This is a genomic window from Sphingomonas sp. SP5 (assembly GCF_058313455.1).
Genome location: NZ_JBZFLF010000002.1, coordinates 168,894 through 223,913, shown reverse-complemented (window position 1 = coordinate 223,913; position 55,020 = coordinate 168,894). Strand labels below are relative to the sequence as shown.

Below are 55,020 nucleotides of genomic sequence, written 5' to 3'. Positions count from 1 at the left end.
GCCGATCTCGAAGATCAGCGCTTCCTCCAGCATCAGTGCCCGATTGCCGGTGAAGGTCGCGGCCGTCTCACCGCTGCGCGCGGTCATTTCGGGGCGCCAGCCGCTCTGGTTGATGCTCATGCCAGGACCTCCTCGAGTGCGGCGGCAAGGGTTTCGACATCCTCCGCGCTGGTCGTCTCGGTCACCGCGACGATCAGGCCGTTGGCGAGGTCCGCCTCGCCCGGATAGAGCCGCCCGAGCGACACGCCGGCGAGGATGCCGCGATCGGCGAGCGTCCGTACGACCGGGCGCGCCTCCTTGGGCAGCTTCAGCGTGAATTCGTTGAAGAAGGTGTGCGTGACCAGCTCGACGCCCGGCACCTTGGCGAGCCGATCGGCCGCGCGGCAGGCGCCGGCATGGTTGATCCCGGCAAGCCGCCGCAACCCCTTCTCGCCCAGCAGGGTCATGTGGATCGAGAAGGCGAGCGCACAGAGCCCCGAATTGGTGCAGATGTTGCTGGTCGCCTTTTCACGGCGGATATGCTGTTCGCGCGTCGACAGCGTCAGCACGAAGCCGCGGCGCCCGTCGGCGTCCACCGTCTCGCCGCACAGTCGCCCCGGCATCTGGCGGACATATTTGTCCTTGCAGCCGAACAGCCCGACATAGGGGCCGCCGAACTGGAGCCCGACGCCCAGCGACTGGCCTTCGCCGACGACGATATCGGCGTCCATCTCGCCCGGCGAGCGGATCGCGCCCAGCGCGACCGGCTCCGTGACGACGGCGATCAGCAGCGCCTTCTTGGCGTGGCAGGCATCGGCGAGCGGCTGGAGGTCGGCGATGCGGCCGAGGATATCGGGATATTGCACCACCACGCACGACGTGTCGGCATCGATCCCGGCGATCAGCGCGTCGATGTCCGTCTCCGCCGTCAACGTCGGCGTCGATGTTTCCAGCGTGTCGCCGGTATATTTGGCCATCGTCCGGGCGACGCTGACGTAATGCGGATGCAGCCCGCCCGACAGGATCGCCTTCGACTTGCGGGTAATCCGCCGCGCCATGCCGATCGCCTCCCAGCAGGCGGTCGAGCCGTCGTACATCGAGGCATTGGCCACGTCCGTCCCGAGCAGGCGCGCGACCTGCGTCTGGAACTCGAACAGCATCTGCAACGTGCCCTGCGCGATTTCGGGCTGATACGGCGTATAGGCGGTCAGGAACTCGCCGCGCTGGATCAGGTGGTCGACGCTGGCCGGCACATGATGCCGGTACGCGCCCGCGCCGAGGAAGAACGGCACCTCGCCCGCCACGGTGTTCCGCCGCGCGAGCGCCGTCATGTGCCGCTCCACCGCCAGTTCGGAGGCGTGATTGGCGAGGCCTTCGACAGGTCCGGACAGGCGGGCGGCCTCCGGCACGTCGACGAACAGGTCGTCGATCGATCCGGCCCCGATGACCGACAGCATCGCCTGACGATCAGGCTGGGTAAGCGGCAGGTAGCGCATTCGAACAACTCCCCCCTCCCGCTTGCGGGAGGGGTCGGGGGTGGGCCTGTCACGACGCATATGGCTGAGGAGGACAGGCCCACCCCCAGCCCCTCCCGCAAGCGGGAGGGGAGTTACATCACAGCTTTGCGACGAACGCCTCGTAGGCGGTCTCGTCCATCAGCGAATCCAGTTCCGAGGCATCGCTGAGCGTGATCTTGAAGAACCAGCCCTCGCCCTCGGGATCGGTGTTCACCAGCCCCGGCTCGTCGGCGAGCGCGGTATTGCCTTCCAGCACGTTGCCCGACACCGGCGCATAGACGTCCGACGCCGCCTTGACCGATTCGACCACTGCGGCCTCGTCGCCCTTGGACAGGCTCTTGCCGTCCTCCGGCACGTCGACGAACACGATGTCGCCGAGCTGCCCTTGCGCGTAATCGGAGATGCCGACCGTGCCGATGTCGCCATCGACGTCGACCCATTCGTGATCCTCGGTGAAGTAACGGCTCATCTCACTTGCCTCCTGCACGAACGTAGCGATGGGGAACGAAGGGCATCGGCGCGACCGTTGCCTCGTGGATCTTGCCGCGCTGGACGAGGCGCAGCGGCGTGCCGGGCGCGGCCAGTTCAGTGGGAACATAGGCCATGGCGATCGGCGCGCCGACGCTGGGGGCGAAGCCGCCGCTGGTGACGCGGCCGATCACCGCGCCGTCGGCATCGACGACGCTCGCGCCCTCGCGCACCGGCTGGCGCCCGGCGACCGACAGGCCGACGCGCTTCACCGCCGCGCCGCCCTCGCGCTCGGCGAGGATGCGGGCCGCACCGGCGAAATCGCCCGCCTCGCGCCGCCGCTTCGACAAAGCGAAGCCAAGGTCGGCCATCACCGGCGTCGTCTCGGGATCGAGGTCGTGGCCGTAGAGCGGCAGCCCCGCCTCGAGTCGCAGCGAATCGCGCGCGCCGAGGCCGATCGGCTTCACCTCGGGCTCGGCGCACAGCGCATCGGCAAAGCCTTCGGCGGCTTCGGCAGGAATCGAAATCTCGACGCCGTCCTCGCCCGTATAGCCCGACCGGCTGATCCACAGTTCATGGCCGTTCCAGGCGAATGCGCCCGCGGTCATGAACACCAGCTGGTCGACACCCGGCACCAGCCGCGCCACCGCCGCGACCGCCTGCGGCCCCTGCACCGCGAGCAGCGCCTGGTCTTCCATCAGGTTCATGGTGATATCGTCGGGCAGCACGTCGAGCAGATAGGCGAGATCGTCGTACTTGGTCGCGCCGTTGACGACGACATAATGGCTCGCTTCGCCGAAGGGATGCGCGCCTTCCGCCGGCAGCGTCGTCACCATCAGGTCGTCGAGGATGCCGCCTTCATCGTTCAGCAGCAGCGAATAGCGGATCCTGGCGGCGCCGAGGCCGGCGATATCGCCCGGCAGCACCGCCTCCAGCGCCTCGGCGACGCCGTCCCCGGTGAAGCCCACCTGCCCCATGTGGCTGACGTCGAACAGCCCGGCATGCTCGCGCGTCCACAGATGCTCGGCCATGATGCCTTCATACTGGACGGGCATCTCGTAGCCGGCGAACGGCACCATCCGGCCACTGCGGGCGCGGTGCCAGGCGTCGAGCGGGAGCAGCTGGATCGCGGGTTCGTCGCCCTCGTCCACGCCGTCGAGCGGGTCGGGCAACATCTCTGGCAGCGAATCGCTCATCAACCGTCTCCAAGCAAGGCACGGGACCGAGCAACGGCGCAGCGCCGCATCCGATCCGTCGAACCCCCTCTGTCACGGTGACCTGAGAGCTTTCACCCGGCTTGCTGGTGGTGCCGGACTTACCCCTTCGGTGGCCCCTCGAAGGGGCGCTTTCCAGAGTGTCGAGTGAGGCGGCGCGCGGTCCGTTTGCCTGAGAGATTCCGGGGTGGTTGCTCCTTCGGCGGCCCCCTTCACCAGGGGCTCTCTCCCGCGCGCGCCCATGCCGGCGAACCGGCATCGACACAGCGGGCTCTGGCCGGGGCGGCGGGGTTAGTCAATCGGGAAGTGACACTCCTCCCAAACCGTCATCCCGGCGGATGCCGGGATCCACGGACTCGATCGATCAGCCGCTTAGGGACCACACCAGCCGCGCGGCTCCATAGATCCCGTCTGTCGTCGGGATGACGGATCCAAAAGCGCCGGAGCTTCGCGCTCAGCGCTGCGCGTTATACTTCAGCTGGTCGTCGGTCAGCTGGAAGCCCACCAGCGCCTCGAAGGTCGCGCTCAGCACGGCACGGCGAATTTCGGGCCGCGACAGCGGGTCGGTGGCGGCATCCTCGTCGCCGGCCTTGCGCTTCTTGGTGAGTTCCTGGCGCACCTCGTCGGGCAGCGTCGCCGCACTGCGCGCGATCTGCGTCGAGGCGCTGCCGCTCGCCTGCGCACGCGCCTGGCCTGCATCGAAGTGGATGGCGATCTGGCCGGTGCGCTTAGCCGACACCGCGCTGCCACCACGCACGATCGCGATGTAATAGGGCAGCACCACGTCGCGCGGCCCGTCTGTACGGGTGCGGCGGGCATCGACGTCGAAGGTGATGGTGGTGGCGATCTGGTCGCCGGCGTCGTTGCAGGTGCCGCGCACGTGCGTCATGTTGGCGACCACGTCGATCGCGCTCGCATCGCGGCTGGTCGCGGGGTCGAACAGCGTGATGTCGCCGGTGCCCGCGGCGACGCCCACCGTCGGGCAGGCGGAGCGCACGGCGGTGATGCCGCCTTCCACGATCTCCCCCTTGCCGGCGCATCCGGAGACGAGGAGCGCAAGGGCGGACAGGCCGAGAAGCGGGGTTTTCACGGGAACGCGTACCTTTGTCGAACGGGCAACCAAGCCTCGCGCGGGCAAGCCGGCGGTGCGGCGCGCACCATAGGAACCGCCTTTCGCACACGCAAGCAATCGCGTAGAGCGCCCAGCCATGGCATCCCTTCCCGATCCGCACGCGGACAAGCTGCCCCTCGACCTGCTGATCGCCGCGCCGCGCGGCTTCTGCGCCGGCGTCGACCGCGCGATCCGCATCGTCGAACTCGCGATCGAAAAGCACGGCGCGCCCGTCTACGTTCGGCACGAGATCGTCCACAACAAGTTCGTCGTCGACACGCTGAAGGCGAAGGGCGCGGTGTTCGTCGAGGAGCTGGACCAGGTGCCCGACGGGGCGCCGGTCGTGTTCTCGGCGCACGGCGTGCCCAAATCGGTGCCCGCCGCGGCGCAGGATCGCGGCCTCGACTATCTCGACGCGACCTGCCCGCTCGTCTCCAAGGTGCATCGCCAGGCCGAACGGCTGGTCGCCGCCGGCCGCCACATCATCTTCATCGGCCATGCCGGCCACCCCGAAGTGGTCGGCACCTTCGGCCAGGTGCCGCCGGGCGCCATGTCGCTGATCGAAACGGTGGCGGATGCCGAGGCCTTCGTGGCCGTCGATCCCGCCAATCTCGCCTTCCTCACCCAGACGACGCTGTCGGTGGACGATACGGCGGCGGTGGTCGCGGCGCTGCAACGGCGCTTCCCGGAAATGCAGGCGCCGCGCGGCGAGGATATCTGCTATGCCACCTCCAATCGCCAGGCGGCGGTGAAGGCGATCGCCGGCGCCTGCGATGCGATGCTGGTGATCGGCGCGCCCAATTCCTCCAATTCGGTGCGCCTCGTCGAGGTGGCCGAACGCGAGGGCGTTCCCGCCCGGCTGATCCAGCGCGCCGCCGACCTCGACTGGACCTTCCTGGAAGGCGTCGGCACGCTCGGCGTCACCGCGGGCGCCTCCGCCCCCGAAATGCTGGTGCGCGAACTGGTCGACCTGCTCTCCACCCGCTTCGACGTCACCGAGCGCGAGGAAGAGACGACGCGCGAGACGATCGCCTTCAAGCTGCCGCGCGGCCTGGACGCCGCGGCCTGACGCAACCGACCCGTCATCCCCGCGGGGCCGGGGATGACGCGGGCGACGATGATCCAGCGGCGGGCGCTGCGGGAGGGGGAAGAGGATGGCCGTCTACACGCAGGTCCCGGCCGAGGCGCTGGCCGCGTTCCTTCGCCGCTACGACGGGGTCGGCGACCTCGTCTCCGCCAAGGGCATCGCCGAGGGGGTGGAGAACAGCAACTACCTCGTCGACACCACCAATTCGCGCTTCATCCTGACGCTGTACGAGAAGCGCGTCGATGCCGGCGACCTGCCCTTCTTCCTCGACCTGCTCGATCATCTCGCCGCGTGCGGCCTGCCGGTACCGCCGGCGATCAAGGATCGCGGCGGCGTGGCGATCCAGACGCTGGAGGGGCGGCCCGCCTGCCTGATCCGCTTCCTCACCGGCGTGTCGCTGACCCAGCCGACGCCCGATCAGGCGCAGACCGCGGGCGCCGCGCTCGGCCGGCTCCACGCCGCCGCCGCCGATTTCGCAGGCACGCGCGCCAATAGCCTGGGGGTGGCGGACTGGCGCCCGCTGCTGGAGCGCTGCGGCGCCGACCTCGACACGATCGCCCCCGGCCTGTTCGCCCGCATCGACTCGGCCCTCGCCGCGGTCGAGGCGGCCTGGCCGCACGACCTGCCGCACAGCGTCATCCATGCCGACCTGTTTCCCGACAATGTGCTGATGCTCGGCGCAGAGGTGACCGGACTCATCGATTTCTACTTCGCCTGCCGCGACATCCGCGCCTATGACGTCGCGGTGATGCATACCTCCTGGGCTTTCGACCCCGCCGGCTCTCCCCTGTCCGGCGTCGGACCGGCATTGGTGTCGGGTTACGACGCGACGTTCGGCCTTTCCGACGCGGAACGCGCCGCCTTGCCCGTGCTGGCGAAGGGCGCCTGCATCCGCTTCCTGCTCACCCGCGCCTGGGACTGGCTGAACACGCCGGCCGATGCGCTGGTCACCCGCAAGGACCCGCTCGCCTATCTGCGCCGGCTCGACTGGTACGACGCGCATGCGGGGGCCTTCGCATGACCGAAACGCTGCAAGTGGTCGAGATCGCCACCGACGGCGCGTGCAAGGGCAATCCCGGCCCCGGCGGCTGGGGCGCGCTGCTGCGCTTCGGCGCGCACGAGAAGGAACTGTCAGGCGGCGAGGCGCTGACTACCAACAACCGGATGGAGCTGACCGCGGCGATCGAGGCGCTGCGCGTCCTCACCCGCCCGTGCCGCATCCGCCTGTCGACCGACAGCAAATATGTGATGGACGGCCTCACGCGCTGGATCCACGGCTGGCGCAAGAACGGCTGGCGCACCGCCGACAAGAAGCCGGTGAAGAACGCCGAACTCTGGCAGGCGCTGTTCGCCGAAACGCAGAAGCACGAGATCGAATGGGTGTGGGTGAAGGGCCACGCCGGCCACCCCGACAACGAACGCGTCGACAAACTGGCGAGCGACGCCGCCGTCGCAGCGGGTCGCCCGGCGAGCTGACCCGGCAAGCTTTTCCTCTGCCCCCGCCCCCCCCCTTCACGCACCGTTCGCCCTGAGCCTGTCGAAGGGCGGCTTTCCACGGGCGATCCGCTTGCGGCACGGTGCCCCTCGACAAGCTCAGGGCAAACGGAAACAGGGTAAGCCGGGTTTCCGCGCGATGCGTTAACCGAACCGCCCCGGAGCGTATCGCTCCGGATCGACCTGCTCCAATCCCGACGGCACGGCGGTGCCCAGCAGCAGGCTCGCCGCCAGCGCCGCCCCCGCCGGCGCGGTCTGGATGCCGAAGCCGCCCTGCCCCGCGCACCAGAAGAAGCCCGGCACGCGGGCGTCGAAGCCATAGACCGGCAGCCGATCCGGCGCGAAACTGCGCAGGCCCGCCCAGCGCCGCTCGACGGCGTTCACCTGCCAGTCGACCACCCCTTCGAACCGGTCGATCGCGACCGCGACGTCCATCTCCTCGGGCGCGGCGTCGCAGGGGTCGACCGGCGTCTCGTCGTGCGGGCTGAGCCACAGCCGCCCGCCCGCCTCGGGCTTGAAGTAGAAACGGCCGGCGATGTCGGCGACGTGCGGCAGCGTGGCGGGCGCCGCGGGATCGGTGCGAATCTGCGCGATCGTCCGGCGATAGGGGCGAATACCGAGCGGCGCCGCGCCGACGCGTTCCGCCACCGCATCCGCCCAGGCACCCGCGGCATCGACCAGCACGCCCGCGCGATATGTCCCCGTCGGCGTCTCGATCGTCCAGACGCCGTCCGCGCGACTCGCCGCCGCCACGGCGGCGCGCGTCGCGATCGTGCCACCGCCCCGACGCACCGCGGCGAGGTAGAAGGCGTGAAGCGCCCCCACGTCGATATAGGCGCAGCTCGGCTCGTACACGCCCAGCGTCCAGTCCGCCCGCAAGCCCGGCACCATCGCCGCCGGGTCGACCCGCGACAGCGGCACCGCCGTCCCCTCGAATGCGGCGAGGAACGCCTCCACCGCCGCCGCATCCTCCGCCCGCCCGATATGCAGCGAGCCCAGCGGATCGAGGAACCCGCCGTCGCGCAACGCCGCCTCCGATGCGCTGGTCAGCGGCTGGATGCCCGGCCCGCCATAGGTTTCGGACCAGAAGGCCGCAGAACGCCCGGTGGCATGATAGCCCGGCTGATCCTCCGATTCGAGCAACAGCACGCGCGCGTGCGGCACCAGCGCGGCGGCCAGGCTGGCCCCGGCGATCCCCGCGCCGGCGATCGCGACGTCGTAGGTCGGGCCGGCGGTCATCCATGCGCCTCCAGAAAGGCGTCGATCAGGCGATAGGCGCGCAGCCGCACCGCATCGTCCTCGCGCAGAATCTCATGCGCCGATTCGACGCCGAATCGCTCCATCTGCACATCCGGCAGCTTCGCCGCGACTCGCAGCGCGGCCTGGGCATCGACCAGCCCATCCGCCTCGGCGACCAGCATCAGGATCGGCGTCGCCAGCGTGGCGAGTCGCGGATCGGCCTGCAACCGCGTGCAGGCGACGAACGCCTCCAGCACCCAGGCCCAGCTCGGCGGCCCGAGCAGCAGCGCCGGATCGCGCGCATACCAGAAGGCTTCGTCGCCGTAGCGCTCCACCGAATGGGTGAGCAGCTGCTGGCGATGGCCGGCGGATCTCGCGTCGTCGCGCACCGTCCATGCCGCCCGCGCCGGATCGCCGATCCGCGTCATCAGCCGCGCGACGCGGGTCCCCGCGCCGACGCCGACCGGCGAGCGGATGCCGATCATCGGTGCGACCAGCACCACCGCCTGCGGGTCGATGCCCCCGTCGAGCAGCGCGCGCAGCGCCAGATGCCCGCCCATCGAATGGGCGAGCAGCATCGCGGCCCCGTCCCCCTCCGCCCGCCAGTCGCGCCAGAAGGCGCCGAGGTCCGCGACCCAGGGATCGAAGCTCGCGGCGTGGCCGACGCGCGGGTCGGCGGACAGGCGCCCCGATCCCCCCTGCCCGCGCCAGTCGAAGGCGGTCACCGACCAGCCGCGATCGTGGAGGTGCGCGATCGTCTCCAGATACTTTTCGATCACGTCCGCGCGTCCGCCCTGCACCAGGATGCGGCCACGGGGAGCCGGATGCGCCCAGTCGAAGCGGCGGTGGCGCCAGCCGTCGGGCGCCGTCCAGCACGACAGCCGCGCATCGGCCGCCATCTCGCGGCGCAGGCGGGTCGCGTCGATCGTCGTCGGGGTCATGCCTGCGATGGTTACGTTTTCCTAAGCCATCGCGTCTACCTGTTACGCCGATGGGGTGGGACAATCTTGTGGGTCTGACGCTGGTCGGCGTCCTCGCCGCGCTGCTGCTGGCAGCGGGGATCGAGGATGTGCGCAGCCGAGAGATCGCCAATGCGAAGAATGCCGCGATCGCGCTGCTGGCGCCATTGTGGTGGTGGGCGATCGGCCTCGGCTGGGGTGAGGTCGGCGTGCAGCTACTCGTCGCCGCCGTCGCCTTCGCCGTCTTCGTCGGTGCCTTCGCGCTCGGCTGGATGGGCGGCGGCGACGTCAAGATGATCGCCGCACTCGCGCTCTGGCTGCCGCCGGGGCGGCTGGTCGAGATGCTGATGGTGATGTCGATCCTGGGCGGCGCGATCACGCTGCTGCTGATGTTCGAACGCCGCTGGCAGCGGCGGATCGGCGAGGTGGAGGTGCCCTATGGCGTCGCCATCGCCGCCGCGGCGCTGCTCGCGCTGCCTGCGCTGCTGCCGCCGACTTTGTCACAAACCTGATCTTAACCACTCTGATTCAATGCTTGTCCCGGTTCAAACACCCGGTGCGCTGAAAGGCCCGATGCAACATGGATAGTCGCAAGATCGTTTTGCTGGTGGGCGCGTTGTTCGTCGCCGGCATCACGGCATTCGCCGCCCGCACCCTCATGTCGGGTGCCGCCGCGCCGCAGGCGGTGGCGATGGGCCAGCCCGCGCCGGTCGTGCCGACCGGCCCCGAAGTGCTGGTCGCCACCCGCGCCCTGCCGGTCGGTACCATCCTCGATGCCACGGCGCTGAAGTTCCAGCCCTGGCCCAAGGAGCTGGTCGACGGCGCCTATTACCTGAAGGCCGGCACCGACCTCACCAAGCTGCAGGGCACCGTGGTGCGCAACGCGATCACCGCCGGCCAGCCGGTCACCAAGGGCGCGCTCGTTTCGCCCGGCGACCGCGGCTTCCTGGCGGCGGCGCTCGGGCCGGGCATGCGCGCGGTCACCGTCTCGGTTTCCAACCAGGCGGCGGTCGCCGGCTTCGTCTTTCCGGGCGACCGCATCGACCTCGTGCTGACGCAGACGGTCAACGGCGGCGGCGACGGCCAGCCGCTCAAGGTGTCGGAAACGATCATGCGCAACGTCCGCGTGCTCGCCACCGACCAGCGCACCGACAACACGGTGGGTGAAGACGGCAAGACGCGGGTCAGCACCTATTCCACGGTCACGCTCGAAGCGACGCCCAAGATGGCCGAACAGGTCGCGGTCGCCCGCACCATCGGCGAACTGTCGCTGTCGCTGCGCGCACTCGCCGACAATTCCAGCGAACTCGAAGAAGCGATCGCCAGCGGCGCGGTGAAGGTGCCGGACGGCGATCCCAAGGCCGAAAAGGCGATGATGGTCCGCATCGCGACGCAGCCGCAGAGCGGCAGCTCGAGCTACGCGACCGGTGCCGACGTCTCGCGCTTCCAGCGCAGCTCCGTCCCAGGCCGGACCGCGCAGGGGCCGATGACATCGATGGGCGGCCCCGGTGGCGCGCCCGCCACGGCCACGACGCCCGCGGCCGTCACCGGGCCCAGCGTGCGGGTCGCGCGCGGCAACAACGTGACCGTGGTTCCGGTCGGGGGGAAGAATTAAGATGCGTAACCTCGTATCGTCCTGCGCGCTGGGCCTCGCGCTCGCCGCCGCCGCCGGGGGCATGGCCGACGCCCGGCCGACGCCGGGTGCGCCGGCAGGCCCGGCCCGCTCGGTCGCCACGTCCAGCGTGGTGCAGGTCAACACCGGCCGCGGCCGCCTCGTCACCCTGTCGCGTCCGATGAGCGACGTGTTCATCGCCGACGAGACGATCGCCGACGTGCAGGTCCGCTCGCCGACGCAGCTCTACATCTTCGGCCGCAAGACCGGCGAGACGACGATCTCGGCGACCACCAGGAGCGGCGCGGTCGTCTACGCCACCACCGTGCGCGTCGGGCAGAACATCGACTCGATCGGCGCGATGCTGCAACTGGCGATGCCGGAGGCGCAGGTGTCGGCGACGCCGATGAACGGCCTCGTCCTCCTCACCGGCACGGTGGCGCAGCCCGCCGACGCGGCGGAGGCGGAACGTCTGGTGCAGGCCTTCGTCGGCGAAGGCACCAAGGTGCTGAGCCGCCTCAAGACCGCGACGCCGCTGCAGGTGAACCTCCAGGTGCGTATCGCCGAGGTCAACCGCAGCTTCTCCAAGAACGTCGGCATGAACCTGACGACGATCGACGGGACGAGCGGCTTCAAGTTCGGCCTGGGCAGCGGCCGCGCGCCGGCGAGCACCTATACCACCGATCCCAACCTGCCGCTCGGCGTGGGCGGTGCGGTGCAGGGCTATACGATCGATCCGGTCACCGGATCGGTCGTGCAAAAGGCCGGCACGACGATCACGCCCGGCAGCCAGCGCACCACGGTCGGCGGCCTTACCAAGCTGCTCGGCCTCAACATCCTGGGCGCGCTCGATCTCGGTGAAACCGTCGGCCAGGTGTCGACGCTCGCCAACCCCAATCTCACCGCCTTGTCGGGCGAGACGGGCACGTTCCTTGCCGGTGGCGAAGTGCCGATCCCGATCGCGGGCGGCCTCGGCACCGTGTCGGTCGAATACAAGCAATATGGCATCAGCCTGTCCTATACGCCCACGGTGCTGGCCGACGGCCGCATCTCGCTGCGCGTACGCCCCGAAGTATCGCAGCTCGATTATTCAAATGCGGTGACGATCAGCGGCACCCGCGTGCCGGGGCTCAGCACGCGCCGGGCCGAAACCACGCTGGAACTGGGCTCGGGCCAGTCGATGATGATCGGCGGCCTGCTCCAGAACAGCCACAACAACAGCTTCGACAAGACGCCGGGCCTTGGCGACGTGCCGATCCTCGGCGCGCTGTTCCGGTCCAATGGCTGGCAGCGCAACGAGACCGAGCTGGTGATCGTCATCACCCCGTATTTGGTGAAGCCGGTCAACAACCTCGCCGATATAAAGCTGCCGACCGACGGCTATCGGGCGCCGACCGATCTCGGCCGCGTATTCATGGGTGAACTCGGCTCCGGCGTCAGCGGCGGGCAGCGGCCCGTGCCGACGATGGCGCCGGGCGCCGTCGCGGCGCCCACGCCGACGATCGGCGCGACCGCGCCGGCTCCGGTGCTGCCGCTATCCGACCGGCGGCGCAGCGAGGCCGACGCCCGTCAGCAGCGCAAGAAGGGTGCGGCTCCCGCCCCCGGCTTCTCCAACTGATCCTGTGCGAGGACTGAACCGATGACCAAGCGTACGATCCTCCTCGCGAGCATGGCGCCCGCCCTGCTGCTCGGCGGCTGCATGGGCACGCAGAACCGCGGCGTCGAATCGGTGCACCAGCCGGTCGTGCACCGGCAGGATTATGCACTCGACCTCGCCACCGCCAACGACCGGCTGGCCGCCGGCGAATCGCGGCGGCTCGCCGGATGGCTGAACTCGATGCGGCTCGGCTACGGCGATCGCGTCTCGATCGACGATCCCGCCGGCCAGGGCGCCGGCGCCCGCGAGGACGTGGCGAGCATCGTCGCCAGCTACGGCCTGCTCCTGTCGGACGATGCGCCGGTGACCAACGCGCCGGTGGCGGCGCATGCCGTGCGCGTCGTCGTCAGCCGCTCGCGCGCCGAAGTGCCGGGCTGCCCGGACTGGTCGCGCGATGCCAGCCACGAATTCGAAAGCAATACGTCGTCCAACTACGGCTGCTCGGTGAACAGCAACCTTGCCGCGATGATCGCGCAGCCGGAGGACCTGATCCGCGGCCGCAGCGGCACCGGCACGATCGATACCGCCACGTCGGCCAAGGCGATCGAGGCGTATCGCAAGGCCGGTCCGACCGGCAACGGCAACACCGTGAAGGCCGAGAGCGCCCGCGGGGGAGGCAATTGATATGAACGCGCCATGGAAGCCGGCTGGCGTCGGCCATCGCGAACCCTTCGCCGCCTATGTCTGCGACGAAACCACCGCAGAGACGCTGCGGCCGATCGCCTCCGAACTCGGCTGGTCGGTCGACAAGGTCAGCAAGGGCGGCCTGCGCAATGCGGTGCAGTCGCTGTCTGTGTCGGCCAGCCCGCAGATCCTGTTCGTCGACCTGGCCGAATCGGGCGATCCGCTGAACGACATCAACGCGCTCGCCGAAGTGTGCGAGCCCGGCACGGTGGTGATCGCCGCCGGGCAGGTCAACGACGTGCGGCTGTACCGCGATCTTGTGGCGAGCGGCATCCAGGATTACCTGCTGAAGCCGCTGCACCCCGATGCGCTGCGCGATGCCTTCGGCCATGCCCAGGCGATGCTCAACGCGCCCAAGGCGGCCGAGGCGGCCGTCGACCGGCCGCATTGCGCAATCGCGGTGATCGGCACGCGCGGCGGCGTCGGTGCATCCACCGTCGCCACCTCGCTCGCCTGGCTGCTCAGCGAGCGCGAGAAGCGCTCCACCGCGCTGCTCGACCTCGACGTGCATTTCGGCACCGGTGCGCTGACGCTCGACCTGGAGCCCGGCCGCGGCCTCACCGACGCGATCGAGAATCCCAGCCGCATCGACGGCCTGTTCATCGAGCGTGCGATGGTGAAGGCGACCGAAAAGCTCGCCGTCCTCTCCGCCGAGGCGCCGATCAACGCGCCGCTGATGACCGATGGCGCCGCCTTCTACCAGTTGCAGGAAGAGATGCGCGCCGCCTTCGAGGCGACCGTCGTCGACCTGCCGCGCGGCATGCTGGTCCAGCATCCCCATCTCATCAGCGACATCCAGGCCGCCGTGGTGGTAACCGAGCTGACGCTCGCCGCCGCGCGCGACACGATCCGCATCCTCTCCTGGCTGAAGAGCAACGCGCCGCAGACGCACGTCACCGTCGTCGCCAACCGCCTTCACGCCTCGGGCCAGCTGGAGATCAGCCGCAAGGATTTCGAGGGCTCGATCGAGCGTCGCATCGACTGCGTCATCCCGTTCGACCAGAAGCTGGCGGCGCAGGCGGCAAAGCTCGGCAAGCCCTTCGCCGAAGCGGGCAAGAATTCGAGGACGGTCGCCCCGATCCTCGACCTTGCCCGCCATGTCCTCAGCGCTGGCGAGGAACTGGTCGCGGGCAAGGACGGCAAGGGCGGCGGCAAGGGTGCCGGCGGCGGCAAGTCGCTGATCGGCGGCCTGTCCGCGCTGCTGCCCAAGCGCGCCAAGAAGTAAACGTCGCCGCCCCCGGGCGGCCCACCAACCGGAGGCGAGAAACGCCGCGATGGACCTGTTGCCCCTCCTGATGCTCTCGATCGGTGCCACGGTCGCGCTCGGCCTGGTGCTGTTCGCGTTTGCGGGGCCGTCGCCGCAGCGTGCGCAGAGCCGCCGCCTCGCCGCGATGCGCGAGCGGCATGGCGACAGCGCCACCGTCGCCGAGGCCCAGATGCGCCGCATCACCGCCGGGCGCGCGCAAACCAAGACCGACGTCGCCTTCGGCCGGCTGCTGCCCAATCCCGCCGAACTCGCCAAACGCCTGGCGATGACCGGGCGCGACTGGACGGTCGGGCAATATGGCATGGCCAGCGCCGGGTTGATCGTCGTCGTTGCCGGGCTGATGTGGCTGAAGGGCGCACCGATCCTGCTTGCACTGCTGTTCGGCCTCGCCGTCGGCGCCGGCCTGCCGCATTGGCTGGTCGGTCATTTCATCAAGCGCCGCGTGGCCAAGTTCACCGCCAAATTCCCGGACGCCATCGAATTGCTCGTCCGCGGCCTGCGGTCGGGCCTGCCCGTCACCGAGACGATCGGCGTCGTCGGCAACGAGGTGGAAGGCCCGGTCGGCGAGGAATTCCGCATGGTGTCCGACAAGATGAAGATCGGCAAGTCGATGGACGCGGCGTTGCAGGACACCGCCGACCGGCTCGGCACGCCCGAATTTCAGTTCTTCGTCATCACCATCGCCATCCAGCGTGAAACCGGCGGCAACCTTGCCGAAACGCTCGCCAATCTTGCCACGGTGCTGCGCCAACGCGGCCAGATGAAGCTCAAGATCAAGGCGATGTCGTCGGAATCCAAGGCGTCCGCCTATATCGTCGGCGCCCTGCCCTTCATCGTCTTCGGCATGATCTGGGTCATCAACCAGAACTACATGCAGAACTTCTTCGTCGACCCGCGCCTCATCATCACCGGCATCGGTGGCCTGGTATGGATGGGCATCGGCGTGTTCATCATGGCCAAGATGGTCAGCTTCGAGATCTGACGGAAAGACTGGGACAACCGACATGCAGGCTTCCGGACCGACGCTGATGGGCATCGACGTTTTGTGGGTTGCGACGATCCTGTCGGGCGTCGCCGCCTTTGCGGTGATGCTCGCGATCTACGCCGTCACCACCGTCAGCGATCCCATGACCAAGCGCGTCAAGGCGCTGAACGACCGCCGCGAACAGCTGAAGGCCGGCATCACCGCCTCCACCAAGCGGCGCGCCAAACTGGTCCAGCGCAACGACACCACCGACCGCATGCGCAGCCTGCTCTCCTCGCTGAAGGTGCTGCAGGACAGCCAGGTCAAGGAAGCGCAGGTCAAGCTGATGCAGGCCGGCATCCGCTCCAAGGAATGGGCGGTCGGCGTGATCTTCGGCCGGCTGGCGCTGCCGATCGTGTTCGGCGGCCTTGCCGTGCTGATCGTCTATGTCCTCGATTATTTCCCCGCCTGGTCGCCGCTGAAGCGCTACGGCCTCGTCGCGGTGACCACGGTCCTCGCCTACAAGGCGCCCGACATCTTCCTCAAGAACAAGATCACCAAGCGCAGCGATGCGATCCGCAAGGGCCTGCCCGATGCGCTCGACCTGCTGGTGATCTGCGCCGAAGCCGGCCTCACCGTCGATGCCGCCTTCCACCGCGTCGCCAAGGAACTGGGCCGCGCCTATCCCGAACTGGGCGACGAATTCACCCTGACCGCGATCGAGCTGGGCTTCCTCACCGAACGGCGCCAGGCGTTCGAGAACCTCGCGACCCGCGTCGACCTGGATGCGGTGAAGGGCGTCGTCACCACGATGATCCAGACCGAGAAATACGGCACCCCGCTCGCCAGCGCGCTGCGCGTCCTGTCCGGCGAATTCCGCAACGAACGCATGATGCGCGCCGAGGAAAAGGCCGCGCGCCTCCCCGCCATCATGACGATCCCGCTGATCCTCTTCATCCTGCCGACGCTGTTCATCGTCATCCTCGGCCCCGCCGCCTGCTCGATCAGCGACGCCTTCTGACGAAGATCATAACCGGTACGAAAGGCACGCGGGGGCGAATAGGAGCGGTCGCGCTCAAATCTGCCTCGCGGCTACCAATTGGATGAGCGCGGCATTCACGCGGGTCTGCCATCCGGGTCCGCTGCCGCGTAGATGCTCGACCGTCGCCGCATCCAGGCGGATTTTGATCTCCACCTTCGGCGCTTCCAGTCTCGGACCGCGTCGGGACGGCATCATGCCGGCCATGAACGCCGCGTCCAGAGACGGATTGTCGTCGTCGATTTCGATCTCCATGAATCATTGTGCACCCATTCAATTTCGTCGCCAACCGACTTGGCGGTCGAAAGCCGGTCGTCGTCCGCATTGAGGATCAATTGGGACCGGCAGCATGCCCTCCGATGAACCAACCCTCACCGCCGTCGTTATGCCCCCGTAACAGGGAGGCACCGGCATGCTCTTCACCACCACCACGCAACTCGCCGCACTGGCGCTGTGCCTGATCGCAGGCTGGTTCTTCGGGCTCGCCAGCAGCGGCGGCGGCAAGAAGTGGAAGGCGCGCTATGCCGCCGAGCGCGAGGCGCATGCCGGCTATCGCAAGCAGGGCGATACCAGCCTGTCCGCCGCCAACGCCCGCATCGCCGAGTTGGAGCGCGAGAACGCCCGCCTCGCCCGCGCCGCCGAGACGGCGCCCGTCGCCGCCCCCGTCGCACCCGCGCCGACGCTGGCGGAGCGGGTCACCGGCCGCCGGCAGACCGCCGCCCGCCCCGCCTATCCCGCCGGGCAGCGGCCGGGCTGGTTCGACTTCGGCGGCCGTTCGCGCCTCTGATCCGGCTCGACACCGCCGCCCGGCCCGGCGATAGTCGCGGGATGGAGAGACAGACCCGTACCGGCGGCCGCATCCTGGTCGATCAATTGCTCGCGCAAGGGTGTGAGCGCATCTTCACCGTGCCCGGCGAAAGCTTCCTCGCGGTGCTCGACGCGCTGCACGATACGCCGGCAATCGAAACCGTCGTCTGTCGGCAGGAAGGCGGCGCGGCGTTCATGGCCTGCGCCGACGGTACGCTGACCCATCGGCCCGGCATCGCCTTCGTCACCCGCGGCCCCGGCGCCACCAACGCGGCGATCGGCGTGCACGTCGCCCGCCAGGATTCGCAGCCGATGATCCTGTTCATCGGCGACGTCGACCGCGGCACCCGCGACCGCGAGGCGTTTCAGGAAGTGAATTTCCAGGCGATGTTCGCGCCGCTCGCCAAATGGGCGGCGCGGATCGACGATGCCGCCCGTATCCCCGAATATGTCGCCCGTGCCTATGCGGTGGCGATCAACGGTCGGCCGGGGCCGGTGGTGCTCGCCCTGCCCGAGGACATGCTGCTCGACACCGTCGAGGCGATCGACCGGCCGCGCGTCGAGCGGCTGGCGCAGGGCTGCGACGAGGATGCGCTGGCGCAGCTCGCCGATCTGCTCGCCACCGCGGAACGTCCGCTCGCGATCGTCGGCGGCGCCGGCTGGGACGGGGTCGCCGCACAGGATTTCGCCGCCTGGGCCGATCGCACCGGGGTGCCCGTCGCCGCCGCCTTCCGCCGGCAGGATGCGATCCCCAACGCCTGCCCCAGCTATGCCGGCAACCTGGGCTACGGCCCCAATCCGAAGCTCGTCGCGCGGGTCAAGGCGGCGGACCTGCTGATCGTCGCTGGCCCGCGCCTGGGCGAGGCGACGACGGACGGCTATACGCTCGTCACCCCCGATCACCCCGGCCAGCGCCTCGTCCACGTCCACCCGGATGCGGGCGAGCTCGGCATGACCTATCGCACCGACCTTTCGATCCCGGCGACCATGGCGGAATTCGCCGAGGCGCTCGCCGGCATCGACGGACCGCCGCACCCCGGCGGGTCGGAGGCGCATGCCGAATGGCGCGCCTGGTCGACACCCGCACCGCGCGATGGCGTGGCGCTCGACCTTGGCCCCTGCGTCGCGGCGATGCGCGAGGCGCTGCCCGCCGATACGATCATCTGCAACGGCGCCGGCAATTACAGCGGCTGGTGGCACCGCTACTGGCCCTATGCCGCGCCCGGCACGCAGCTGGCACCGACCTCCGGCGCGATGGGCTATGGCCTGCCGGCCGCGGTCGCCGCCGCCTTGCGTCACCCCGAGCGGCAGGTGGTCGCGCTCGCCGGCGACGGCTGCTTCCTGATGAACGGGCAGGAGCTCGCCACCGCGGTTCAGCATGACGCATCCTTGCTGGTGCTGGTCATCGACAATGGCGGTTACGGCACGATCCGCATGCACCAGGAGCGCGAATTTCCCGGTCGCGTCTCCGCCACCCGCCTCGCCAACCCCGATTTCGCGGCGCTCGCCCGCGCCTATGGCTGCTGGGCGGAGACGGTGGAGCGCACCGCGGACTTCGCCGATGCGCTCGCCCGCGCGCAGGCGCAGCGCGGCGTACGCCTGCTGCACCTCAAGACCGATATCGAGATCATCACCGCCGGCACCACCCTGTCCGCCATCGCCGGCCGGGGCTAGCGGCAGACGGCATAAGCCCGCATTGTCCGCCGGGCTTTGCAGCTGATCCGTACCGTTTTCCGCGATTCAGTCGGGGCAGCCTACGAAGGCCCTACGCGCCGGACTTGCCGACCCGTGCACCGGCAGCGCGCCCCGGCAACGGCGCCGCCAGATCCCCCGGACTGCCCGCACCGGCGATCGCGATCACGTCATCCGCTTCGGCCACCTCGAAGCCGACGTCTTCCAGCGCGAGCTTCAGGTGGATGCGGGTCAAATGGTCGGCCTCTTCGAACGCGAAGGCCCAGTCTTCCGGCTTACTCATGCGAACGTTAACTCAAGATAGAATCAGCCGTTCCGCCATTAACCACCAAAGTGGTTCGGTCGTGAGACGACCTGAATCGCTGCGCCGACGAACCGTCAGCGGCGGCATGGCCGCAGCCGGTTCGCGGTCGTAGCTTGCTAGGCGCGATCGACATTCGAGATGAGGGGTCTCTTCATCCTCCCCCGCCAGGGGGAGGATGGCTGCCGGCTTCGGGTGAAGGCGCATGCCAACCCAGTATCCTTCGTCACCCCGGACTCGTTCCGGGGTCCACCGCGCCGCAAAATCAAGAGCGTATGGTGTGCGGGACGGTGGATGCCGGACCAAGCCCGGCATGACGGAGGATTGAAGATCGCGGATCGGACAGCCCATATGCGATAGCTCTTCCCGCAAAGGACTAGGCCCGATCGACGTTAAAGATGAGGAATGCTTTTCAGCCCTCCCCCGCCAAGGCGCATCGGGTTGAATGGCCCCTGCCATTCAACCCGATGCGGTGGCGCCGAAGGCGACGGAGGGGGGACGCACAAGGCTGGTGGTCGGCTACCTCCCCCTCCGTCAGGCTGCGCCTGCCACCTCCCCCTGGCGGGGGAGGATTGAAGGTCGACTGGTCCTAGTTCGGCACCGCTGACGAAGCCTTGCCGGGGGACGAACCGGTCGGTCGCAACGCGTTTCGCCTGCGCCGGGTTCCAGAGTGGACAGGCCTCCCCCGCCGTGGCTCGCATGCGGTGCCGATCCCCGCCTGCCGATATCGGCGCGCACGACGATATGCGCCCGTCGCGGGTCCTCGATCCGGCCGCCAACTCTGCCAGTGAGGGCAGGCTGTACCCACTGGCCCCTGCTCGGGTAATCGGCCTTGGCCGGCTTGAGGTGTCCCGCAGCGATCAGGGCCGAGGCCAGCGGCATCGATACGGCGGCGCGTCCTTTGGCGACAAAGGAAAGGGCCGCTCCGCTTCCCGGAACGGCCCTTCATGGCGTGTTCGTCGATCCGATCAGATGTCGTCGCCGAGCGCGCCCTTGACCTTGCCCTTGAACTGCTCGCCCTTGCCTTCGACCTGTTGGGCCTTGCCCTCGGCGGCCATGTCGCCGTCGTTGTTGTGCTTGCCGATGGCTTCCTTCACGTTGCCGATGGCTTCGTTGATGTTGCCTTTGATCTTGTCGGTGAGTTCGCCCATGAGAACCTCCTGCGGTGACGTGCCCCGCCAGCCGGGCCACTTGATCTACAGCAGGACAACGGGTCTGGGTTGGACCGGTTCCGTGACAAATGCTTCAGGGTCGGCGGCGACGTCTTTTGCCTCAGATCAACCCGGCGAGCGGGCTTGAGGGGTCGGCATAGCGCCGCTGCCCCATCCGCCCGGCGCGATAGGCGAGCCGCCCCGCCTCTACCGCGCGTGCCATCGCCGCCGCCATCATCACCGGATCCTTCGCCTCGGCGATCGCGGTGTTCATCAGCACGCCGTCGCAGCCCAGCTCCATCGCCACCGCCGCGTCCGACGCGGTGCCGACACCGGCATCGACCAGCACCGGCACGCCCGCGCCCTCGACGATCAGGCGGATGGTGATGCGGTTCTGGATGCCCAGCCCCGATCCGATCGGCGCGCCCAGCGGCATGATCGCGACCGCACCGGCATTCTCCAGCCGCTTCGCCGCGATCGGATCGTCGACGCAGTAGACCATCGGCTTGAAGCCTTCGTTGGCCAGGATCTCGGTCGCGCGCAGCGTCTCGTGCATGTCGGGATACAGCGTCTTCGCCTCGCCCAGCACCTCCAGCTTCACGAGGTCCCAGCCACCCGCCTCGCGCGCCAGCCGCAGCGTGCGTATCGCGCTTTCCGCATCGAAGCAGCCCGCGGTATTGGGCAGGTAGGTGACCCGCTTGGGATCGATGAAGTCGGTCAGCATCGGCGCGTTGCGGTCGCTGACGTTGACGCGCCGCACCGCGACGGTGACGATCTCCGCACCCGAGGCCTCCAGCGCGGCGGCATTCTGCGCGAAGTCCTTGTACTTGCCGGTGCCGACGATCAGGCGCGACCGGAACGTCTTGCCGGCGACGGTCCACGTGTCGTCCGCGATTTGCGTCTGGTGGTCGCCGCCGCCCACAAAGTGGACGATCTCGATGTCGTCGCCATCCTCGACGCGCACATCAGCCAGCGTCGAGCGCGGCACCACCTCCAGGTTGCGCTCCACCGCGACCTTTTCGGGCACCAGCCCCAGCTCGGTGGCCAGATCGGCGAGGCTGAGGCCTGCTGTGACGCGCTTGTGCTCGCCGTTCACGGTGATCGATACGGTGCCGTCGCTATGGGCCATGACGCTTGGAACTCCTTGCTGCGCTCCATCTAGGCGCGCGATTCCGGCTGTCCACCCTCACGCACCCTGTGCATCGACGGAGAAGCCAGCTTTGCGCCCCCGCAAAACGACGATACACCCGCCGCCATGACCGACACGATCTTCGTCCTCAACGGCCCAAACCTCAACCTGCTCGGCACCCGCGAGCCGGAGATCTACGGATCGGACACGCTCGACGATATCGCCGGCCAGCTGGAGGATCGCGCCCGCGACCTCGGACTGGAGATCGACATGCGCCAGTCCAACCACGAAGGGCATCTCGTCGACTGGCTGCACGAGGCGCAGGCGACCGGCGCCAAAGCGGTGATCCTCAACGCCGGCGCCTTCACCCACACCTCGGTCGCGGTGCACGATGCGATCAAGGGCATCCGCACACCGGTGATCGAGGTGCACCTGTCCAACCCGCACACCCGCGAAGCCTTCCGCCACCTGAGCTACGTCGGCCGTGCCGCAAAAGGCACGATCGCCGGCTTTGGCGCGTTGTCCTATGTGCTTGCGCTTGAAGCGGCGGCGCGGTTCTGACAGGAGGCCTCCCCATGACCGACCAGACCCAGAAAACTGACGGCGCAGGTGCCATGCAGGTCGACGTAGACCTCGTGCGCCAGCTCGCCGAGCTGCTCGACGCGACGCACCTCACCGAGATCGAGGTGGAAGAGGGCGACCGCAAGATCCGCGTCGCGCGCAAGGCCGCGGCGCAGGCCGCGCCCGTCTACGCCGCGCCGCCACCCGCCGCGCCCGCGCCCGTCGCAGCAGCACCGGTCGCCGCCGAAGCCGGCGCGATGGCCCCCACCGTGGCGTCCGCCAATGCGGTCAAGTCGCCGATGGTCGGCACCGCCTATCTCGCCGCCGAGCCCGGCGCCAAGCCGTTCATCGCGGTCGGCCAGAGCGTCGCTGCGGGCGACACTCTGCTGATCGTCGAGGCGATGAAGGTGATGAACCCGATCACCGCGCCGACCGCCGGCGTCGTCCGCCAGGTGCTGATCGAGAACGGCCAGCCGGTCGAATTCGACCAGCCGCTCGTGGTGGTCGAGTAAGTCTGTTGCGTCCGATCAAGAAACTGCTGATCGCCAACCGCGGCGAGATCGCGCTGCGCATCCACCGCGCCTGCCACGAGATGGGGATCAAGACGGTGGCGGTGCACTCCACCGCCGATGCCGACGCGATGCACGTCCGCCTCGCCGACGAGGCGATCTGCATCGGACCGCCGGCGGCGATCGACAGCTATCTCAACATCCCCAACATCATCTCGGCGGCAGAGATCAGCGGCGCCGACGCGATCCACCCCGGCTACGGCTTTCTCAGCGAGAACGCGCGCTTCGCCGAGATTGTCGAGCTGCACAACCTGCTGTTCGTCGGCCCCAAGCCCGAACATATCCGCACCATGGGCGACAAGGTGGAGGCCAAGCGCACCGCCGGCGCGCTCGGCCTGCCGCTCGTCCCCGGTTCGGACGGCGCGATCACCGACGTCGCCGAGGCGAAGGCGCTCGCCGAGCGGATCGGCTACCCCGTCATCATCAAGGCGGCATCGGGCGGCGGCGGCCGCGGCATGAAGGTCTGCACCGGCCCCGACACGCTCGAAACGCTGATGCAGCAGGCCGGCACCGAGGCGAAGGCCGCGTTCGGCGACGCCACCGTCTACATGGAAAAATACCTCGGCAACCCGAGGCATATCGAATTCCAGGTCTTCGGCGACGGCAACGGCAACGCCATCCACCTGGGCGAACGCGACTGTTCGCTCCAGCGCCGCCACCAGAAGGTGCTGGAGGAAGCGCCCTCCCCCGTCATCAGCGCCGCCGAGCGCGAACGGATGGGCGGCATTGTCGCCAAGGCGATGGCCGACATGGGCTATCGCGGCGCCGGCACCATCGAATTCCTGTGGGAAGACGGCGAATTCTACTTCATCGAGATGAACACCCGCCTGCAGGTGGAGCATCCGGTGACCGAGATGATCACCGGCCTCGACCTGGTGCGCGAACAGATCCGCATCGCCGAGGGGCATCCGCTGACCCTGCGTCAGCAGGACGTGCAGTTCCGCGGCCATGCGATCGAATGCCGCATCAACGCCGAGGATCCGCGCACCTTCGCCCCCTCGCCCGGCCTCGTGAAGCAATATCACGCGCCCGGCGGCATGCACGTCCGCGTCGATAGCGGCCTGTACGCGGGCTACAAGGTGCCGCCTTATTACGATTCGATGATCGCCAAGCTGATCGTCTACGGCACCACCCGCGAAGGCTGCCTGCGCCGCCTGCGCCGGGCGCTGGAGGAATTCGTCATCGAGGGTCCGACGACCACGATCCCGCTGCACCAGGCGCTGCTCGACGATCCCGAATTCCAGAACGGCCAATATACGATCAAGTGGCTGGAGGAATGGCTGGCCCAGCAGGGCTGACCGTTCACAAGACCACATCGACGCCTGCACATCGCCCCTCTCCTCTCGCCAGGGAGAGGGCGTTGCGCCACGCAGGCCTGCGCCTCGCTCCCCCAACCCCACACCGGCAAGCCTCGTAGAAGTCCCCGTCCGAGGCGGGGCTATCGCATATCGCGAGGACGACCGCCGGCTTCAGGTAAAGGGGCATGCCATCCCGATAGTCTCCGTCACCCCGGACTCGTTCCGGGGTCCACCGTGCCGCAAAACCCATAGCGTCTGGGTATGCGGCACGGTGGATGCCGGAACACGTCCGGCATGACGGAGGATAGAAGAACACCACCGCGGATCAGACAGCGCAATGCGATGACCCTGCCGGTCGGGAGAGGAAGCATACGCGCCAATACTCCAGATTCTTCAACAACCTGCCCTCACTATACTGTTCTTGCTGCTGAACAACCAACATGACGCTTGCATGAAATCACTTTCAGCAAGAAACCGCTCGCCACGATCTGCATTATACCCGCTGCCTATAACACGGGAGTAAGTCAGATGATGAAGACTCGGGTTTTTGCAACGATCGCCGTCGGCGCCATGCTCGCCGTATCTTCGGCCAGCATCGCCGCTCCATTGCAAGTCAAGGAAAAGGCTCAGGTTCCCGGCAGGAACGGGTCGATGACCAACATCGAACTGCTCAAGACCGGCAAGCATCTCGAAACCGTCAGTTGCCGCGACTTCGGCCTGCTCGACGAAAGCTTCCGTCCGCAAGCGGTTGTGTATGCGGCCAATTACGGCCCCAAGGGCAAGGCGCATCCGACCGTGACGCTCGATGGCGTCGAGAATGTCGTCCCCCTCGTCGTCCAGCAGTGCAAGGCGCAGCCGGGCAACCGCTTCATGAGCGCCGTGAAGATGGCGATGAAGAACGCACGCAAGTAGGCCGATGCCGGCCGCTCCGGCCAACGGCAGCGGCCTGAGTGAAGCATGGTGGAGGGATCGCGGCACCGCAGGCATGCGCGACGCCGTCCCTCCACCATCGCTTTGCGCCATCTCCCCTCGCACAAGCGGGGATGGTAAGCCCGGATATGCACGCCACCATCTATCACAATCCCCGCTGCTCGAAATCGCGCGAAGCCCTTGCCCTGCTCACCGAAGCCGGCGCGGACGTGACCATCGTCGAGTATCTGAAGCACCCGCCTACCGTCGCGACGCTGTCGCGACTCTACGCGCTGGCCGGCCTGTCCCCCCGCGAAGGGCTGCGCATGGCGGAACCCGCCGCCAAGGGGCTCGCGGCCCGCGATGATGCGGCGATCCTCGAAGCCATGGCGATCGATCCGATCCTCATCGAACGCCCGCTGGTCGAAACCGACAAGGGCGTCGTCCTCGCCCGCCCGCCGGAACGGGTCCGCTCCATTCTCTGAACTGCGGCGCTCTGTCGATCAGGGCCGGGCTGCGATCCGCGACCCTACAGCTGCGCCATCAGTCATTCCGCTTGGATGTCGAGCGTTGTCCCTGACCCGTTTGCCCTGAGCTCGTCGAAGGGCAGGCTTCGACAAACGGTACGCATGCGGCGAGAGGCCCTGTATCGCCGGCGCTGTCCTACACGCCGCCGAACCGCTATCCTGCCGCCATGCCCAGCTCGCCCCTCCGCGTCCGCCAGTCCCCCGCGGGACCGCGCGGGGAGCGATTCCGAGGGGGACGTGTCGTAAACTTCGCCAACTTCCGCGGGTGCGACTCGGTATGCGGCGGCGCCCTGCCCGATGATCGGGCATCCCCTGCGACCCTGCCCGTTTTGCAGGCAGCAGACGGCGCCGAATCCGCATTGCCCCGAGGGGCGCCGGCTGGCACGTTTGGTGCAATACCCGCGCTCGGGGCGAGGGTTCAGTCGAGGGGCGTGTTCCGGTGAAGAAGGTCGAAGCCATCATCAAGCCGTTCAAGCTGGATGAGGTGAAGGAAGCGCTGCACGAGATCGGGGTCAGCGGCATCACCGTGACCGAGGCCAAGGGCTTCGGCCGGCAGAAGGGCCACACCGAATTGTACCGGGGCGCCGAATATGTCGTCGATTTCCTGCCCAAGGTGAAGCTGGAGGTGGTCGTCGACGATGCGCTCACCGAACGCGTCGTGGAGGCGATCGCCGCCGCCGCCCAGACCGGGCGGATCGGCGACGGCAAGATCTTCGTCATCCCGGTCGAAACCGCGCTGCGCATCCGCACCGGCGAACGCGATGAAGCGGCGATCTGACCATTCTCCCCTCCCGCCTGCGGGAGGGGTCGGGGGAGGGCCTGTCCACCCCTTCGTATCTTTAACATGCCCTCCCCTAGCCCCTCCCGCGGGGCGGGAGGGGAACACGAGGAAGACGACCACATGGCTGCGACTGCCAACGACATCCTGAACAAGATCAAGGACGAAGAGATCGAGTGGGTCGATCTGCGCTTCACCGACCCCAAGGGCAAGTGGCAGCACCTGACCATGGTCGCCTCGGTCATGGGCGAAGACGAATGGACCGACGGGCTGATGTTCGACGGCTCCTCGATCGAGGGGTGGAAGGCGATCAACGAATCGGACATGGTGCTGAAGCCCGATCTCGACGCGATCTACACCGATCCCTTCTCGGCGACGCCGATGCTGATCGTGTTCTGCGACGTGGTCGAGCCTTCGACCGGTGAGCTGTATGCCCGCGATCCGCGCTCGACCGCCAAGCGCGCCGAGGCGTATCTCAAGACCACCGGCATCGGCGACACCGTCTATGTCGGTCCGGAAGCCGAATTTTTCATGTTCGACAACGTGCAGTTCGACACGAACTATGCCGGCTCCTACTTCAAGATCGACGACATCGAGCTGCCGACCAACACCGGTCGCGAATATGAAGGCGGCAATCTCGGCCACCGTCCGCGCGCCAAGGGCGGCTATTTCCCGGTCGCGCCGGTCGACTCCGCCGTCGACATCCGCGGCGAGATGGTGTCGACCATGCTCGAGATGGGCCTGCCCTGCGACAAGCACCACCACGAGGTGGCCGCCGCGCAGCACGAGCTCGGCCTCACCTTCGGCACGCTGACCACCACCGCCGACCGCATGCAGATCTACAAGTACGTCGTGCACCAGGTCGCGCATGCCTATGGCAAGTCGGCGACCTTCATGCCCAAGCCGATCAAGGAAGATAACGGCTCGGGCATGCACACCCACTTCTCGATCTGGAACGGCAGCAAGCCGCTGTTCGCGGGCGAGGGTTATGCCGGCCTCAGCGAGATGTGCCTGTATTTCATCGGCGGCATCATCCGTCACGCCAAGGCGGTGAACGCCTTCACCAACCCGACGACCAACAGCTACAAGCGCCTGGTGCCGGGTTACGAGGCGCCGGTGCTCCTCGCCTATTCGGCGCGCAACCGCTCGGCCTCGTGCCGCATCCCCTACGGCACCGGCCCCAAGGCGAAGCGCGTCGAAGTGCGCTTCCCGGACGCGATGGCCAACCCCTATCTCGCCTATGCGGCGCTGATGATGGCGGGCATGGACGGCATCCAGAACAAGATCCATCCGGGCGAAGCGATGGACAAGAACCTGTACGACCTGCCGCCGGCAGAGCTCGCCCAGGTTCCGACCGTGTGCAGCTCGCTGCGCGAAGCGCTGGAGAGCCTGACCGCAGACCACGACTTCCTGCTCAAGGGCGACGTCTTCTCCAAGGACCAGATCGAAGCCTATGTCGAGGTCAAGTGGGCCGAGGTCGCACGCTGGGAAATGACGCCCAGCCCGGTCGAGTATGACATGTACTACAGCGCCTGAGCGTGCCGAGCCGGCACGCGGTGCGGCTCGCCGCACAGGCGCTGTCGGCCAGCCTCGCGGCACGCGAGGACTGACGGCGTGGCTCCGCCACGCCGCCGCCCGAAGGAGGGGGCGCCCGCCAACAGCGTGCGCCCCTTCTTATTGACCGAGCCCTCAGGAACGGGCTGTCCTACACCGCACAAGCCCGCTATCGGCCGCCCATCCCGAGCAGATGCGGCCCTGCCGCCCTCTCGCGCACTGGAGGACGACGACCATGGCCAAGCGATTCTGGGCTCAGCTAATCGAGATGGACGAGGCGATCGAGCCGGCCAGCATTCCCGGCGTGGCCGATCACGAGAGCGCGGCGGACGCGCTGGTCACCGACTTCGTCGGCGCGATGGGTGGCGAGATCACCAGCGGCGCGGTGCGCGTCTGGGTGGAGGGCGGCGCCGAGAAGATCTACGACTGGCGCGCCGAGTTCGAGATGCCCGACACCTCGGACCTCGATGATGACGAGGATATCGAGGTGGAGGGCGAGATCGTCCTCACCGAACGGGTGCAGCGCCCCAGCTGACCGGGGCGCCGCACCGCCTTCAGGTCATTTCTGGCAGGCGACGACCGCGGCGATCACCGACAGCGTCTCCTCCGGATCGCGCACGCGCACGGTGTCGAGGCCCAGTTCCTTCGCCGGATAATCGTTGCCGCCGGGGAAGATGGCATCGCCGATGAACATCATCGCATCGAGCGCGATGCCGCTTTCGTCGCGCAGCTTCTTGAGCCCATAGGCCTTGTCGACACCCTCACGCGTGATGTCGATCGAGGTCGCGCCGCCCATGTTGATCGACAGGCCCGGCAGGCGCTGCTTGAGATCGGCCTGGATGACCTTGCGCTTCTCGAACTTGGGGTCCCAATGCTCCTTCTCGGCGACCGGCGCCTGCTGGCCGAGCGCGGAAAAGGTGATCTGGCTGCCGCGATCCTCGATCCGCTCGCCCCAGGTCCGCTCGGGCACGAAGCCGGTCGCCTCCAGCGATTCATCGAACGCCTTGAGGATCTTCGCCTTCGTGTCCTCGTCGAACAGCTCGGCATAGACCGACCCCCATTCGCCGTCGCGATGGGTGTAGAGCTTGGTGCCGGTGGTCGGCATCAGCCACAGCTTCGACAGGTCGGCGCGTGCCGGCAGGCGGCTCGCTACCTGCTTCTGGAACTGCGGCCAGTCGCCGCCGGAGATCACCGCCACATTCGCAACGCCGAGCAGGTCGGCCAGCGCCTCCCCCATCGGCTCCTGCAAGGGCTGCTTGCTCTCGGCCAGCGTTCCGTCGAGGTCGAAGGCAACCAGCTGCTTCATGAAGATACTCCGATGCGGGGAAAGATGATCGTGTCGATCGCGTGCGCGACACCGTCGGCGTCGTTGCCGGCCGTGACGTGATCGGCGAGCGCTTTGACCGGATCGGGGGCATTGCCCATCGCGATCGCGAGGCCGGCGCGCTCCAGCATCGGCACGTCGTTATATTGGTCGCCGAGCACCGCCACCGCATCGAGCGGCTGGTCGAAGGTCGCGGCGAGCGCCACCAGCCCGTCGCCCTTGTTGGCGGCGAGCGCGGTGACATCGAGATAATAGGGCTGGCTCTGTACGATCGTCGCGTCCGCGCCATGCGCCGCCTTGCAGCGCTCAGCGAGATCGGCGAGCATCGCATGATCGTCGCTGACGAAGGTCACCTTGTCGGCGCGGTCGACCAATGCGGAAAAGTCGGTGGTAACGACCGGTTCCTGGTTGGATGCCACCCGTTCGTGCTGGACATGCTCGCCTGCGTCCGTCGAGGCATACCAGCGATCGTCGGCGAAGACCCAGGTGTCGACCGTGCTGTCGGCGGCGATCTCGAGCACGCCGCGGACCGCCGCGGCATCGATGACGTGATGTTCGGCGATGCTGCCGTCGCGGCGGAAGATGATGCCGCCGTTGAAGGCCGCCATCGGTTCGTCGATCCCCAGCGTGTCGGCGATCGGCATGATCCCCGACATGGGCCGCGCGCTGATGACGGTGAAGCCGATGCCGGCCTCCTCCAGCCGCCGGACGGCGTCGGTCGTCGCGGGGGTCAGTTGCTTCTGCTTGTCGACGAGGGTGCCGTCGATGTCCGATACGACCAGCCGGATGCCTGCGCTCACTGCGGCATCTCGACATGGCCGCCGAACCCGAAGCGCATGGCGGAAAGCACCTTGTCGCCATAGGTGTGCTCGATGCGGCTGCGGTAGCGGGCGAAGAGCGATGCGGTGAGGACGTTGGCGGGCACCTTCTCCTCCATCGCGGCATCGATCGTCCATTGACCCTCGCCCGAATCGGCGACGCTGCCCGAGAAGCTTTCCAGTTGCTCGTCCTTGGCGAGCGCGATCGCGGTGAGGTCGAGCAGCCAGGAGGAGATGACGCTGCCGCGGCGCCATACCTCGGCGATATCGGTCATGTTGAGGTCGAAGCGTTCATCCTCGGGCAGCTTGTCGCTGTTCTTCGATTTCAGGATGTCGAAGCCCTCGGCATAGGCCTGCATCAGGCCGTATTCGATGCCGTTGTGGACCATCTTGACGAAATGGCCGGAGCCGGCCGGCCCGGCGTGGATATAGCCCTTTTCGGCGCGTGGGTCGACGGCATCGGCGACGCGGCCGGGGGTGCGGGTGATCGAGCCGAGGCCGGGAGCGAGCGCGTCGAACACCGGATCGAGCAGTTCTACCGTCTCGGTGTCGCCGCCGATCATCATGCAATAGCCGCGCTCCAGCCCCCACACGCCGCCGGAGGTGCCGACGTCGACGTAATGCACGCCCTTCTCGCTGAGCGCCTTGGCGCGGCGGATATCGTCCTTGTAGAAGGTGTTGCCGCCGTCGATGATGATGTCGCCGTCGGTCGCGCCCTCGCCGATCGCCGCGATCGTATCTTCGGTCGGGCCGCCGGCAGGCAGCATCACCCACCAGATCGCCGGGCTGTCGAGCCTGGCGCGGACGTCGTCGAGCGAACTGGCGGCCTCCGCCCCGTCCTTGGCGAGGGCCTGCACCGCTTCGGCGCTGCGGTCATAGGCGACGACCTGATGGCCTGCCTTCATGAGCCGGCGCGCGATGTTGCCGCCCATGCGGCCGAGGCCGATCAGTCCGATCTTCATGTCTGCTATCCTGCGGATGAGTGGATGGAGGGTAGAACCCGGCGGGCGCGAAGTTGTTGCGACCCCGGCCCAGGTTCGGCCGAAGGTCACAAAAGTCGCGCCCGGAGGGTCTGGAAGGTCACAAAAGTCGCACCGAAGAGGGTGTTTCCGCCCCCCAGCTCCTTTTACGCCTCCGCCGGCTGTTTTGCGGCGATGGAACCCAGCAGGTCGTCAAAGGCCTTGGCGAAGGAGGCGACGCCCTCCGCCACCAGCGTGTCGGTGACGCCGGTGAGGTTGAGGCCGAGCCGGTCGGCTTCCGCCAGGACTCGGCGCGCCTCCTCGACGTCCTGCTCCAGCGTCGGTGCGACCGTGCCGCGTTCGCGGAACGCGTCCATGGTCGCCGGCGGCATGGTGTTCACCGTGTCGCGGCCGATCAGCGTGTCGACGTAGAGCGTGTCGGGATAGGCCTTGTCCTTCACCCCGGTCGATGCCCACAGCAGCCGCTGCGGCTGCGCGCCCTTAGCGGCAAGTGCTTGCCATCGTTCGGATTTCTCGAAATCGAGGAACCATTGATACGCCATCTTGGCATTGGCGATCGCCACCTTGCCGCGCAGGCCCTTCAGCGTCTCCGCCTCGGGATCGTTCTCGGCCACGCGGCGATCGATCTCCTTGTCGATCATCGTGTCGATCCGGCTGACGAAGAAGCTCGCGACGCTGGCGATCCGATCGATCGGCTGACCGTTCTTCACGCGCTCCTCAAGGCCTGCGGCATAGGCCTCGGCGACGCGGATGTAGGCGTCGAGGGCGAACAGCAACGTGACGTTGACGTTGATCCCCTTGGCGATCGTCGCGCTGATCGCGGGGCCGCCGGCAAGCGTGCCGGGGATCTTGATCATCAGATTGGGGCGGTCGACGGCATGCCACAGCTTCTCCGCCTCGGCGATCGTCGCATCGGTATCGTCGGCGATATAGGGCGACACCTCCAGGCTGACATAGCCGTCCTTGGCATCGAGCCGGTCGTAGACCGGCCGCAACGTCTCGGCCGCCGCCTTGATGTCCTGGATCGCCAGCGCTTCGTAGCGGTCGATCGTCGCCGCGCCGGCATGCGCCTTGTCGAATTCGGCGAGGCTGCCGTCATAGGCATCGCCATGACCCATCGCCTTTTCGAAGATCGACGGGTTGGAGGTGACGCCGGTCAACCCGTCCTCGGCGACCAGCTTGTCGAGGCCCTTCGCCTCGAGGAACTTGCGGTCGACGAAGTCGAGCCACACCGCGGTGCCCGCGGCGGAAAGGTCGCTCAGCTTACCCATTGGTCTTCTCCAGCATCGCGCGCGCCACCTTGACGACATTGTCGACGGTGAAGCCGTATTTGTCCTGCAGCTTGGATATGGGGGCGGAGGCGCCGAACGTCGACATGGTGATCGTGCGGCCGTCGAGACCGACGAAGCGGTGCCAGCCGATCTCGCCCGCCTGCTCCACGGCGAGGCGTGCGGTGACGGCCTTGGGCAGCACGCTTTCCTTGTACTCGTCGGACTGGAGCTCGTAGCGATACCAGCTCGGCAGGGACACGACGCGGCTCTTGACCCCGTCTGCCTTGAGCTGTTCGTGCGCCTTGACGACCAATGCCAGTTCGCTGCCCGTAGCGATCAGGATGACATCCGGCGTGCCGTCACAGTCGGCAAGGACGTAGCCGCCCTTCATCACGCCTTCCGCGGGTGCATATTTGCTGCGGTCGAGCGTCGGCAGCGCCTGGCGCGAGAAGATCAGCGCGGTCGGGCGACTGGCGTCCTCCAGCGCGGCGCGCCACGCATAGGCGACCTCGTTGGCGTCGCCGGGGCGGATCGTGTCGAGGCCGGGGATCGCGCGCAGCGTCGCGAGATGCTCGATCGGCTGGTGGGTCGGACCATCTTCGCCGACGCCGATTGAATCATGGGTGAACACCCAGATGCTGGCGAGTTCCATGATCGCCGACAGGCGGATCGGCGGGCGCATATAGTCGGCGAAGACGAGGAAGGTGGAGCCATAGCTGCGCAGGTGCGACAGCGTCATGCCGTTGACGACGCCGCCCATGCCGTGTTCGCGGACGCCGAAGTGGAAGTTCTGGCCACCGTAATTGTCGGCCTCGAACGAGGGCTTGCCCTTGATGTCCGTCTTGGTCGACGGCGCGAGGTCGGCGGAGCCGCCGATCAGCCACGGCACCTTGGCAGAGAGCGCGTTCAGCACCTTGCCACCGGAGTCGCGGCTGGCGAGGCCCTTTTCATCCGCCGGGAATTCCGGGATGTCCGCATCCCAGCCGTCCGGCAGCTTGTCCTTGAGCATCAGGTCGAGTTCGGCGGCGAGCGCCGGCTCGGCTTCGCGATATTTGGCGAAGGTCTGCTCCCACGCCTCGCGCAATGCGGTGCCGCGGTCGGCGAGCGCGCCGTGGAAATGCTCCGCCACACCTTCGGGGACGTAGAAGCTCTTGTCCTCGGGCCAGCCATAGGCCTTTTTGGTGGCGCGGACATTGTCCTCGCCGAGCGGCTCGCCGTGTGCCTTCTCGCTGCCGGCCTTGGGGCTGCCCCAGCCGATCACCGAATGGACGACGATGAAGGTCGGGCGGTCGCTGGTCGCCTTGAACGTCTCGATCGCCTTGGCGAAGGCCTGGGTGTCGTTGGCGTCGTCGAGATGGATGACGTTCCAGCCATAGGCCTGGAAGCGCAGGCCGACATCCTCGTCGAAGGCAAGGTCGGTGCCGCCCTCGATCGAGATGTGGTTGCTGTCGTAGATCCAGCAGAGATTGGAAAGCTTGAGGTGGCCGGCGAGGCTCGCCGCCTCGGCCGCGACGCCTTCCATCATGTCGCCGTCGCCGCACAGCGCGTAGACGTCATGGTCGAACAGCGTGAATTCGGGGCGGTTGTAGCGCGCGGCGAGCCAGCGTTCGGCGATCGCCATGCCGACCGAGTTGGAGCAACCCGCGCCGAGCGGGCCGGTGGTCGTCTCGACACCGGTGGTGTGGCGATATTCGGGATGGCCGGGCGTCTTGGAGGACAGCTGGCGGAAGCCCTCGATATCCTCGAGGCTGACGGCGGGCTTGCCGGTCTTGTTGCCGTCGGCATCGATCTCTTCGATCCCGGCGAGATGGATCAGGCTGTAGAGCAGCATCGAGGCATGGCCGACCGACAGCACGAAGCGGTCGCGATTGGGCCAGTCGGGCCGCGAGGGATCGTAGCGCAGGAACTGCGACCACAGCGTGTAGCCGACCGGCGCCAGCGCCATCGGCGTGCCGGGGTGGCCCGAATTGGCCTTTTGCACCGCGTCCATCGACAGCGTGCGGATGGTGTCGATCGTGAGGCGTTCCAGCGAGCCGTCTTCGTGGATCGCGTTGGTGGTATCGGTCATGGGAATGAAAGCCCTCGCTCTAGCCCTGCGTCGAACGCCTGCACGCCCGATCCGTTGCGGATGCCGCCGCCTTTAGCGAGGCGGATCGCCCCGTTCCAGCCGCGAAACGACCTCGCCCGTTGCGATATAGGCGGCGTCGACCTCGGCAAGGAACAGGCCGTGGCCGAGCACGCCGGGGATCGCATCCAGCCAAGCCGCTGTCTTTGCAGGATTATCCAGGTCGAGGCGGCAATCGGCGATCCAATTGCCATTGTCGGTGGCATAGGGCGTATCGCCGCGCATCCGCAGCGCCGCCCCCTCCCCCAACACCGCCAGCAGCGAGGCGCGGGCGAAGGGCAGGATCTCCACCGGTACCGCCGCGGCGCCGATCGCCGCCACCCGCTTGGACGCATCGGCGATCACCACCATCCGGTCCGAAGCGGCGGCGACGACCTTCTCGCGCAGCATCGCGCCGCCCGCCCCCTTCACCGCATACAGCCGCGCATCGATCTCGTCGGCGCCGTCGATGGTGAGGTCGACCCGCGGCACGTCGGCGAAGTCGAGCATCGGGATACCGAGGTCGCGCGCCAGCGTCGCGCTGGCCTGCGAGGTGGCGACGGCACGGACCGCCAGCCCTTCGCCGACGCGCGCGGCAAGCGCCCGGATCGCATGCGTCGCGGTGGACCCCGTACCCAGCCCGACGAGCATGCCGGCCTGCACCTCGGCCACTGCCGCGAGGGCCGCAGCCGCCTTTTCCGCCTCGATCGTCATGGCCGCTTCCTTTCCGCACTGCGACAATTTGCGACATTAATAACGCGGGGCTCGGGTTGCATTTCCGCGCCGTTCGTCGCCATTGGGCCAGCACGAGCAACCTTTCGCCGCCCTTGCGCATTATCGCGCGGGTCGCGGCTGCGCGAGCCGAGACACGACCCCGGGTGACCCATTTGACCACAGCATCGATTCGCACCCGCGGGCGCCTCGCCGCGGCCACCCCCGCCGTGATCGGCGCGCTCGCCCTGACGCTTGCCGCGTGCAGCGGCGGCGGATCGCAGGAAAAGGGCGCGGGCAAGGGCGGTGCCGGCGGTGCCAACCGGGGACCGACGACGGTCGGCTATGTCGTCGTCCAGCCGACCAGCGCCGCGATGGTCACCGAACTCGCCGCGCGCACCAATGCTTACGAAAGCTCGGACGTGCGGCCGCAGGTGAACGGCGTGATCCGCCGGCGCTTCTTCACCGAAGGATCGCTGGTGCAGCGCGGGCAGCCGCTCTACGAGATCGACCCGCGCCTGTATCGCGCCGCGGTCAACCAGGCGCAGGCCAATCTGGCGAGCGCACGCGCCAACGAAGAGGCGCAGCGGATCCAGGCGGAGCGCTACAAGCCGCTCGCCGCGATCGAGGCGGTGTCCAAGCAGGAATATACCAACGCCATCGCCACCGCGCGCCAGGCGACCGCCTCCGTCGCGCAGACGCAGGCGGCGCTGGAGACGGCGCGGGTCAATCTGCAATTCACCACCGTGCCCGCGCCGATCTCCGGCCGGATCGGGCGATCGCTGTTCACCGTCGGCGCGCTCGTGTCGGCGAGCCAGACCGATCCGCTGGCGCAGATCCAGCGGCTGGACCCGATGTTCGTCGATATCCAGCAATCGGCCGCCGACCTGCTCGCGCTGCGCCGCAGCCTCAGCCAGAACGGCGTGGTGCCGACGCGCGCGGTGGTGCACCTGCTGCTGGAGGATGGCAGCGACTATGGCCTGACCGGCACCGTCGAATTCGCCGAGGCGCTGGTGAATACCGAAACCGGCACGGTGACGATGCGCGCGCGCTTCCCCAATCCCAAGGGGCTGCTGCTGCCGGGCATGTTCGTGCGCGCGCGCTTCGCGCAGGCGATCAACCAGAATGCCTTCCTGGTGCCGCAGCAGGCGCTGAGCCGCGATGCCAAGGGCAATGCGACGGTGATGCTGGTCGGCCCCAACAACAAGACGGTGCAGCGGCAGGTCACCGCCTCGCGCACGCAGGGCGAGAACTGGGTGGTCACCGCCGGCCTGAAGGCGGGCGACAAGATCATCACGCAGGGCCTCAACAACCTGCGCCCCGGCGCGCAGGTGAAGGCGGTGCCGGCGAACAGCGCACAGAATGTCGCGCCGCCCAAGCAGGGTGAGGACAAGCAACAGGGTGCCGCCCAAAGCAAGGCGGGCTGATCGTGCAGGACAGCAGAACAGCCTCCGTTTGCCCTGAGCCTGTCGAAGGGCTTGGGACTCACCGTGATTCGAGAAGCTCAGCACAAGCGGCGTGTTTGTCGGCAGCAGACAGGCTAACGATTGTCGCCTCGGCGGGACAAAATATCAGATGATCTCCCGGATCTTCATCGACCGCCCGATCTTCGCCTGGGTGCTCGCGATCATCGTGATGCTGGCGGGCGTCGGCGCGATCCTGAGCCTGCCGATCGCGCAATATCCCGACGTGGCGCCGCCGCAGGTGTCGATCCGCGCGACCTTCCCGGGTGCGAACGCGCAGACGTTGCAGAATTCGGTGACGCAGGTCATCGAACAGCAGCTGACCGGCATCGACGGGCTGCTCTATTTCAGCTCGTCCTCGTCCAGCCGCGGTGCGGTGACGATCACCGCGACGTTCGAGAAGGGCACCGACCCCGACATCGCGCAGGTGCAGGTGCAGAACCAGGTGCAGCAGGGCGTCGCGCGCCTGCCGCAGCAGGTGCAGCAGCAGGGCCTCGTCGTCCGCAAGTCCAACCCGGACAACCTGCTGATCGTCGGCGTCTATGACGAGACGAACGCCAAGACCAACCAGGACGTCAGCGACTATCTCGTTTCCAATTTGCAGGACCCGTTAGGGCGCGTGCAGGGCGTCGGCGACGTCAACGTCTTCGGATCGCAATATGCGATGCGCATCTGGCTCAACCCGGCGCGCCTCGCGAGCTATCAGCTGATCCCGTCGGATATCACCACGGCGATCCAGAACCAGAATACCGAGGTCGCGGCGGGCGAAGTGGGCGGCCTGCCCTCGGGTCCCGAACAGATGCTCAACGCGACGGTGACCGCACAGTCGCGATTGCAGACGCCCGAGCAATTCCGGCAGATCATCGTCAAGACGCTGCCGACCGGCGCCACCGTGCGCCTGTCCGACGTCGCGCGGATCGAGCTGGGCGCGGAAAGCTATGCCGCGGTCAGCCGCATCAACCGCCATCCGGGCGCCGGCATCGCCGTGCTGCTCGCCCCCGGCGCCGACGCGCTGAAGACGGCCGAGCTGGTGAAGGCGGAGGTCGCACGCGTCGCCAAGGGCTTCCCGCCGGGCCTCAAGGTCGCCTACGCCAACGACACCACCGCCTTCATCAAGCTGTCGATCGATGAGGTCGTCAAGACGCTGATCGAGGCGGTGATCCTCGTCGTCATCGTCATGTTCGTGTTCCTGCAAAGCTGGCGCGCGACGCTGGTGCCGACGATCGCCGTGCCCGTGGTGCTGCTCGGCACCTTTGCGGTCTTCTACCTTGCCGGGTTCTCGATCAACACGCTGACGTTGTTCGGCCTCGTCCTCGCCATCGGCCTGCTCGTCGACGACGCGATCGTCGTCGTCGAGAACGTCGAGCGGCTGATGGAGGAAAACCCCGACATGGGGCCGCGCGAGGCGACGATCGAATCGATGAACGAGATCAGCGTCGCGCTGATCGCGATCGCGCTGGTGCTGTCGGCGGTGTTCCTGCCGATGGCCTTCTTCGGCGGGTCGACGGGCGTCATCTATCGCCAGTTCTCGCTGACCATCGTCTCGGCGATGGTGCTGTCGGTGCTGGTCGCGCTGATCCTCAGCCCGGCGCTCACCGCCTCGCTGCTCAAGCAGAAATCGAAGGAGGCCGAGGAGAGCCAGGGGTTCAAGCGCCGCTTCCCGCGCGTCGCCGGCTGGGGCACCAAGGCGTCGGGCTGGTTCAACCGCAATTTCGACCGCGGCGTGCAGAAATACACCGGTGCAGTGCAGGCGCTGATCGCCCGCAAATGGCTGTTCCTGCTGATCTACGTCGGCCTCGTCGCCTTGCTCGCCATCCTGTTCCTGCGCCTCCCCACGGGCTTCCTGCCGACCGAGGATCAGGGCGCGGCGATCGTGCAGTTCCGCCTGCCCGCCGGCGCCACCCAGGCGCGCACGCTCCAGGTGCAGCGGCAGGTCGAGAATTACTTCGCGCAATATGAGCCCAAGAACAGCTCGGTCCTGTTCACCGTCGCCGGCGGCGGTGGCGGCGGCGTCAGCGGCCAGAACACCGGACAGGGCTTCCTCAACTTCGTCGACTGGAAGGATCGCAAGGGCAAGGAGAATACCGCCGACGCGATCACCGCACGTGCCTCCGCCGCGTTCCGGGGCTTGCGCGATGCGCAGGTGTTCGCCCTCGTACCGCCGGCGGTGCGCGGCCTCGGTTCGTCGGACGGCTTCACCATGGAGTTGCAGAACACCGGCGGCCTGACGCAGGACCAGTTCAATGCGGCGCGCGACAAGCTGCTCGGCCTCGCCAATGCCGATCCGATGCTGGCATCGGTGCGCCTTACCGAATTGCCCGACATCGCGACGCTGCGCGTCGATACCGATGCGCAGAAGCTCGCGGCGCTCGGCCTTTCGCAGAACAACGTCAATGCGACGCTGACCACCGCCTGGGGCGGCCAGTACGTCAACGACTTCATCGATCGCGGCCGCGTCAAGCGCGTCTACGTGCAGGGCGATGCACAATTCCGCTCTGCGCCCGACGACCTGAAGCAATGGTTCGTGCGCGGGTCGAGCGGGCAGATGGTGCCCTTCTCCTCCTTCTCGTCGACCGGTTGGGCGACCGCGCCGACGACGCTGTCGCGCTTCAACGGCATCTCCTCGTTTGAATTCCAGGGGTCCGCCGCGTCGGGCAAGAGCTCGGGCGATGCGATGACGCGGATGGCGGAACTGGCGGCGCAGATTCCCGGCACCTCGGTCGCCTGGGCAGGCCTGTCCTATCAGGAGCGCTTGTCGTCGGGGCAGGCGCCGCTGCTCTACGGCCTGTCGATCCTGGTCGTCTTCCTGTGCCTTGCCGCGCTGTACGAAAGCTGGTCGATCCCGTTCGCGGTGCTGCTCATCATCCCGCTGGGGCTGATCGGCGCCATCGCCTTCGTGACGCTGCGCGGGCTCACCAACGACGTCTATCTGCAGATCGGACTGCTGACGACGATGGGGCTCGCCGCCAAGAATGCGATCCTGATGATCGAATTCGCCGAACAGGCCGAGCGCAAGGGCGCGCGCGTCATCGACGCGGCGCTGGAGGCGGCCAAGATCCGTCTGCGCCCGATCCTGATGACCAGCTTCGCCTTCATCTTCGGCGTGCTGCCGCTCGCCATCTCGACCGGTGCGGGCGCGAACAGCCGCATCGCGATCGGCACGGCGGTGATCGGCGGCATGCTGTCGGCGACGTTCCTCGCGATCTTCTACATCCCGCTGTTCTTCGTGCTGGTACGCCGCGGCGTGCGCGACGGCCTTGCCAAGCTGCGCGGCCGGCCGACCGGCCATCAGGGCGGGCATGACAAGGATCCCCCCGCTCCCCCCATGCCGCCAGCCGCGCCGGAGCCTGCATGATGCGCCGCCTGATCCTCGCCCTTTCGATGGCCGCGACCGCGCTCGGCGGCTGTTCGATGGAGCCCAAATACGTGCGGCCGGCGGCGCCGGTGCCGGCATCCTGGCCGGTGGGCGATGCCTATCTGCGCCAGAGCGAGGCGGCGCTGCCGGCGATCACCTATCGCGACGTGTTCAAGGATCGGCGGCTCCAGGCGCTGATCGACCAGGCGCTGGCGAACAACCGCGACCTGCGCGTCGCCGCCGCCAACATCGCCGCCGCGCGGGCGCAATACCGCATCCAGCGGGCCGACCTGTTCCCCGCCGTCGACGCGTCGGGCCGCTACACGCGGTCGGGCGGCGGCAACGGCGCGCGCAGCACCGCTGGCAGCGGCGGCACCGGCAATACGGGTACGGGGACGGGAACCGGCACGGGGACTGGAACCGGGACGGACACGGGAACCGGTGTCGGCACGGGAACGGGATCGACCGGTACGATCACCACCACCAGCAACGGCAACAGCGCCTTTTCCGCGCAGGTCGGCGTCACCGCCTTCGAACTCGACCTGTTCGGACGCATCCGCTCGCTGTCGCGTGCGGCGCTCGACCGCTATTTCGCCACCGAGGCGGGGGCGCGGGCGACCCGGCTGACGCTGGTCGGCGATGTCGCCACCGCCTGGCTGACCTATGCCGCCGACCGCAGCCTGCTGAAGGTCGCACAGGATACCGCGACCAGCGCGCAGCAGAGCGTCCGCCTGACCCGTGCCCGGCTGCAGGGCGGGATCGCTGCACGCACCGACGTGCGCCAGGCCGAACAGATCCTGGAAACGGCCAACGCCGATCTCGCCGAACAGACGACCTTGGTGGCGCAGGACGTCAACGCGCTGCAATTGCTGGTCGGCGCGCCGATCGACGCGACGTTGCTGCCCGCCTCGATCGACGAGGCGCAGGCGACGATCGCCAGCCTGCCCGCCGGCCTCGACAGCGGGGTGCTGCTGCGCCGCCCGGACGTGGTGCAGGCCGAATATGAGCTGCGCGCCTATAACGCCGAGATCGGCGCCGCGCGTGCCGCGCTGTTCCCGCGCATCTCGCTGACCGGGCTGGTCGGCTTTGCGAGCACGGCGCTGTCGTCGCTGTTCTCGGGCGGTGCCTTCACCTATTCGGTGGCGCCGTCGGTCAGCTATCCGATCTTCCAGGCCGGTGCCGCGCGCAACAACGTGCGCTACACCGAGGCGCAGCGCGATGCGGCGCTCGCCACCTACGAAAAGGCGATCCAGACCGCGTTCCAGGAAACTGCCGACGCGCTGGCGCGTCAGGGCACGCTCGCCGCACAGCTGCGCGCGCAGACGAATTTCCAGGCGGCGGCGGCCGACACGTTGCAGCTGGTCAACGCGCGCTACCAGGGGGGAATCGATACCTTCCTCTCCAGCCTCGACGCGCAGCGCTCGCTGTATACGGCGCAGCGTTCGCTGATCGCGACGACGCTGGTCGGCGCGACCAACCGGGTGAACCTGTACCGGGTGCTCGGAGGCGATTCGTCGCTGGAGGCGACGGCCGACGGGCCGCGCCCGGTGACGCCGAGCGGCGCGCCGCGCAGCGATTGAGGGTCAGCGGCGAGCTTGGATCAGCCTGGCATCATAACCCGTTAAGGTTCGACTCGCACGATCGCGCGTGTAGGATGACGGCCTTGTCGGTCGGCTTCGATCGTCGCAGGAGCCGCCGCCGATGAGCCATACGATCCGCCGCTTCCGCCCCGCCGACGATGCCGGCATGCTGGCCTTTGCCGCCGGTCTGCCCGAGCATGACCTGCTGTTCCTCGGCCGCGACCTGCGCCATCCGCGGGTGATCGAGGCATGGCAGCAGGCGATCGGCGAAGGCTGGATCGACAGCCTGATCGCGGAAGATGACGGCCGCATCGTCGCCACCGCCGCGCTGGTGCGCGACCCGCTGGGGTGGAGCGGGCATGTCGGCGAACTGCGCCTGCTGGTGGCGAAGGATCGCCGCGGGGCCGGAATGGGGCGGGACCTGCTGGAGGCGCTGCTCGCCATCGCCGGCGCGCATGGGCTGGCCAAGCTGACCGCGACGATGACGCCCGATCAGGTTGGTTCGATCGCGCTGTTCGAGGGGCTGGGCTTCACCCGCGAGGCGTGCCTTGCCGGCCATGTCCGGGCCAGCGACGGGAACGCGCACGACCACATCGTGCTGGCACGGACGATGCCTGGGGGATGACGCTCAGCCGTCGCTGACGCCGGTGCCGCCGGGACGCAGCGGTGCTACCGCGTCGCGGCCGAAGCGGGCGATCAGATCGCCGATCTCGCGTGCCTGGGCGAGCGAGCGCTGGCCCTGTTCGCGCAGATATTCGCCCTGGATGCGCATCACGTCCGATAGATCCTTGGCCTGCGCCGCCTCGCGCATCGCCTGGAATGCCTCGTGCGAATTCTGCTCGGCCTGTTCGATGATCTTCAGTCCGATGGTGGCGCTGCCGTCCGCGACCTTCTGGCCGGAGGCGCGCATCGCCTCGCCCGCGCGACGGGCGGGATCGAGGACATGTTCCGAAAAGCTGTCGCGGGCGCGGTTCGCCGCGTCGCGCATCGCATCGCCTGCCGCCGCGCCATTGCCGTCATCGCCGGTGCCATCCGCCATCGTCGCTCTCCTGCTGTGTCTCGGGCGACGGTTACGTTTCCGCAACGGCCGCTGTGCGGCTCAACGTACGATCGCGGCATTCGGTCCGTTGCAGGACGTTGCGTCCGGCCTGCGTCCCGGTACAACCGCCGCATGGAGACGCCGGACGACGCCACCCATCGCAGGATTCGCGGCGAGCTGCTGCACCGTGCCGTCGCGCTCGGCCAGGAGCTGATCCGGCTCGCCGACGACCTGGATCTGGCGATCGCGGGGCTGCATATCTGCCAGGGCATCGAATTGATGCGCGAGGAGGCCGAGCGGCTGACCGGGCCGGAGGACTGACCAACGGGTTCTTTGCGCGGTCAGACGCTGCCCAGGCAGCGCAGCACCAGCGCGGTGCCGCTATCGGTCAGGGACAAGGTGGACGCCGCGTCGGGGTCGGCCGCGATCGCGCGGATGAGGCCGCGATCGGTCAGCACGTCGATCCAGCGTGCCAGCACCGCCGGCCTCAGGCCGATCGCATCGGCCACCACCTGCGGCCGCATCGCCTCCCCCGCTTCGAAGGCGATGAACAGGTTGAGCAGGATATCCCAGCCGGGTTCGCCGAACATCTCCGCCAGCGGTCCGGCGGCGGCATCGCGGGCGCGACGCTGGGCCAGTAGGACGCGGGCACGATCGACGTCCTCGGGCTCCTCGGGGCCGGTCGGGACCGGCGCGACGATCTCGCCCCGCCCCCGCGCGGCGGCGGCGCGGACGCGTTCCAGCGCGGCGGCGAGCCGTTCGTAATCCTCCCGGTCGCGGTGGTGCCAGCGGAGCAGGCGGATGTCGGCGCTCATGATCGTTCGAATTCCGGTTGGCGCAGCGGCGACCAGTCACGATCGCTGCCGAAGCTGGCGAGGCGGCGGCGATGGCGCAGCGCCCCCACCGCCAGCATCATCAGCATGGGATAGGCGATCTTGCTGCTGGCGCCGGCGTACATCCACGGCACGAGGCTGGGCTGGAACGCCTTCACGCCATGGATCGCGATGGTGATGAGGTGCAACGACGTGACGTACAGCGGCCAGTAGCGATTGGCGCGCAACGCGATGCCGAACAACCCGATCAGCATCGCACCATCGACGGCGAGCAGCAGCCAGAACACCGAATGATAGCTGCGATACTGGACGAACGGCAGGTTCGACGTCGCGAGCGCCCCCAGCACGAACACCAGCGCCGTCCAGCGCTCCGGCGCGCCGCCCGCCCAGGCGGCATAGCCGCAACAGGCGAGCAGCAGCGCGTTGAAGAAGATCACGTGGGTCATGGCCTGGCCGAGCACACCGGACCGGTCAAAGAAGCAGTCTGTCGGCCAAGCCATGACACCTAGGCGGCGACGCGCAGATGACTGACGTCGGCGCCCGTCGGGGCGAACTCGGGCTTCGGCAGTTCGTCGCCGAAACTCGTTTCATACCCGATCTGCCTGCCCAGCTTTTCGATCACGCGGTGGCCGGCGACGGTATGGCCGCGCGCCGTGCCAATCGCCATGATCGCCTGGCCGAGCACTTCGAAGGCCTGCTGCCCGGCGATCGCCGGCAGGTTCGCGGCGCTGCGGGCACGCGGCAATGCGGCGAGCAGCTCGCCACCGGTCGCGAACGCTTCGTCGAGCTGCGTTTCCAGTCGCCACAGCAGCTGCGCGACCGCCTCGGCCGCCGCGCGGGTATCCGCATATCCGGTGTTCGCATCGGATTTCGCGTTGAACATCAGGCCCACCTTTCCACCCGCTCCGGGTGCTCGCGCTGGAGGTCAGGAAAGGCGCTGGGCGACGGTTTCGATCAGGCCGGTAAGGACCTGGAGGCCGGTCATGAGCATGCCGAATGCGATGGCGATGCCCAACGTTATGGCCTGTATCCAGATCAACCGGTCGCCGACCGAAAGGTCGTTGTCCCTTTGTCCTTTCCGCCGGAAGGGCAGCCGTATCCCCGAAGAGCGCTGCCTCGAAGGCGGCTCCTCGGGGACCCCCGGTGCCCCGACGATCAACTCGTCCGGCGACACCGGCAATGGCGAAACGGCAGCGGGTTCGGATAGCCGTGCAGAATGCCCCCCGATTTTATCGGGGGCGGCCTCTACTGGGATAACCGTTGTTTGCGAAGTACTTAGCCGCGCGTTTTCGGCCTCGTGGCGAGCCCATTGCAGCGCCGCATCGCGGCGGTTGCGCGCGCCGATCAGCTTCACCGCCTCGGTCAGATAGCTGTCGACGGTGGATTTCTCGATGCCGAGATCCTCGGCGATCTCCTTGGATCCCTTGAGGTCGCGCACGCCCCGCAGACATTCGCGGTGGCGCCGGGTCAGTCGGTCGAATCGGCTGGAATCGTTCACGATATCGCTGTCACGCCTGCGGCGCGCGCGCGCAAGAGGCGGCGCACGGCGTTCCCGCCGGCACCGCCGCTACGATCGATCGCCTGCTGTCCAGACCCGCTCAAGATCGTCATGCCCCCCGGTTCGGAAGGCGCATGTTTACCACGATCCGGCGGTTAAGCCACGCAAAGCACCATTTCGGGCACGACAACCAGGCGGCACCGCCGGGCCGCCCAGCGACGGGTCAGCCGTGCGATGCCTTGCCCGACTTGCCCTTGCGTACCGTCGCCTTGCGGCCGCGACGTGTCGCGACGGGTGCCGATCGCCGGGCGCGCAGCAACGGCACCGCGATCGCCGCCGCCGCGCCGGCCAGCAGGGTGCCGCCGATCGCGACCCATCCCCCGATGCCGAGGCCGCCATCCTCCTGCCCTGCGCGCGACGCTGCCGGTGGCGTTGCGGCGGCCTCATCCTCCTCGTGATGGACGGGGCCGGCATGCTTCATGGCCGAGCTGGGGATATGCGACATAATTGCGTTCCTTTCCGGCCGTCCAACCGCACACCACATGGCAATGTTCCGGATCGGGGTTCCGGACCGGGGTTCCGGACGGGCGCAATCCGGGGCTCAACCCTGCCAGCGGCGCATGGCGGCATCATAAGCGTCGGCCGCCGTCTGCCGATCGGCTTCCAGCCGGTCGTGCTCCTCGCGCTGGTCGCGCTCCAGCGTGCGCCGCCGCTTGGCGAGCGCCGCCTCTTCGGCACGGAGCGCCCGCTCGTCGCTGCGGTGGCGCGCCTCCGCCTGCGACAGTGCCGCCTCCGCCTCGGCAAGCGGACGGCGGCTCGGTTTCGGCACCGGCGGGGGCGGCGCAGGACGTGCCCGCTTGGCGGCAGGCGGCGCGTCCGCATCGTCCGTGGCCGCCGGCTTGCGACGCGTCCGTGCCCGATCGGGCGGCAGTGCGGCGATCTGCTCGGCGGCGCTGCCGCGCGACCGCTTGATGACCGTGCCCGGTTTGGCGAGCGGCTCGGCGGTGAGGGCGGGATCGGTCACCACCTCCGCGACGCCGCGCGCGAACAGGTCGCGGGCGCTGCCCCAAGCCTGCAGCGCCGCCTTCTGGCTGGGCGCGGCGACATAGGCGTCGTGGAAGCCGATCGGCGTGCGAAAGACTTTCAGCTTCGCCATGGAGCGGCCCGGATGCGGGAGGATGCCGTACGCATGGGCCGTTAACGAGCGGCAGCGGCAAAGGTTGACGCATCCCGCCGGTGTCCCGCAGCGGCACGCGCGATTCCGGCGGGTGGCCAGCGGGCGGGTTTGCGCGCATTCTGCCCAGCGTCTCGATCATCCGGAGCGTTCCTTGGCCGCACGTCGCCAGGCCCTAGCGGCCAAGCTGATCCTCGCCGTCGCCGCGCTCGGCATCGCGGCCGCCGCGACCGTGTCCTCAAACCGCCCTGCCCGTTCCAACGTACGGCCCGCCACGGCACGCGCCGCGGCTACGCAGCCTGTCGCCGCGGTGGCGAGCGTCGCGCCCGCAAGGCCGTCGCCCGCGCCCGCACCGACGCCAGCCCCCACGGCCACGCCCGCTTCGATGCAGGTGAAGCGCGTTCTCGACATCGGGCCGATCAAGTTCGGGGATTACGCCTGGGACGACAAAGGCGTGCCGGACGGCCCCCTCATCATCACCGTGGACCTGGCGGCGCAGACGCTGTCGGTGTTTCGCGACGGCTATGAGATCGGTGCCGCCGCCATCCTTTATGGCGCGGACGACAAGCCGACGCCGCTCGGCACCTTTCCGATCCTGATGAAGGATGCGCATCACGTCTCGCGCACCTATGGCAATGCGCCCATGCCCTACACGCTGCGGCTGACGCGCGACGGCGTCGCGGTACATGGGACGGAGGTCGCCTGGGGCTATGCGACGCACGGCTGCATCGGCGTGCCGACCGCCTTCGCCCGCCTGCTGTTCGCGCAGGCAAAGGTCGGCGACCGTGTCATCATCACCCGTGGCAAGACGCTGGCGACGGGCGAACCGCTGGTGGCGACTGCCGGCATATAGACGCGGATCAAGCGCAAAGTCTGGTTAACGGCGAAGAAACCTCTTGGCCAAGTGTCAGGAACACTGATACATTTTCGGGCCTATATAGGGGTGGGGCCTGCGGCATGACGGATGAGGAAGAGCGGCTGGCGACGTTGGCGGATTACGGCCTGCTGGATACCGATCCGGAGCGCCAATATGATGCACTGGTCGAAGAGGCGGCGCGACAGACCGACGCCCCCATCGCCACCATCTCGCTGATCGATGCGCGGCGCCAGTGGTTCAAGGCGCGGATCGGCCTCGACACCGCCGAGGGGCCGATCGCCGAATCCTTTTGCGCCAAGGCGATCGAGCAGGACGGCGTGTTCGTGGTGCCCGACGCCAGCCGTGACGAGCGGTTCCGCGACTATCCCAACGTCACCGACGGCACCCGCATCCGCTTCTATGCCGGGGCGCCGCTCAAGATGCGCAACGGCGCCCGGATCGGCACGATCTGCGTCGTCGACGTCGAGCCGCGCGAGGGGTTGGAAGAGGAAGAGCGCGTGGTGCTGGAGGACCTCGCCCGCCGTACCGTCGCCGCGTTCGAACTGCGCCGCGACCTGCGCGAGAAGGGCAGCGATCCGGTCGCCGCCGATGCCGCACCGCAGTGGCTGGAACAGGCGAGCGACCATCTGGTCAAGGCCTGGGCGGCGCTCGACGTGATCGGCGCGACCGCGGAACTCGCCCGGCTGGAACAGGTGATCGTAGAGGTCGATGCGCTGAGGCTGGCGCAGCGATAGGCGGCGGATCGACGTTCGGACGTCGTTTTCCCCTCTCCGCGAGACAGGCAGGGCTATCGCCTATGGGTCGTCCGATCCCGGGCGGTGTTCTTCGCTCCTCCGTCATGCCCCGGACAAGTCCGGGGTGACGGAGGATTACAGAACATTGCCGCGAATTAGACAGCCCATAGGCGATAGCGGCGCATGCAGCACCCCGCGATCACGCATGCGCAGCATAGGCGCTTCCCCCGTCGGAAACCCCTTGCTAAGGCCCCCTGCAACATACGCTTTCGCGAAGCGCTCCCGCGCGCCCGATCGGCCGTACCCGGCCGCTCCCCCGAGCGCCCTCGAGCCAAATTGAAGGGACCATGATGACCGCCATCGGCCAGGACAGCCTGAACACCCGCACGACGCTGACCGTCGGCGGCAAGACCTACGATTATTTCAGCCTCGCCAAGGCGGCCGAGAAGTTCGGCGACATCAGCCGCCTGCCCTTTTCGATGAAGGTGCTGCTCGAGAACATGCTGCGCTTCGAGGACGGCAAGACCGTGACCGAGGCGGACGTGAAGGCGATCGTCGACTGGCAGCAGGAGCGCCGCTCCGATCGCGAGATCCAGTATCGCCCGGCGCGCGTGCTGATGCAGGATTTCACCGGCGTGCCCTGCGTCGTCGATCTCGCCGCAATGCGCGATGCGATCACCAAGCTGGGCGGCGACGCCGCCAAGATCAATCCGCAGGTGCCCGTGCACCTCGTCATCGACCATAGCGTCATGGTCGACGAATTCGGCACGCCCCAGGCGTTCGAGGACAACGTCGACCTGGAATATCAGCGCAACGGCGAGCGCTACGAGTTCCTCAAGTGGGGTTCGGCCGCACTCGACAATTTCAAGGTGGTGCCGCCGGGCACGGGCATCTGCCATCAGGTGAACCTCGAGTATATCGGCCAGGCGGTCTGGTCTTCGGAAAGCACCGGCGACCATGGCGACGGCACGGCGATCGCCTATCCCGACACGTTGGTCGGCACCGACAGCCATACGACGATGATCAACGGCCTGGGCGTGCTCGGCTGGGGCGTCGGCGGCATCGAGGCGGAAGCGGCGATGCTCGGCCAGCCGGTCAGCATGCTGATCCCCGAGGTGGTCGGCTTCAAGCTGACCGGCGCGCTGAAGGAAGGCATCACCGCTACCGACCTGGTGCTGACCGTCACGCAGATGCTGCGCGCCAAGGGCGTCGTCGGCCGCTTCGTCGAGTTCTACGGCCCGGGCCTGTCGTCGATGACGCTCGCCGATCGTGCGACCATCGCCAACATGGCGCCGGAATATGGCGCGACCTGCGGCTTCTTCCCAATTGACGACAAGACGATGGACTATATGCGCCTCACCGCGCGGTCCGAGGAGAATATCGCGCTGGTCGAGGCCTATGCCAAGGCGAACGGCTTCTGGCGCCACGACGATGCCGCCGATCCCGTGTTCACCGACACGCTGGAACTCGACATGGGGACGGTCACCGCCAGCCTCGCCGGGCCGAAGCGCCCGCAGGATCGCGTCAGCCTGGGCAAGGTGGACGAGGTGTTCAACGGCGACCTGTTCAAGATCTACCACAAGGAGCGTCCGAGCCGCGTCGCGGTGGAAGAGCGTGGCCATGACATCGGCGACGGCGACGTGGTGATCGCGGCGATCACCAGCTGCACCAACACCTCCAACCCGAGCGTGCTGGTCGCCGCCGGCCTGGTCGCGCGCAAGGCGAACGCGCTCGGCCTCAAGCCCAAGCCTTGGGTCAAGACCTCGCTGGCGCCGGGCAGCCAGGTGGTCACCGACTATCTCAACAAGGCGGGGCTGACCCAGGACCTCGACGCGATCGGCTTCAACCTGGTCGGCTATGGCTGCACCACCTGCATCGGCAATTCCGGCCCGCTGCCCGGCCCGATCTCAACCGCGATCAACGAGAACGACCTCGTCGCCGCATCAGTGCTGTCGGGCAACCGCAACTTCGAAGGCCGCGTGTCGCCCGACGTGCGCGCCAACTTCCTCGCCAGCCCGCCGCTGGTCGTCGCCTATGCGCTGAAGGGCACGGTGACGCAGGACATGAGCGAAACGCCGCTCGGCCAGGGCAAGGACGGGCAGGACGTCTTTCTGAAGGACGTGTGGCCGACCAACCAGGAGGTCGCCGACGTGATGGCGGCCAACATCGACGATGCGATGTTCCGCAGCCGCTACGGCAACGTCTATGCGGGCGACGAGAAGTGGCGCAGCATCGACGTGACCGGTTCGGCGACTTACAGCTGGCCGGCGGCGTCGACCTATGTCGCCAACCCGCCGTACTTCGAGGGCATGGAGATGACCCCGAAGCCGGTCACCGACATCATCGAGGCAAAGCCGCTCGCGATCCTGGGCGATTCGATCACCACCGATCACATCTCGCCCGCCGGATCGATCAAGGCGGACAGCCCGGCCGGCCAGTGGCTGACCGAGCGCCAGGTCGCGCGCAAGGACTTCAACAGCTATGGCGCGCGTCGCGGCAACGACCATGTCATGGTCCGCGGCACCTTCGCCAACATCCGTATCCGCAACGAGATGGTGCCGGGCATTGAAGGCGGCATGACCCAGTATCAGGGCGAGACGATGCCGATCTACGACGCGGCGATGCGTCACAAGGACGACGGCACGCCGCTGGTGATCGTCGCGGGCAAGGAATATGGCACGGGCTCCAGCCGGGACTGGGCGGCGAAGGGCACCAACCTGCTCGGCGTGCGGGCGGTCATCACCGAGAGCTTCGAGCGTATCCACCGTTCGAACCTGGTCGGCATGGGCGTGCTGCCGCTGCAGTTCGCCGACGGCGTGACGCGCCAGACGCTGAAGCTGGACGGTACCGAGACGTTCACGATCACCGGCGTCGCCAACCTGCGGCCGCGCCAGACCGTGGAGGTCAAGCTGACCCGTGCCGACGGATCGAGCGAGACGTTCGAGACGCGCTGCCGGATCGATACCGTCAACGAGCTGGAATATTTCCTCAACGGCGGCATCCTCCAGTACGTGCTGCGCAACCTGGCGGCATAAGCGGCCACAGCGATGGATGAGAGGGGGAGGTGCCGCGGGGCGCCTCCCCTTTTTTTGTCCGGCCGTCGTCCCGGTGCAGGAAACGGCGACCGCCACGGCGTCGACATACCCTCGCCACATCCTTCGTTATAACAGCGGCTTATGCTTCGCTTCGTACCCCTGTTGCTGCTCGCCCTCGCCTCCCCCGTATTCGCCCAGCACAGCACCGCAGGCTGTACCGCCGGCACCCCTCACCGGGTGCTGGTGAGCATCCGCGGCCTGCGCGCGTCCAGCGGCGGCGTGCGGGTGCAGTTGTACGAGGAGAGCGGCTTCCTCGACAAAGGGCGCTGGCTGGCGCGGGTGGAGGCGCCGGCGGCGGGGAAGCGCAACGTCGAGGTGTGCGTGCCGGTGCCGCGGCCGGGCACCTATGGCATCGCGGTACGGCACGATGCCAATGCCAACGGCAAGTCGGACGGCGGCGACGGCGGCGCCTTCTCGCGCGATCCCAAGCTGTCGATCCTGCGACTGAAGCCCGCCTTCGCCCAGGTCGCGGTGCCGCTGGGCGCCGGCACCAGCCGGGTGAGCGTGACGATGAACTATCGCCACGGGCTCAGCATCGGGCCGGAGGGCTGACGCCTCAGCCGGTCACCACCGCGCGGCTGCGGGCGTAGAGGAAATAGACCAGCAGGCCGAAGGCGTTCCAGCCGACGAAGGCGATCTGCGTCACCGCCTGCAGGCTGGTGAAGAGGTAGCAGCAGCCGGCAATCGCGAGCGGTGCCACCACCCAGGCGAGCGGGGTGCGGAACGGTCGCCGCGCAGCGGGATCGCGGCGGCGCAGCACCAGCACGCAGGCCGCGACCGCTACGAACGCGCACAGCGTACCGGCATTGGCGAGGCTGGCGATGACGTCGAGCGGCGCGAGGCCGGCGATGATCGCGACGAACACCGCGGTCATCGCGGTGATGCGCGCCGGGGTGCCGCGCCGGCTCACTTTGGCGAGGCTGGCGGGCAGGAAGCCGTCACGGGCCATGACCAGAAAGATGCGGCTCTGCCCATACAGGAAGGCGAGCAGCACCGTCGGCAACGCGATCGCCGCCGCGGCGGCGACCACGGTGGCGATGCCGCCCTGGTTCAACTCGCGCAGGATGAGGGCGAGCGGTTCCGGGCTCTTGCCGAAGCTGGCGTAGCTGACCGCGCCGACTGCGGTGGCGGCGACGATCATATAGATCGCGGTACAGGCGAGCATCGATCCGACGATACCGATGGCGAGGTCGCGCTCGGGCTTCTTCGCCTCTTCCGCCGCGGTGGAGATCGCATCGAAGCCGTAGAAGGCGAAGAAGATGATCGCGGCCGCACCCATCACGCCATATTTGACGCCCCCTGCCCCCTCAGGGCTGCCGTAGCCGTAGGGGGCGAAGGGGTGGAGGTTGGCGGCATCGAAATGCGGCAAGGCGACGCCGACGAACAGCGCCAGGGTCACGATCTTCAGCACCACCAGCGCGGTGTTGATCCGCGCGCTTTCGCGGGTGCCGAGCATCAGCAGCCCGGCGACGACGGCGATGATCGCGACCGCGGGCAGATTGACCACCCCGCCCAGACCGGGGCCGTTGGCGAGCGCCGCGGGCACGACGATGCCCAGTCCCTTGAGAAAGCCCACGGCATAGCCCGACCAGCCGACCGCGACGGTGGAGACGACCAGCGAATATTCGAGGATCAGGCTCCAGCCGACGACCCAGGCGATCACCTCGCCCAGCACAGCATAGCTGTAGGTATAGGCCGAGCCGGAGGCGGGGATCATCGTCGCCATCTCGGCATAGCAGAGCGCCGCGCAGGCGCAGATCGCGCCGGCGACGACAAAGGCCAGGATCACCGCCGGACCGGCCCGTTCGGCGCCGACGCCGATCAGCGTCAGGATGCCGGTGCCGACGATCGCGCCGACGCCGAGCGCGACGAGATGCGGCCAGCCGAGCGTGCGCGCGAGCTGCTGCCCCGGCGGCTGCGGTTGAATAATCTTGCGGCGGAACAGGCTCATGGAATCCCCTCGTCTTTACCGGGGGCTATAGGCCGTCTGCGGGAACGTGGGTAGCGGTGCGTTCAGAACCGCCGGGCGATGCCGGCGGACAGTTCCAGATCGGGCGTGTCACGGTTCAGCCCGGCGATGCCGAACAGGTCGAGCTGCCAATCGTCCTGCGGCTGCCATGCGACCGACAGCGCGGTACGCGCGCGGGTGGTGTGGTCGCCGGGCTCTGCGTCGCGGACCACCTGCGCCTCGGCGGACAGCGATACCGCCTTCATCACCTTGACCGTGACGCCGGCGGCGCTGCCGTAGCGCAGGTGATGGCCGGGCGCCTCGTCATTCGGCAGGCCGCGCACCGAGGGCGTGGCATCGATCCGCACCGTATCGCTGAGGTCGTAGGATACGGGCAACAGCAGGCTGTAGCCGACGCCGCCTGCACCGATCGGCACCCGGCCGATGGGCAGGCTGACTGAGGGCAGCACGGCAATGGCGAGGCCCTGGCCGTCGGGATGCAGGAGCGACGCCTTCAGCCCGAGCACGGCATCGCCGACGCGGTCCGCGCGGTCGATCGCGCCGCTCGCCACGTCGCGCACCCGCTCATGTCCGAACGGCTCCCAGCTCGCGCGCACCTCCAGCCGGTCGGTGACACCGAGCCGGACGAGCGTCTGTGCGATCGTGATCGTGTCGGTGCGGCTGTCCGGCTGGCGATCGAGCGTCCAGTCGGCGACTCCCGTTTCCAGCGACACATGCCCCTTGTCGACGATGCACGCCGGCGTATCGAGCCCGGGCCGTTCCGGGCAATATTCGCGCAGCTGGGCCGCAGCAGAGACAGCGGCGACGGCGAACGCCGGCCGCCTCACCGCAGGCGTACCCAGGTCGGCGCGTGATCGCTCGCCTTTTCGCGACCGCGATACGCCTTGTCGACGCCGGCATCGACCAGCCGGTCGGCAGCCTGCGGGCTGAGCAGCAGATGGTCGATGCGGAAGCCGGCATCGCGCTGCCATGCGCCGGCCTGATAATCCCAGAAGGTCCAGACGCCGCCGGTCGGCTGGCGGGTGCGCAGGGCGTCGGTCCAGCCCTGCGCCAGCAGGCGGCGGTAGGCGGCGCGGCTTTCGGGCTGCATCAGCGCATCGTCGGCCATCGCGCGCACCGAAAAGGTATCGTCGTCGTTGGGGATGACGTTGTAATCGCCCATCAGCACCGTCGGCACCTCGGCATCGAGCAGCACGCGGGCGCGCGCCGCCAGCCGTTCCATCCAGCGCAGCTTGTAGTCGAACTTGGGGCCGGGCTGCGGATTGCCGTTGGGCAGGTAGATGGAGGCGACGACCAGCCCGTCGACCTCGCATTCGAGGTAGCGGCTATGCTCGTCCTCCGGCTCGCCCTCCAGCCCGCGCTGGCGCTCGACGGGTGTCTGCCCCCTGGCGAGCACGGCGACGCCGTTGAACCCCTTTTGCCCATGCCAGACCGCGCCGTAGCCGGCGGCCTCGATATCGGCGATCGGGAAGGTATCGTCGCTGGACTTCAGCTCCTGAAGGCAGACGACGTCTGCCTGCTCCTCGGCGAGATATTCCAGCAGGCGCGGCAGGCGCGCCTTGATGCCGTTGACGTTGTAGGTGACGAGCTTCACGGCAGCTAGATCGCGAAGCTGGAGCCGCAGCCGCAACCGGAGGCGGCGTTGGGATTTTCGACGCGGAAGGCGGCACCGCCCAGCGATTCGACGTAATCGACCTGGCAGCCGCGGACGAGATCGAGGCTGACGCTATCCACCACCAGCCGGACGCCGTCCGTCTCCGCCACGGTATCGTCACCCTCCGGGGCGTCGGCGAAGCCGAAGCGGTACTGGAAGCCCGAGCAGCCGCCGCCGTCGACGGACAGGCGCAGGATGGCGGGTTTGTTCTGCTTGCCCGCGATCGCGGCGACGCGCGCGGCGGCGGCAGGGGTGAGCATGATGTCGGGAGCGAGGCTGGCCATGCGGGGGAGATAGGCGCGAGCGGGGATCGGGGCAACGGGGGCGTTGGCGCTGCCGGTAATCCCGGCGGAAGCCGGGATGACGAAGGCGAATGGGGATGCAGAGTAAAGGCGGCGTCGCAGCCGCCTAGCGCGATCAGTCCTGGGCGGCGGGGCCGTCGGTCGAAACCGGGATCGCGTGAACGGCGCGGTCCTGCGCGGCGAGCAGATAGTCGGCGGTGGTGAGGAACGGGATCGGGTTCACCGCATGGCCGTCGATGCGGACTTCGTAATGGAGGTGCGGGCCGGTGGAGCGGCCGGTCGAGCCCATCAGCGCGATCAGCTGGCCGCGCGTCACGCGGGCACCGTCGGCGACGAGGATCTTGGACAGGTGGCCGTAGCGGGTGGCGATGCCCTTGCCATGGTTGATCTCCACCATGTTGCCATAGCCGCCCTGGCGGCCGGCGTGGCCGACGATGCCGTCGGCGGTGGCGTAGATCGGCGTACCGACCGGACCGGGGATGTCGACGCCGGCGTGCATCGCGGCAGTCCCGCGGAACGGGTCGGAACGGATGCCGAAGTTGCTGGTGAATTGCAGATGCTGCACCGGCTGCACCGACGGGATGGCGATGGCGCCCTGTTGCAGCGTATCGAGCTTCTTCCAGCTCTGGAACAGGGTGCGGAACTGGGCGTCGGCCTTGAGGTCCGCCTGCG

58 protein-coding genes and 2 riboswitches (2 of these 60 running past the window's edge) are annotated in these 55,020 nt (G+C 68.2%); of the genes, 29 read left to right on the top strand and 29 right to left on the bottom strand.

Going from position 1 to position 55,020, the window contains the following annotated elements; all coding sequences use genetic code 11:
• From gcvPB to AC4GY7_RS04825, 5 genes are all read right to left on the bottom strand, one after another.
• Positions 1 to 120, bottom strand: the beginning of a protein-coding gene (gene gcvPB / locus AC4GY7_RS04845; RefSeq protein WP_443585070.1) for an aminomethyl-transferring glycine dehydrogenase subunit GcvPB. Its footprint begins 1,449 nt before the window's first position; 120 of the gene's 1,569 nt are visible here — the first part of the coding sequence; its start codon is at positions 118 to 120; its stop codon lies off the left edge, out of view.
• Positions 117 to 1,475, bottom strand: a complete 1,359-nt coding sequence (gcvPA, locus tag AC4GY7_RS04840) for an aminomethyl-transferring glycine dehydrogenase subunit GcvPA (RefSeq protein WP_491112255.1) — start codon at positions 1,473 to 1,475, stop codon at positions 117 to 119. Before gcvPA ends, gcvPB begins: the two co-directional genes overlap by 4 nt.
• Positions 1,476 to 1,593: 118 nt before the next feature.
• Positions 1,594 to 1,965 (bottom strand): glycine cleavage system protein GcvH, encoded by a 372-nt coding sequence (gene gcvH, locus AC4GY7_RS04835; protein WP_491112254.1) that lies wholly within the window; start codon positions 1,963 to 1,965, stop codon positions 1,594 to 1,596.
• Between the two features lies 1 nt (position 1,966).
• On the bottom strand, positions 1,967 to 3,160 hold the full coding sequence (gcvT, locus tag AC4GY7_RS04830) for a glycine cleavage system aminomethyltransferase GcvT (RefSeq protein WP_491112253.1): 1,194 nt from the start codon (positions 3,158 to 3,160) through the stop codon (positions 1,967 to 1,969).
• Between the two features lie 59 nt (positions 3,161 to 3,219).
• Positions 3,220 to 3,327: riboswitch (glycine riboswitch) on the bottom strand.
• Between the two features lies 1 nt (position 3,328).
• Positions 3,329 to 3,420: riboswitch (glycine riboswitch) on the bottom strand.
• A gap of 212 nt (positions 3,421 to 3,632) precedes the next feature.
• Positions 3,633 to 4,268 (bottom strand): hypothetical protein, encoded by a 636-nt coding sequence (locus AC4GY7_RS04825; RefSeq protein WP_491112252.1) that lies wholly within the window; start codon positions 4,266 to 4,268, stop codon positions 3,633 to 3,635.
• Positions 4,269 to 4,386: 118 nt separating this feature from the next.
• Here AC4GY7_RS04825 and ispH point away from each other — a divergent pair, with 118 nt between their 5' ends.
• The 3 genes from ispH (at position 4,387) to rnhA (ending at position 6,852) form a co-directional block, all read left to right on the top strand.
• Positions 4,387 to 5,358 (top strand): 4-hydroxy-3-methylbut-2-enyl diphosphate reductase, encoded by a 972-nt coding sequence (gene ispH / locus AC4GY7_RS04820; protein WP_443585063.1) that lies wholly within the window; start codon positions 4,387 to 4,389, stop codon positions 5,356 to 5,358.
• Positions 5,359 to 5,443: 85 nt separating this feature from the next.
• The gene (thrB, locus tag AC4GY7_RS04815; protein WP_491112251.1) at positions 5,444 to 6,397 is read left to right on the top strand and encodes a homoserine kinase; all 954 of its coding nucleotides are present in this window, start codon (positions 5,444 to 5,446) and stop codon (positions 6,395 to 6,397) included.
• On the top strand, positions 6,394 to 6,852 hold the full coding sequence (gene rnhA / locus AC4GY7_RS04810; protein ID WP_491112250.1) for a ribonuclease HI: 459 nt from the start codon (positions 6,394 to 6,396) through the stop codon (positions 6,850 to 6,852). The genes thrB and rnhA overlap by 4 nt, the downstream gene beginning before the upstream one ends.
• A 162-nt stretch (positions 6,853 to 7,014) precedes the next feature.
• Here rnhA and AC4GY7_RS04805 read toward each other — a convergent pair whose 3' ends face one another.
• Together AC4GY7_RS04805 and AC4GY7_RS04800 are read right to left on the bottom strand one after the other, a co-directional pair.
• Positions 7,015 to 8,109, bottom strand: a complete 1,095-nt coding sequence (locus tag AC4GY7_RS04805; protein ID WP_491112249.1) for an NAD(P)/FAD-dependent oxidoreductase — start codon at positions 8,107 to 8,109, stop codon at positions 7,015 to 7,017.
• Positions 8,106 to 9,050 carry an alpha/beta fold hydrolase gene (locus AC4GY7_RS04800; RefSeq protein ID WP_491112248.1) on the bottom strand — a complete coding sequence of 315 codons (945 nt, stop codon included), beginning with the start codon at positions 9,048 to 9,050 and terminating at the stop codon, positions 8,106 to 8,108. Before AC4GY7_RS04800 ends, AC4GY7_RS04805 begins: the two co-directional genes overlap by 4 nt.
• 50 nt (positions 9,051 to 9,100) lie before the next feature.
• Here AC4GY7_RS04800 and AC4GY7_RS04795 point away from each other — a divergent pair, with 50 nt between their 5' ends.
• The 7 genes from AC4GY7_RS04795 (at position 9,101) to AC4GY7_RS04765 (ending at position 16,273) form a co-directional block, all read left to right on the top strand.
• Complete coding sequence (locus AC4GY7_RS04795) at positions 9,101 to 9,580, top strand: A24 family peptidase (RefSeq protein WP_491112247.1); 480 nt, start codon at positions 9,101 to 9,103, stop codon at positions 9,578 to 9,580.
• 68 nt (positions 9,581 to 9,648) lie between these two features.
• Positions 9,649 to 10,683, top strand: a complete 1,035-nt coding sequence (gene cpaB / locus AC4GY7_RS04790) for a Flp pilus assembly protein CpaB (protein ID WP_491112246.1) — start codon at positions 9,649 to 9,651, stop codon at positions 10,681 to 10,683.
• A gap of 1 nt (position 10,684) precedes the next feature.
• On the top strand, positions 10,685 to 12,298 hold the full coding sequence (locus tag AC4GY7_RS04785; RefSeq protein ID WP_491112245.1) for a type II and III secretion system protein family protein: 1,614 nt from the start codon (positions 10,685 to 10,687) through the stop codon (positions 12,296 to 12,298).
• 21 nt (positions 12,299 to 12,319) lie between these two features.
• Positions 12,320 to 12,961 carry a CpaD family pilus assembly protein gene (locus tag AC4GY7_RS04780; protein ID WP_443585055.1) on the top strand — a complete coding sequence of 214 codons (642 nt, stop codon included), beginning with the start codon at positions 12,320 to 12,322 and terminating at the stop codon, positions 12,959 to 12,961.
• Between the two features lies 1 nt (position 12,962).
• Entirely contained in the window at positions 12,963 to 14,246 is a 1,284-nt protein-coding gene (locus tag AC4GY7_RS04775) for a CpaE/TadZ family protein (protein ID WP_491112244.1), read from the top strand.
• Positions 14,247 to 14,295: 49 nt separating this feature from the next.
• On the top strand, positions 14,296 to 15,270 hold the full coding sequence (locus tag AC4GY7_RS04770; protein WP_491112243.1) for a type II secretion system F family protein: 975 nt from the start codon (positions 14,296 to 14,298) through the stop codon (positions 15,268 to 15,270).
• A gap of 22 nt (positions 15,271 to 15,292) precedes the next feature.
• On the top strand, positions 15,293 to 16,273 hold the full coding sequence (locus AC4GY7_RS04765) for a type II secretion system F family protein (protein WP_443585052.1): 981 nt from the start codon (positions 15,293 to 15,295) through the stop codon (positions 16,271 to 16,273).
• Between the two features lie 54 nt (positions 16,274 to 16,327).
• On the opposite strand, the gene AC4GY7_RS04760 is transcribed toward AC4GY7_RS04765, so the two are convergent.
• Entirely contained in the window at positions 16,328 to 16,546 is a 219-nt protein-coding gene (locus AC4GY7_RS04760; RefSeq protein WP_491112242.1) for a BrnA antitoxin family protein, read from the bottom strand.
• A gap of 157 nt (positions 16,547 to 16,703) precedes the next feature.
• Between AC4GY7_RS04760 and AC4GY7_RS04755 the strand changes: the two genes are divergently transcribed.
• Both AC4GY7_RS04755 and AC4GY7_RS04750 read left to right on the top strand, forming a co-directional pair.
• Positions 16,704 to 17,078 carry a hypothetical protein gene (locus AC4GY7_RS04755; RefSeq protein ID WP_491112241.1) on the top strand — a complete coding sequence of 125 codons (375 nt, stop codon included), beginning with the start codon at positions 16,704 to 16,706 and terminating at the stop codon, positions 17,076 to 17,078.
• 41 nt (positions 17,079 to 17,119) lie between these two features.
• Positions 17,120 to 18,772 carry a thiamine pyrophosphate-binding protein gene (locus AC4GY7_RS04750; protein WP_491112240.1) on the top strand — a complete coding sequence of 551 codons (1,653 nt, stop codon included), beginning with the start codon at positions 17,120 to 17,122 and terminating at the stop codon, positions 18,770 to 18,772.
• A gap of 91 nt (positions 18,773 to 18,863) precedes the next feature.
• On the opposite strand, the gene AC4GY7_RS04745 is transcribed toward AC4GY7_RS04750, so the two are convergent.
• From AC4GY7_RS04745 to thiS, 3 genes are all read right to left on the bottom strand, one after another.
• Positions 18,864 to 19,073: a hypothetical protein gene (locus AC4GY7_RS04745; RefSeq protein WP_491112239.1), complete on the bottom strand. Its 210-nt coding sequence runs from the start codon at positions 19,071 to 19,073 to the stop codon at positions 18,864 to 18,866.
• 986 nt (positions 19,074 to 20,059) lie between these two features.
• Complete coding sequence (locus AC4GY7_RS04740) at positions 20,060 to 20,242, bottom strand: CsbD family protein (RefSeq protein WP_443585047.1); 183 nt, start codon at positions 20,240 to 20,242, stop codon at positions 20,060 to 20,062.
• Positions 20,243 to 20,363: 121 nt separating this feature from the next.
• On the bottom strand, positions 20,364 to 21,371 hold the full coding sequence (thiS, locus tag AC4GY7_RS04735) for a sulfur carrier protein ThiS (RefSeq protein WP_491112238.1): 1,008 nt from the start codon (positions 21,369 to 21,371) through the stop codon (positions 20,364 to 20,366).
• Between the two features lie 126 nt (positions 21,372 to 21,497).
• Between thiS and aroQ the strand changes: the two genes are divergently transcribed.
• The 8 genes from aroQ to AC4GY7_RS04695 all read left to right on the top strand — a co-directional run bounded on the left by aroQ (position 21,498) and on the right by AC4GY7_RS04695 (position 28,102).
• A complete protein-coding gene (gene aroQ / locus AC4GY7_RS04730) occupies positions 21,498 to 21,932 on the top strand; it encodes a type II 3-dehydroquinate dehydratase (RefSeq protein WP_443585045.1) in 435 nt (144 codons plus the stop codon).
• 14 nt (positions 21,933 to 21,946) lie between these two features.
• Positions 21,947 to 22,444, top strand: coding sequence for an acetyl-CoA carboxylase biotin carboxyl carrier protein (gene accB / locus AC4GY7_RS04725; protein ID WP_491112237.1), 498 nt, complete (start codon positions 21,947 to 21,949; stop codon positions 22,442 to 22,444).
• 5 nt (positions 22,445 to 22,449) lie between these two features.
• Positions 22,450 to 23,799, top strand: coding sequence for an acetyl-CoA carboxylase biotin carboxylase subunit (gene accC, locus AC4GY7_RS04720; RefSeq protein ID WP_491112236.1), 1,350 nt, complete (start codon positions 22,450 to 22,452; stop codon positions 23,797 to 23,799).
• A 651-nt stretch (positions 23,800 to 24,450) separates the two neighbouring features.
• Positions 24,451 to 24,711, top strand: coding sequence for an HdeA/HdeB family chaperone (locus AC4GY7_RS04715; RefSeq protein WP_491112235.1), 261 nt, complete (start codon positions 24,451 to 24,453; stop codon positions 24,709 to 24,711).
• Positions 24,712 to 24,857: 146 nt separating this feature from the next.
• Positions 24,858 to 25,193 carry an arsenate reductase family protein gene (locus AC4GY7_RS04710; protein WP_491112234.1) on the top strand — a complete coding sequence of 112 codons (336 nt, stop codon included), beginning with the start codon at positions 24,858 to 24,860 and terminating at the stop codon, positions 25,191 to 25,193.
• Between the two features lie 481 nt (positions 25,194 to 25,674).
• The gene (locus AC4GY7_RS04705; RefSeq protein ID WP_115377572.1) at positions 25,675 to 26,013 is read left to right on the top strand and encodes a P-II family nitrogen regulator; all 339 of its coding nucleotides are present in this window, start codon (positions 25,675 to 25,677) and stop codon (positions 26,011 to 26,013) included.
• 123 nt (positions 26,014 to 26,136) lie between these two features.
• Positions 26,137 to 27,549, top strand: coding sequence for a type I glutamate--ammonia ligase (glnA, locus tag AC4GY7_RS04700; protein ID WP_443585040.1), 1,413 nt, complete (start codon positions 26,137 to 26,139; stop codon positions 27,547 to 27,549).
• 253 nt (positions 27,550 to 27,802) lie between these two features.
• Complete coding sequence (locus AC4GY7_RS04695; protein WP_443585039.1) at positions 27,803 to 28,102, top strand: hypothetical protein; 300 nt, start codon at positions 27,803 to 27,805, stop codon at positions 28,100 to 28,102.
• 24 nt (positions 28,103 to 28,126) lie between these two features.
• Here the strand turns inward: AC4GY7_RS04695 and AC4GY7_RS04690 are convergent, their stop codons facing one another.
• The 6 genes from AC4GY7_RS04690 to rpiA all read right to left on the bottom strand — a co-directional run bounded on the left by AC4GY7_RS04690 (position 28,127) and on the right by rpiA (position 34,778).
• On the bottom strand, positions 28,127 to 28,873 hold the full coding sequence (locus AC4GY7_RS04690; RefSeq protein ID WP_491112233.1) for an HAD-IIB family hydrolase: 747 nt from the start codon (positions 28,871 to 28,873) through the stop codon (positions 28,127 to 28,129).
• The gene (locus tag AC4GY7_RS04685) at positions 28,870 to 29,691 is read right to left on the bottom strand and encodes a Cof-type HAD-IIB family hydrolase (RefSeq protein ID WP_491112232.1); all 822 of its coding nucleotides are present in this window, start codon (positions 29,689 to 29,691) and stop codon (positions 28,870 to 28,872) included. The genes AC4GY7_RS04690 and AC4GY7_RS04685 overlap by 4 nt, the downstream gene beginning before the upstream one ends.
• Positions 29,688 to 30,689 (bottom strand): phosphogluconate dehydrogenase (NAD(+)-dependent, decarboxylating), encoded by a 1,002-nt coding sequence (gene gnd / locus AC4GY7_RS04680; protein WP_491112798.1) that lies wholly within the window; start codon positions 30,687 to 30,689, stop codon positions 29,688 to 29,690. Before gnd ends, AC4GY7_RS04685 begins: the two co-directional genes overlap by 4 nt.
• Positions 30,690 to 30,835: 146 nt before the next feature.
• Entirely contained in the window at positions 30,836 to 31,960 is a 1,125-nt protein-coding gene (gene tal / locus AC4GY7_RS04675) for a transaldolase (RefSeq protein WP_491112231.1), read from the bottom strand.
• On the bottom strand, positions 31,953 to 34,028 hold the full coding sequence (gene tkt / locus AC4GY7_RS04670; RefSeq protein ID WP_491112230.1) for a transketolase: 2,076 nt from the start codon (positions 34,026 to 34,028) through the stop codon (positions 31,953 to 31,955). The genes tal and tkt overlap by 8 nt, the downstream gene beginning before the upstream one ends.
• A 72-nt stretch (positions 34,029 to 34,100) precedes the next feature.
• Positions 34,101 to 34,778 (bottom strand): ribose-5-phosphate isomerase RpiA, encoded by a 678-nt coding sequence (gene rpiA / locus AC4GY7_RS04665; RefSeq protein WP_491112229.1) that lies wholly within the window; start codon positions 34,776 to 34,778, stop codon positions 34,101 to 34,103.
• Between the two features lie 173 nt (positions 34,779 to 34,951).
• Here rpiA and AC4GY7_RS04660 point away from each other — a divergent pair, with 173 nt between their 5' ends.
• The 4 genes from AC4GY7_RS04660 (at position 34,952) to AC4GY7_RS04645 (ending at position 41,798) form a co-directional block, all read left to right on the top strand.
• Positions 34,952 to 36,202, top strand: a complete 1,251-nt coding sequence (locus AC4GY7_RS04660; protein WP_491112228.1) for an efflux RND transporter periplasmic adaptor subunit — start codon at positions 34,952 to 34,954, stop codon at positions 36,200 to 36,202.
• Between the two features lie 148 nt (positions 36,203 to 36,350).
• Positions 36,351 to 39,593, top strand: a complete 3,243-nt coding sequence (locus AC4GY7_RS04655; RefSeq protein ID WP_491112227.1) for an efflux RND transporter permease subunit — start codon at positions 36,351 to 36,353, stop codon at positions 39,591 to 39,593.
• On the top strand, positions 39,590 to 41,173 hold the full coding sequence (locus tag AC4GY7_RS04650; protein WP_491112226.1) for an efflux transporter outer membrane subunit: 1,584 nt from the start codon (positions 39,590 to 39,592) through the stop codon (positions 41,171 to 41,173). The genes AC4GY7_RS04655 and AC4GY7_RS04650 overlap by 4 nt, the downstream gene beginning before the upstream one ends.
• Positions 41,174 to 41,294: 121 nt before the next feature.
• Positions 41,295 to 41,798, top strand: coding sequence for a GNAT family N-acetyltransferase (locus tag AC4GY7_RS04645; RefSeq protein ID WP_491112225.1), 504 nt, complete (start codon positions 41,295 to 41,297; stop codon positions 41,796 to 41,798).
• A 3-nt stretch (positions 41,799 to 41,801) separates the two neighbouring features.
• Here the strand turns inward: AC4GY7_RS04645 and AC4GY7_RS04640 are convergent, their stop codons facing one another.
• Complete coding sequence (locus AC4GY7_RS04640) at positions 41,802 to 42,212, bottom strand: phasin family protein (protein ID WP_491112224.1); 411 nt, start codon at positions 42,210 to 42,212, stop codon at positions 41,802 to 41,804.
• A gap of 132 nt (positions 42,213 to 42,344) precedes the next feature.
• Here AC4GY7_RS04640 and AC4GY7_RS04635 point away from each other — a divergent pair, with 132 nt between their 5' ends.
• Complete coding sequence (locus AC4GY7_RS04635; RefSeq protein ID WP_443585028.1) at positions 42,345 to 42,533, top strand: hypothetical protein; 189 nt, start codon at positions 42,345 to 42,347, stop codon at positions 42,531 to 42,533.
• A gap of 20 nt (positions 42,534 to 42,553) precedes the next feature.
• Here the strand turns inward: AC4GY7_RS04635 and AC4GY7_RS04630 are convergent, their stop codons facing one another.
• The 6 genes from AC4GY7_RS04630 to AC4GY7_RS04605 form a co-directional block, all read right to left on the bottom strand.
• A complete protein-coding gene (locus AC4GY7_RS04630; protein WP_491112223.1) occupies positions 42,554 to 43,027 on the bottom strand; it encodes a hypothetical protein in 474 nt (157 codons plus the stop codon).
• Positions 43,024 to 43,491 carry a hypothetical protein gene (locus AC4GY7_RS04625; RefSeq protein ID WP_491112222.1) on the bottom strand — a complete coding sequence of 156 codons (468 nt, stop codon included), beginning with the start codon at positions 43,489 to 43,491 and terminating at the stop codon, positions 43,024 to 43,026. Before AC4GY7_RS04625 ends, AC4GY7_RS04630 begins: the two co-directional genes overlap by 4 nt.
• A gap of 59 nt (positions 43,492 to 43,550) precedes the next feature.
• Positions 43,551 to 43,928, bottom strand: coding sequence for a hypothetical protein (locus AC4GY7_RS04620; protein ID WP_491112221.1), 378 nt, complete (start codon positions 43,926 to 43,928; stop codon positions 43,551 to 43,553).
• Between the two features lie 42 nt (positions 43,929 to 43,970).
• Positions 43,971 to 44,543, bottom strand: a complete 573-nt coding sequence (locus AC4GY7_RS04615; protein ID WP_491112220.1) for a helix-turn-helix domain-containing protein — start codon at positions 44,541 to 44,543, stop codon at positions 43,971 to 43,973.
• 223 nt (positions 44,544 to 44,766) lie between these two features.
• The gene (locus AC4GY7_RS04610) at positions 44,767 to 45,048 is read right to left on the bottom strand and encodes a hypothetical protein (protein ID WP_491112219.1); all 282 of its coding nucleotides are present in this window, start codon (positions 45,046 to 45,048) and stop codon (positions 44,767 to 44,769) included.
• Positions 45,049 to 45,144: 96 nt separating this feature from the next.
• Positions 45,145 to 45,699, bottom strand: a complete 555-nt coding sequence (locus tag AC4GY7_RS04605; RefSeq protein ID WP_491112218.1) for a hypothetical protein — start codon at positions 45,697 to 45,699, stop codon at positions 45,145 to 45,147.
• Between the two features lie 172 nt (positions 45,700 to 45,871).
• Between AC4GY7_RS04605 and AC4GY7_RS04600 the strand changes: the two genes are divergently transcribed.
• The 4 genes from AC4GY7_RS04600 to AC4GY7_RS04585 all read left to right on the top strand — a co-directional run bounded on the left by AC4GY7_RS04600 (position 45,872) and on the right by AC4GY7_RS04585 (position 50,975).
• Positions 45,872 to 46,570 carry a L,D-transpeptidase family protein gene (locus AC4GY7_RS04600; RefSeq protein WP_491112217.1) on the top strand — a complete coding sequence of 233 codons (699 nt, stop codon included), beginning with the start codon at positions 45,872 to 45,874 and terminating at the stop codon, positions 46,568 to 46,570.
• 104 nt (positions 46,571 to 46,674) lie between these two features.
• The gene (locus AC4GY7_RS04595) at positions 46,675 to 47,328 is read left to right on the top strand and encodes a GAF domain-containing protein (RefSeq protein ID WP_491112216.1); all 654 of its coding nucleotides are present in this window, start codon (positions 46,675 to 46,677) and stop codon (positions 47,326 to 47,328) included.
• 350 nt (positions 47,329 to 47,678) lie between these two features.
• A complete protein-coding gene (gene acnA, locus AC4GY7_RS04590) occupies positions 47,679 to 50,363 on the top strand; it encodes an aconitate hydratase AcnA (RefSeq protein ID WP_491112215.1) in 2,685 nt (894 codons plus the stop codon).
• Positions 50,364 to 50,504: 141 nt separating this feature from the next.
• Positions 50,505 to 50,975, top strand: a complete 471-nt coding sequence (locus tag AC4GY7_RS04585) for a DUF2141 domain-containing protein (RefSeq protein ID WP_491112214.1) — start codon at positions 50,505 to 50,507, stop codon at positions 50,973 to 50,975.
• Between the two features lie 4 nt (positions 50,976 to 50,979).
• On the opposite strand, the gene AC4GY7_RS04580 is transcribed toward AC4GY7_RS04585, so the two are convergent.
• From AC4GY7_RS04580 to AC4GY7_RS04560, 5 genes are all read right to left on the bottom strand, one after another.
• On the bottom strand, positions 50,980 to 52,374 hold the full coding sequence (locus AC4GY7_RS04580; protein WP_491112213.1) for an amino acid permease: 1,395 nt from the start codon (positions 52,372 to 52,374) through the stop codon (positions 50,980 to 50,982).
• Positions 52,375 to 52,436: 62 nt separating this feature from the next.
• Positions 52,437 to 53,219 carry a transporter gene (locus AC4GY7_RS04575; protein ID WP_491112212.1) on the bottom strand — a complete coding sequence of 261 codons (783 nt, stop codon included), beginning with the start codon at positions 53,217 to 53,219 and terminating at the stop codon, positions 52,437 to 52,439.
• Positions 53,216 to 53,986 (bottom strand): exodeoxyribonuclease III, encoded by a 771-nt coding sequence (gene xth, locus AC4GY7_RS04570; protein WP_491112211.1) that lies wholly within the window; start codon positions 53,984 to 53,986, stop codon positions 53,216 to 53,218. The genes AC4GY7_RS04575 and xth overlap by 4 nt, the downstream gene beginning before the upstream one ends.
• A 5-nt stretch (positions 53,987 to 53,991) precedes the next feature.
• Positions 53,992 to 54,330 (bottom strand): iron-sulfur cluster insertion protein ErpA, encoded by a 339-nt coding sequence (erpA, locus tag AC4GY7_RS04565; RefSeq protein ID WP_443585014.1) that lies wholly within the window; start codon positions 54,328 to 54,330, stop codon positions 53,992 to 53,994.
• Positions 54,331 to 54,463: 133 nt separating this feature from the next.
• A protein-coding gene (locus AC4GY7_RS04560; protein WP_491112210.1) for a M23 family metallopeptidase crosses the window boundary here: on the bottom strand, positions 54,464 to 55,020 show its 3' end. It continues 613 nt past the right edge of the window; the window shows 557 of its 1,170 coding nt (coding positions 614-1,170); the start codon falls outside the window, past its right edge; its stop codon occupies positions 54,464 to 54,466.

Coding starts and splice junctions, on each gene's coding strand:
- AC4GY7_RS04780 (WP_443585055.1), top strand. CDS start 12,320: ATGACCAAGCGTACGATCCTCCTCGCGAGCATGGCGCCCGCCCTGCTG.
- AC4GY7_RS04610 (WP_491112219.1), bottom strand. CDS start 45,048: ATGTCGCATATCCCCAGCTCGGCCATGAAGCATGCCGGCCCCGTCCAT.
- AC4GY7_RS04595 (WP_491112216.1), top strand. CDS start 46,675: ATGACGGATGAGGAAGAGCGGCTGGCGACGTTGGCGGATTACGGCCTG.
- thiS (WP_491112238.1), bottom strand. CDS start 21,371: ATGGCCCATAGCGACGGCACCGTATCGATCACCGTGAACGGCGAGCAC.
- AC4GY7_RS04655 (WP_491112227.1), top strand. CDS start 36,351: ATGATCTCCCGGATCTTCATCGACCGCCCGATCTTCGCCTGGGTGCTC.
- AC4GY7_RS04740 (WP_443585047.1), bottom strand. CDS start 20,242: ATGGGCGAACTCACCGACAAGATCAAAGGCAACATCAACGAAGCCATC.
- AC4GY7_RS04775 (WP_491112244.1), top strand. CDS start 12,963: ATGAACGCGCCATGGAAGCCGGCTGGCGTCGGCCATCGCGAACCCTTC.
- ispH (WP_443585063.1), top strand. CDS start 4,387: ATGGCATCCCTTCCCGATCCGCACGCGGACAAGCTGCCCCTCGACCTG.
- erpA (WP_443585014.1), bottom strand. CDS start 54,330: ATGGCCAGCCTCGCTCCCGACATCATGCTCACCCCTGCCGCCGCCGCG.
- AC4GY7_RS04625 (WP_491112222.1), bottom strand. CDS start 43,491: ATGACCCACGTGATCTTCTTCAACGCGCTGCTGCTCGCCTGTTGCGGC.
- gcvT (WP_491112253.1), bottom strand. CDS start 3,160: ATGAGCGATTCGCTGCCAGAGATGTTGCCCGACCCGCTCGACGGCGTG.
- tkt (WP_491112230.1), bottom strand. CDS start 34,028: ATGACCGATACCACCAACGCGATCCACGAAGACGGCTCGCTGGAACGC.
- AC4GY7_RS04640 (WP_491112224.1), bottom strand. CDS start 42,212: ATGGCGGATGGCACCGGCGATGACGGCAATGGCGCGGCGGCAGGCGAT.
- AC4GY7_RS04800 (WP_491112248.1), bottom strand. CDS start 9,050: ATGACCCCGACGACGATCGACGCGACCCGCCTGCGCCGCGAGATGGCG.
- AC4GY7_RS04690 (WP_491112233.1), bottom strand. CDS start 28,873: ATGAAGCAGCTGGTTGCCTTCGACCTCGACGGAACGCTGGCCGAGAGC.
- AC4GY7_RS04750 (WP_491112240.1), top strand. CDS start 17,120: ATGGAGAGACAGACCCGTACCGGCGGCCGCATCCTGGTCGATCAATTG.
- rpiA (WP_491112229.1), bottom strand. CDS start 34,778: ATGACGATCGAGGCGGAAAAGGCGGCTGCGGCCCTCGCGGCAGTGGCC.
- AC4GY7_RS04710 (WP_491112234.1), top strand. CDS start 24,858: ATGCACGCCACCATCTATCACAATCCCCGCTGCTCGAAATCGCGCGAA.
- rnhA (WP_491112250.1), top strand. CDS start 6,394: ATGACCGAAACGCTGCAAGTGGTCGAGATCGCCACCGACGGCGCGTGC.
- AC4GY7_RS04695 (WP_443585039.1), top strand. CDS start 27,803: ATGGCCAAGCGATTCTGGGCTCAGCTAATCGAGATGGACGAGGCGATC.
- AC4GY7_RS04760 (WP_491112242.1), bottom strand. CDS start 16,546: ATGGAGATCGAAATCGACGACGACAATCCGTCTCTGGACGCGGCGTTC.
- AC4GY7_RS04755 (WP_491112241.1), top strand. CDS start 16,704: ATGCTCTTCACCACCACCACGCAACTCGCCGCACTGGCGCTGTGCCTG.
- glnA (WP_443585040.1), top strand. CDS start 26,137: ATGGCTGCGACTGCCAACGACATCCTGAACAAGATCAAGGACGAAGAG.
- AC4GY7_RS04765 (WP_443585052.1), top strand. CDS start 15,293: ATGCAGGCTTCCGGACCGACGCTGATGGGCATCGACGTTTTGTGGGTT.
- gcvPA (WP_491112255.1), bottom strand. CDS start 1,475: ATGCGCTACCTGCCGCTTACCCAGCCTGATCGTCAGGCGATGCTGTCG.
- AC4GY7_RS04630 (WP_491112223.1), bottom strand. CDS start 43,027: ATGAGCGCCGACATCCGCCTGCTCCGCTGGCACCACCGCGACCGGGAG.
- AC4GY7_RS04605 (WP_491112218.1), bottom strand. CDS start 45,699: ATGGCGAAGCTGAAAGTCTTTCGCACGCCGATCGGCTTCCACGACGCC.
- AC4GY7_RS04650 (WP_491112226.1), top strand. CDS start 39,590: ATGATGCGCCGCCTGATCCTCGCCCTTTCGATGGCCGCGACCGCGCTC.
- AC4GY7_RS04585 (WP_491112214.1), top strand. CDS start 50,505: ATGCTTCGCTTCGTACCCCTGTTGCTGCTCGCCCTCGCCTCCCCCGTA.
- accB (WP_491112237.1), top strand. CDS start 21,947: ATGACCGACCAGACCCAGAAAACTGACGGCGCAGGTGCCATGCAGGTC.
- AC4GY7_RS04795 (WP_491112247.1), top strand. CDS start 9,101: ATGGGGTGGGACAATCTTGTGGGTCTGACGCTGGTCGGCGTCCTCGCC.
- aroQ (WP_443585045.1), top strand. CDS start 21,498: ATGACCGACACGATCTTCGTCCTCAACGGCCCAAACCTCAACCTGCTC.
- AC4GY7_RS04635 (WP_443585028.1), top strand. CDS start 42,345: ATGGAGACGCCGGACGACGCCACCCATCGCAGGATTCGCGGCGAGCTG.
- AC4GY7_RS04645 (WP_491112225.1), top strand. CDS start 41,295: ATGAGCCATACGATCCGCCGCTTCCGCCCCGCCGACGATGCCGGCATG.
- AC4GY7_RS04785 (WP_491112245.1), top strand. CDS start 10,685: ATGCGTAACCTCGTATCGTCCTGCGCGCTGGGCCTCGCGCTCGCCGCC.
- AC4GY7_RS04620 (WP_491112221.1), bottom strand. CDS start 43,928: ATGTTCAACGCGAAATCCGATGCGAACACCGGATATGCGGATACCCGC.
- AC4GY7_RS04805 (WP_491112249.1), bottom strand. CDS start 8,109: ATGACCGCCGGCCCGACCTACGACGTCGCGATCGCCGGCGCGGGGATC.
- gcvH (WP_491112254.1), bottom strand. CDS start 1,965: ATGAGCCGTTACTTCACCGAGGATCACGAATGGGTCGACGTCGATGGC.
- AC4GY7_RS04770 (WP_491112243.1), top strand. CDS start 14,296: ATGGACCTGTTGCCCCTCCTGATGCTCTCGATCGGTGCCACGGTCGCG.
- thrB (WP_491112251.1), top strand. CDS start 5,444: ATGGCCGTCTACACGCAGGTCCCGGCCGAGGCGCTGGCCGCGTTCCTT.
- AC4GY7_RS04745 (WP_491112239.1), bottom strand. CDS start 19,073: ATGAGTAAGCCGGAAGACTGGGCCTTCGCGTTCGAAGAGGCCGACCAT.
- cpaB (WP_491112246.1), top strand. CDS start 9,649: ATGGATAGTCGCAAGATCGTTTTGCTGGTGGGCGCGTTGTTCGTCGCC.
- AC4GY7_RS04580 (WP_491112213.1), bottom strand. CDS start 52,374: ATGAGCCTGTTCCGCCGCAAGATTATTCAACCGCAGCCGCCGGGGCAG.
- acnA (WP_491112215.1), top strand. CDS start 47,679: ATGACCGCCATCGGCCAGGACAGCCTGAACACCCGCACGACGCTGACC.
- AC4GY7_RS04715 (WP_491112235.1), top strand. CDS start 24,451: ATGACCAACATCGAACTGCTCAAGACCGGCAAGCATCTCGAAACCGTC.
- tal (WP_491112231.1), bottom strand. CDS start 31,960: ATGGGTAAGCTGAGCGACCTTTCCGCCGCGGGCACCGCGGTGTGGCTC.